This window comes from Aeromonas sp. R5-3, from assembly GCF_040908225.1.
Taxonomy (GTDB): Bacteria; Pseudomonadota; Gammaproteobacteria; order Enterobacterales; family Aeromonadaceae; genus Aeromonas; species Aeromonas dhakensis.
This window is the reverse complement of sequence record NZ_JBFODH010000024.1, coordinates 1-57,671: the sequence shown is the minus strand read 5'-3', so window position 1 is coordinate 57,671 and position 57,671 is coordinate 1. Positions and strand designations below refer to the sequence as shown.

Sequence of the window (57,671 nt, the reverse complement as noted above, 5' to 3'; positions counted from 1 at the left end):
AAACACGACAAACAGGCAGCGCCCTATCGTCACCTGCTGCACCCGAGGGCTGGCGGCATTGCCTTCACCCTGGCAGCCATGGGCGATCAGCTGCACAAGCTGGTGGATGTCACCATCGCCTATCCGGGCGGCATCCCCAGCTACTGGGACTTCATGTGCGGTCGGGTCAAGGAGATCAAGGTTCGGGTCCGCTTTCTGCCGATCGAACGCAATCTGGTGGGGGATTACTTCAATGACCCCGAGTTCCAACAAGAGTTTCAGCAGTGGTTGAACGGGATCTGGCACGAGAAGGACCAGACCCTGAACCAGCTGCTGGCAGACAAGACACCCCAAACTACGCCATGCTAAGCCTGCTCCCGGGTCCGCTGGTGCTGCTCATCAGCACCAGCCTGACCATACTGTTTACCGCCCTGTGCGCCAGCCTGATCCTGCTGGTGTCGCTGGTCAAACTGCTGCCCGTTCCGCCCCTGGCCCGTGCCTGCAGCCGGCTCAACAACCGCTTCATGCGGCTGTGGCTGGCCTGCAACGCCCTGGTGATCCGCCTCACCACCCGCATCGACTGGCAGGTGGAGGACGACACCCGGCTGCGCAAGGATGGCTGGTATCTCATCATCAGCAACCACATGAGCTGGACCGACATAGTCGTGCTCGGCCACCTGTTTCGCGACCGGCTGCCGGTGCCCAAGTTCTTCATGAAGCACGAGCTCATCTACATACCGCTGCTGGGGCTGGCCTGCTGGGGGCTGGACATGCCCTTTATGCGTCGCTACTCACGGGAGTTCTTGCTACGCAACCCGCATCTGCGGGGCAAGGATATCGAGACCACCCGCAACGCCTGCGAGCAGTTTCGCCACATCCCCACCACCGTCATCAACTTCGTGGAGGGGACCCGCTTCACTGAGCAGAAACGGGACGCATCACGCTCCCGATACCAGCATCTGATGCCGCCCAAGGCGGCGGGGCTGGCCTTCACCCTGGCGGCCATGGGGGAGCAGTTCGACAGCCTGATCAACGTCACCATCAGCTATCCGGACAACGTCGAGACCCCCTTCAAGGACTTCCTGATGGGGCGGATGAAGCGCATCCGGGTACGAATCGAGGAGCTGCCGGTGGACGAGCAGCTGGTGGGGGATTACTTCAATGACAAGCAGTTCAAGCGCGGCTTCCAGGAGTGGCTGAACCAGCGCTGGCAGGAGAAGGACGCCGTGCTGGCGCAGTGGCAGGCGGCCGATGCGGCGGCTCAGACCGAGCAGCAGGCAGCCGAGGCGAGCGCCGAGGCCAGCTCGGGCAGCTGATCCTCGCTGAACACGGCGATGCCGTGGCGGCGCAGCAGGGCAGTGGTCATGCCCTCGCCCGCCACGGACTGCCCCTCGAAGCGGCCGTTGTAGATGCGGCCGCTGCCACAGGAGGGGCTCCCCTCCTTGAGCAGAGCGAAGCGAATGCCCTGCTGCTGACAAGTCGCCAGCGCCAGCGCGGCGCCACGGGCAAACTCCGCCGTCACATCCAGCCCGCTTGCGGTCATCACTAGCTCCCCTTGCCGCTCGGCAGGGGGGCGCGGCGTCGGCAGGCCGCCCGCCACCTCGGGACAGAAGGCCAATGCCCGCCCCTCGGCCCCCAGCGTCTGCAGCCAGTCGCTGACGATGCCCTTGCTCTGGCCGTCGTAACGAACCGGCTGACCCAGCAAGCAGGCACTCACCAGTACCTTGTGCACGCTGGTCTCACTCATGCTTTGCTCCCCCGCAGGCTAAAACCTGGGCCCTCGTAGCGCAACGAACATGGACCCAGCAGACAGGCGCTTACCAATACCTTGTGCACACCCGCACCACTCATGCTTCCGCTCCGTGCATCACCTGATCGAACATCACGCAGCAGGGGCTCTCCAGCCGGTAGAGGATGGCGGGACGCTGCTTGCCGGTGCGCTTGCGGCCGGTGTCCACCAGGATATCGGCGCGATGGATGCGCTTGCGAAAGGCGGCCGTGTTCATCGGGGTCTGCAGGATGATTTCGAAGGCCCGCTGCACCTCGGAGAGGGTGAACTCGGCCCCCAGCAGTTGCAGCGGCAGGGTGCTGTAACGGCTCTTGATGCGCAGTCGCTCCAGCCCTCTGGCGATCAGCTGGGTGTGGTCGAAGGCGAGACTGAGCCCCGGCAGGGCTGCAAGCGGGTGCCAACAGCCGTGGAGAACCTCCACCTCGGGATCCACCAGACAGAGGTAGACCAGGGTGGTGGACCAGCCACGGGGATCCCGCTCCAGGTTGCCCAGGGTGCAGACCTGCTCGCTGTAGCAGTGGCCCAGCCCCCATTCGGTCAGCAGGCGATGGCGAGCCGCGTCCAGATCCCGATCCCGGGTCTCGTCGATGCGCAGGGCCGGCAGTTGCCAGCAGTGGGCAAAGGGCGGGCGATCGCGGGTCTCCAGCAGCAGCTCGAGCCGCTCCTCGTTCAACCGCAGCACCACCATATCCAGACTCATTCTCAACATGCCGATCGCCCTGCTCGCCTTCGATTAATGTTTGGTAGATAATATCACACGAATAGTATGTGCAGGAGCCACTCAATGGGAACCGTCGCCAGCCTGGATATTGATGCGCAGAAGGGGTTTACCCCCCTCTGCCCGAACGAACTGCCCGTCGCGGGCGGGGATGATATTGTGGCTGCGCTCAACGCTCAGGCCACCCTCGCCAGCCTGCGGGTCGGCAGCAAGGATTCACACCCGGCCAACGCCGCCTGGGCCGTCAGCGACCCTGCCGGCATGCTGCTGCCGCTGGATATGCCCAACGCCGACCTCACCTGGCCGGTGCACTGCGTGCCGGGCACTCGCGGCTTCGAACTGCTCGACGGCCTGCCGGCCCCGGTCGATTACGACTTCTTCGTCTGGAAGGGGGTCGAGCCGGATCTGCACCCCTACGGCACCTGCTTCCACGATCTGGCCGAGCGCCGCAGCACCGGGCTCATCGAGTTCCTGCAGTCCCGCGGCGTCACGACCGTACTGGCCGGCGGCCTCGCCACCGACTACTGCGTCAAGACCAGCGTACTGCAGCTGCGCCGCGCCGGTTTCCGGGTGATCGTCCATCTCGATGCCTGCCGTGGCATCGCCCCCGAAACGGTCGCTCAGGCCCACACCCAGATGATCGAGGCCGGCGCCGAACTGGCCCAGACCCTTGCCGATGTACAACGCCTGCTGGACGCCTGATATGCCTCCTATTCTCAACAGCCTGCTCGATACAGATGCTTACAAACTGCACATGCAGCAGGCGGTGTTCCATCGCTATCCGGATGCCGAGGTGGTGGCCGAGTTCCACAGCCGCAACGAGGAAGATCTGCTGCCCATGATGGGTCAGATTGAGGAGCAGCTGCGCCTCGCCGGCTCCCTGCGGCTGACCCGGCCCGAGCTCAACTTCCTGGCGGAGCGCCCCTTCTTTACCCCTGACTACCTCGACCACCTGCGCCGCAAGCCGCTGGATGCCTCCCTGCTCAAGGTGTTCGAGCAGGATGGTCGCATCAACGTGCGGGTCGAGGGCCCCTGGCAGGACGTGATCCTGTGGGAGATCCCGGTGCTCGCCATCATCAGCGAGATGCGCAACCGCTTCCGCTACCCCCAGTTTGGCGTCAGCCAGGCGCTGGAGCGGCTCGATCAGAAGCTCGACAAGCTGGAGCGGGAGCTGAGCCGGGAAGAGATGAGCGAATTCAACCTCATCGACTTTGGCACCCGTCGCCGCTTCTCCCTCGCGGTGCAGGATGCGGTGGTGGGTCGCCTCCAGGAGCGGCTGCCGGCGTTTCGCGGCACCAGCAACTACCTGCTGGCCCAGAAGTACGGCCTGCCGGCGGTGGGTACCCAGGCCCACGAGTGGTTCCAGGCCCATCAGCAGCTCGGCTTCCCGCTCGAGCACAGCCAGCGTGCCGCCCTCACCAGCTGGCTGGATGAGTTCACCAACCACCTCGGCATCGCGCTCACCGACTGCATCACCATGGATGCCTTCCTGCGCGACTTCGACTTCGAGCTGGCGAGCCGCTATCAGGGGCTGCGTCACGACTCCGGCGATCCCGTGGTGTGGGGCGAGAAGGCCATCAGCCACTATCAGCGGCTCGGCATCGACCCCACCGAGAAGACGCTGGTCTTCTCCGATGGCCTCAATCTCGACAAGGCCGTCGAGCTGCTGCGCCACTTCCGCGGCCGCATCAACACCAGCTTCGGTATCGGCACCAAGCTCACCTGCGATCTGCCCGGCGTCAGCCCGATGAACATCGTCTTCAAGCTGATCGAGTGCAACGGCGGCCCGGTCGCCAAGATCTCCGACAGTCCGGGCAAGACCCTGTGCCGGGACGCGGACTTCATCCGCAACCTCAAGCAGGCCTTCCACGTCGGGGTCTAACGCCTATTTTTGGGGGCGCATCTTGCGCCAGTGGCCAGTGGCCCCCTACCATTCTCTCCTCGTCAGGTCCGACTGGTGTCGGGCCTTTCTATTGCCCGAACGACAGCCCACCAAGGAGTGCACCATGACCCGCAAATGGATATTCGCCCTCACCACCCTGTTCACCAGCCTGGGCGCCATCGCCGCCGAACCGCTGCGGGTCTCCGCCATCCCGGACGAGGCCCCCACCGAGCTGCAACGCAAGTTTGCCCCGCTGGGTGACTACCTGGCCGAGAAGACCGGCCGCGAGGTGGTGTTCGTACCGGTCAACGACTACGCCGCCGTGGTCGAGGCACTGGCCGCCGGCAAGCTGGACATGGCCTGGCTCGGTGGCTTCACCTATGTGCAGGCCCATCGCCGCGCCAACAAGGTGGTGCCCCTGGTACAACGCCAGGAGGATGCCCAGTTCACCTCCAAGTTCATCGCCAATGCCGACAGCGGCATCAAGACCCTGGCCGACACCAAGGGCAAGGACTTTGCGTTCGGCTCCCCCTCCTCCACCTCCGGTCACCTGATGCCACGCCACTTCTTGGCCGAGCAGGGCATCAACCCGGAGCGTGACTTCGCCCACGTCGCCTTCTCCGGCGCCCACGACGCCACCGTCGCCTGGGTCGCCTCCGGCAAGGTGCCGGCCGGTGCGCTCAACGCCTCCGTGTGGGAAAAACTGGTGGAAGAGGGCAAGGTCGACACCGCCAAGGTCAAGGTGATCTGGACCACCCCGACCTACTTTGACTACAACTGGACCGTGCGCGGCGGCCTGGACCCGGCCCTGCAAGAGAAGATCAAGCAAGCCTTCCTCAGCCTGGATCCGGCGGTGCCCGCCCAGGCCGAGATCCTCAAGCTGCAACGCGCCAGCCGCTTCATCGAGACCAAGCCCGAGAACTACCTGGGCATCGAAGCCGCCGCCACCCAGGCCGGCCTGCTGAAGTGATCGCCGTCGCGCTGGACGGGGAAGGATTGCGGCTCGGCCAGAGCCGCATCCTGCAGCCGTTCAACCTGCAGATAGCCGCGGGCGAGTGCGTGGCCATCATAGGGCCGAGCGGTGCGGGCAAGACCAGTCTGCTGCGGCTGATCGGCACCGAGCTGCGTGGCGAGGGCAGGCTAGCCCTCTGGGAGCAGGATCCCTGGACCCTCTCCACCCGGGACCGCCAGCGGCTGCGCAGCCGGATCGGCATGGTCTGGCAGCAACCGCCGCTGCCCGCCTCCCAGCCGGTGGTGACCGCCGTGCTGGCCGGTCGGCTCGGCCAGTGGTCCCTCGGCCGCTCCTTGCTCTCCCTGCTGCGCCCCTGCGACCCAGCAGGGGCGCGGGCCGAACTGGCCCGCCTCGGCCTTGCCGACAAGTGGCAACAGCGCTGCGGCGAGCTCTCCGGTGGCCAGTTGCAGCGGGTCGGCATCGCCCGGGTGCTCTATCAGCTGCCGGACCTGATCCTGGCGGACGAGCCCGTCTCCGCCCTCGACCCCGTGCTCGCCCAGAGCAGCCTGGATGCCCTGCTGGCCCAGGCCCGCGCCCGGGGCAGCACACTCATCGCCAACCTGCATGCGGTCGAGCTGGCGCTCGGCCGCTTCCCCCGCATCATCGGCCTGCGCGAGGGGCGAGTGCAGTTCGACTGTCCGGCGACGGCCGTCACCCCGGCCATGCTGGCCGAGCTCTATGCCGGTGATGACGAGGCGGCTGCGTGTTTGAACTGACCCACCGCTGGCGCCATCCCCTGCCCTGGCTGTTGCTGCTGGTCGGCTACAGCCTGTGGCAGCAGGCCGACGGCTGGCTCGGCCTGTTCGACGGCCAGAGTTGGCGGCAGATGGGTAACTTCCTCGCCACCAGCTGGCCACCCCGTTTTGATCGGGACTTTCTCGCCCTGACCCTGACCGCGACCCTGGAGAGCCTGGCCGTCGCCACCCTGGGGCTGGCGGGCGCCCTGCTGCTCGGCGTGCCGTTTGCCCTGCTCGGCTCACGCGCCCTGTCGCTGGCCGAACTGGGCCCGATTCCCAGCCCGCTGCGCAGCGCCTTGCGGGCCCTCTCGCGCCTCGTCGCCATCGTGCTGCGCAGCCTGCCCGAGCTCATCTGGGCACTGCTGTTCGTGCGCCTGTCCGGGCTCGGGCCGCTGGCCGCCATCCTGGCCATCGCGGTCAGTTACGGCGGCATGCTGGCCAAGGTTTACAACGAGATCATGGAGAGCGGTGCCCTGCAACCGGCCCGCGCCCTGCTGCTGGGCGGCAGCGGCCGGCTGCAGGCACTCTGGTACGGCGTGCTGCCCGCGGTGCGCCAGGAGCTGCTCTCCTACACCGTTTACCGCTGGGAGTGCGCCCTGCGCGCCTCTGTCATCATGGGCTTCGTCGGCGCGGGCGGGCTCGGCCAGCAGCTCGAGCTCTCCCTGCGCATGTTTGCCGGTGGCGAGGTGGTGACCCTGCTGCTGGCCTTTATCCTGCTGGTAACCCTGGCGGATGGCCTCAGCGCCTGGTTGCGCCACAGCCGCTCCCCCGGCCTGCTGTTGCTGATCTGCCTGGGGCTGGCCGCAGCTCTCGCCCTTTATCAGCTCGACTGGCGCATGCTGAGCTTCTCCCTGAGCGGGCTGGGTTCCTTCATGGGGGAGTTTTTGCAACCGGACTGGTCATGGCCCTTCCTCAAGACGGTGGCCAGCGGCCTGCTCGATACGGTGCAGATGGCGCTGCTGAGTACCCTCTTCAGCGCCCTGCTGGCCCTGCCGCTGGCCTGCCTCGCTCGCCACTGCTGGCCGCTGCGGCTGTTGTTCAACCTGCTGCGCTCGGTACCCGAGCTCATCTTCGCCAGCCTGCTGGTGATCGCGGTCGGGCTGGGGCCGGTGGCGGGCATACTGGCGCTGACCCTGCACACCACCGGAGTGCTGGCGCGGTTGTTCGTGGAGACCCTGGAGAACGCGGATCCTGCCCCCCGCCTAGCCCTGCAGCTGAGCGGTGCCGGCCCCATTGCCAGCTTCTGGTACGGGCTGTTTCCCCTGGTCACGCGCCAGTGGCTGGCCTACAGCCTCTATCGCGGCGAGATGAACCTGAGGGCCGCCACCATACTCGGCGTGGTCGGCGCCGGCGGGCTGGGGCAGCAGCTCTATGTCTCCCTGAGCCTGTTCCGTTACGATCAGACTGCCACCCTGCTGCTGGCCATCCTGCTGCTGGTCTGGCTGGCGGAGGCCATCAGCCGCCGCACCCGCTTGCCGCGCCCGGCCCCCACTCAGCGGGATTGCCAGATTTGACGCAGGCTCCTGATAAACAAAAAGCCCGCCGGTTTGCACCGGCGGGCTTTTTTCATGGGATCAGACGAGGTCAGTCTTTCTTGGCCAGCAGGAATTTCACCAGCTGGTTGAACTGATCCTGGGAAGTAATGGATTCGATTTTCACCATGTACTTGCCGTTGACCAGGAAGGCCGGCACACCGCGGATGTTGTAGCTCTCGGTGTTGCGGTCAAACTGGGAGACCATGCCGGAGACGGCGAAGCTGTCGACGGCACCGTCGAACTCTTCGGCCGGTACGCCGTTGTCCACGAAGATCTGCTTCACGTCGGCGCGGCTCTGCGGGATCTGACGCTGGGTGTGGATCTTGTCGAAGATGGCCGGGGTCAGCTTGCCTTCAACGTTCAGCAGGCTGGCAACGGCGTAGGCACGCTGCATCTCCGGACCCATTTCGCGGCCCAGGAAGGCCACCGGGTTCTTCTTCATCGGCACGCCTTCCGGCAGGTTCTTCTTCAGATCCTCGGCAATCGGCTCGAACTTGGCGCAGTGGGGGCAGTAGTAGGAGAAGAACTCCAGTACTTCCGGCTGGGCGCTACCGGTCTGCTTGACCACATCATAGTTGACGCCTTCCTTGAATTCGGGGGCGGCGTGAACCATGGGCATCATCAGCATGGCAGCAAGGAAAAACAGAATTTTTTTCATGACGTTTCCTGTTAAGGGATCACTGTGAGGCACGCCCGGCGAACCGAAGCAGTGCCAAGCCTATTGCGTCACCACTGCACAGTCAATGATCAAGCAGGGGGTGCGAGTCCCATCCCTCGCGCACCAGGTCGTCAAGCTCTCTCCCCGGTGCCCGCGTCAGCGCGAACGCCTTGATAGGCTGCCGCGGGTCTGCGGCAGGCATGGCGAACGGCCGGCAACCCGCCACATCACCAGCCCGGCATCAGGGTCAGGGGCGGCGCCTTGAGCGCCTCCAGCTGATCGTGCAGGGTGGCGATCTGCTGGCGCCAGTAGTGCTCGGTGTTGAACCAGGGGAAGTGGCGGGGGAAGGCGGGATCCTCCCAGCGCCGCGCCAGCCAGGCCATGTAGTGAACGATGCGCATGGCCCGCAGCGGCTCGATCAGCGCCAGCTCGCGCGGGTCGAACTCCATGAACTCCTCGTAGCCCGCCAGCAGGGTATCGAGCTGGATCTGCTGCTCGCTGCGCTCGCCGTTCAGCATCATCCAGAGATCCTGGATGGCGGGGCCGGTGCGGCAGTCGTCGAGATCGACAAACATGGGACCGTCGCGCCACAGGATGTTGCCCGGATGACAGTCGCCATGCAGGGAGATCTGCGCCACATCCAGGGTCATGGCGTCACTGACATGCTTGATCAGCTCGTCCAGCACCCCGAAGAATTGCTTGGCCAGCCCGCTCGGCAGCCACTCGCCGGACGCCAGCAGCTGACGCGGCTCGTGCAGCATGGTCTCCACGTCGAGCCGGATCCGGTGGTGAAACGGCTTGCTGGCACCGAGCTGATGGATGCGGCCGAGGTAGCGCCCCACCCACTCCAGCTGGTCGAGGTTGTCCACCTCGAACTGGCGCCCCCCCACGCTCTGCCAGATGGCAAACGGGTAGCCCTGATGCTCCAGCAGGGTCTCGCCGGCAAAGGCGAGCGGAGCGGCGACCGGGATCTCCGCTTCGCACAGGCGAGCGGCAAACTCGTGCTCCTCGAGGATCTGGGCCCGGCTCCAGCGGCCGGGACGATAGAATTTCACCACGTAGCGGCGACGATCCTCGTCCTGGAACTGATAAACCCGGTTTTCGTAGCTGTTGAGCTCGATGAGGCCCGAGTCGAGCCGCAGACCGCTGAGGTCCAGCGCATCCATGATGAGGTCGGGAGTGAGATCGGAATAGTTGAAACGCATGTCATCCACCATGAGAAAGGGGCGCCGTTGCGCCCCATTCTATCACTACTGTCCGCCGTTGCCGTGCCTGGCGGTGTGCCTTGCCGTCACAACCGGCTGATGAACTTGCTGGGCTGGCGCAGGGTCCCCTTGCTGTCGTCCGGCGCCGCCCCTTCGCGTTTGAGCACGAAGCGGATGTCCAGAGTCGGCTTCTTCAGGTTGAAGGGGTCGACGGCCACGCTCACCGGCAGGGTATAGATCTCGCCGGCCTTCAGGGTCACCTCGCGCGGACCGAACCACTCGTGCTCCGGCAGCCCCTCCACATCCAGCTGATAGGTCTGGGGATGCAAGGTCTTGTTGAGGATCTTGAGGGTATAGGTGTTCTCGATGAGCCCCTCGCTGTTCTCGCGGAACAGCTGGTTGCGATCCCGCAGGATGTCGAGCCCCATCGGCATGATGGACATGGCGTTGTAGACGAACACCCCCAGCATGATGGCCATCACCAGGCCGTAACCGATCAGCTTGGGCCGCGCCACATGGGTGGAGTCATTGGCCAGCTTGTGCTCTGTGGTATAGCTGATGAGCCCTTTCGGATAGCCCATCCGCTCCATGGTCTGATCGCAAGCGTCGACGCAGGCGCCGCAGTTGATGCACTCGTACTGCAGGCCGTCGCGGATGTCGATGCCGGTCGGGCAGACCTGCACGCACAGATCGCAGTCGATGCAATCCCCCAGTCCCAGCGCCTTGGGATCGGCCTTGCGGGAACGGGCACCCCGGGTCTCGCCGCGCTTGGTGTCATAGCCGACGATGAAGGTGTCCTTGTCGAACATGGCGGACTGGAAGCGGGCATAGGGGCACATGTGAATGCACATGATGGCGCGCATCCAGCCGGCGTTGCCGTAGGTGCAGGCGGCGAAGAGCACCACCCAGAAGATGACCCAGCCGCTGGCCTGCAGGGTGAAGAAGTCAGGCACCAGCTGGAACACATCCTGGAAGTAGGCGACGAAGGTGAGGCCGGTACCCAGCGACAGCAGGAGCCAGGCCAGGTGCTTGGCCCCCTTGCGGGCCAGCTTCTCGCCGTTCCAGGGCGAGGCGTCCAGCTTGCGGCGCTTGTTGGCGGAGCCTTCCAGCTTCTCTTCGAACCAGATGAACATAAAGGTCCACACCGTCTGCGGACAGAGGTAGCCGCACCAGACCCGCCCCAGGAAGGTGGTCACGAAGAAGAGGGCAAAGGCGGCGATCATGAAGACCCAGGCCAGCAGGGTGAGATCCTGCGGCCAGATGGTGGCGCCGAAGATGTGGAACTGCTGATGGCCGATATCGAACAACACGGCCTGTCGACCGTCATAGCGCAACCAGGGAATGGCGACGAAGAGCACCACGAAGAACCAGCCCATGGCCTTGCGCATCCGCTGCCAGTAGCCGGTCTGGGCCCGGACATAGATGCGGTTGCCGGGGTTGAACCTGTCGTCGCTGGCTTTGAAGGTATTGGGGTTGAACGTCCCCGTTACATCGCCGGTGACATCCTTGATATCGATCTTGTCCTGGTCGGCCATTGCAACACTTCGCTCCATTAATTAATTGTTATGGGGCGGATTATATCTTAAACAGCCTGCTAATTGTGTGGGTAAAATGTATCTAATGTTCGAGTGGTGTCGCAATTTCAAGCAACAAAAAAGACGTATCGCCAGTTGACGAAACGCCTTTTTAAGAGATTCCTTTGAAAACCATCAAGCTTCCAGCAAGCGCACTCTTTACTTGATGCCGCGGGCCTTGAGCAGGGCTTCCTTGAAGTCGGGCACGTGGTCCTTGGCCAGACCGGGGATCATCGCCTGCTTGTCGGACTCACGCATCTTGAGGTGGTAGATCAGCATGTCGTCGGTCAGCTCGGACAGAGGCCCTTCAAATCCCGCTTCTTCGGCCAGTTTGGCAACAAACTGTACCAGGCTGAGATCCTGTTCCTTGATCCAGGCAGGCTGCAACAACTCCAGCAGCTCTTCGATACGATGACATTGCATAGACGACCTCTTTAATCTGTCTTGTGAAACTCAGGCAACCTTACCCATCAAGGCTACTTCGATACGATCCCGCCCATTATGCTTGGCCTGATAGAGGGCCGCATCCGCTTTTTGTATCAGCTCGCTGATGGAGAGGGTCTGATCCGGCACCAGGGTCGCCACCCCGAAACTGCAGCTGACCCGACCGGAAACCAGGGACTTCTGATGGGGAATGCTCAACTCCTTGAGGGCCACCCGCACGTTCTCGGCGATCTGCATGGCCCCCTGCATGCTGGTGCAGGGCAGCAGCAGCGCAAACTCCTCGCCACCGTAACGGGCGGCGAGATCGTCCTCCCGCCGCTGCACCTCGGCCAACAGACCCGCCACCTGCTGCAGGCACTCATCCCCCAGCTGATGGCCGTAGAGATCGTTGAACTGCTTGAAGTAGTCCACATCCACCAGCACCAGCGACAGGGGCGCCCTAGCCCGGTGGCAGCGACGCCAGGCGCGCTCGAGGCAGTAGTCGAGGTGGGCCCGGTTGGCGATGCCGGTCAGCCCGTCCAGCCGGGAGGTGAGCTTGAGGTGCTCGGAGACCGCCTTCAGTTCGGCCACCAGGTCGGCGTTGGAGAAACGGTGATAGAGGGAGGCCACCTGATCCCGCCGCAGGCGACGCAGCAGGGTCGGCAGGAAGACGAACAGGTAGCCGGCCAGCATGCTGGAGACGATCCGCTCCTGCTCGTTGCCCGCCCCCAGTTCGAACACCATGGCGAGCCCGAGCGGCAGCACGGCTCCATAGAGGGAGCGGCGACTGCCGAACAGCATGATGGCACTGCCGGTGAGGATCAGGCTGGCGAGCATCATCATGGCGGCACGATAGGTATCGGGCAGCTTGTCCATGTAGAGCAGCACGCCCAGCGCCCAGATGATGGAGGTGATGGTCACCCCGATGAAGAGTTCGCGCTCCAGCACCGGCAGCGGGATCTGTGCCAGCCTGGGCTGGCGCCAGCGCAGATGCCAACCCCGGCAGAGCAGCAACAGCATCACGCTCGCCAGCCAGCCGAGCGCCTCGCTGGCGGGCAGGTAGTCGTGGAACAGCAGGCTCCAGCCAAGTGCCAGCAGACCCAGGCAAGGCAGGCTGAATGAGGCGTGGGTATAGAGCTGGGCCATGATGGCCTGCTTTACCTGACGTGTCACACTCTGGGTCAACTGCGTACTCCCTGTACAAGAGCCGCACAGTCTACCACTACCCCTTCGGAGCCAACAATAAAACGTCCGTTATTAAGCGGTTAGTCAGCCTCGCTCCAGCTCGTCGAGGATCGGGCACTCGGGATTCTCGTCCCCGTGGCAGCAGCCGACCAGCCCCTCGAGGGAGCTGAGCATGGCCTGCAGGCCGGCGATGCGGGCGCGCAGATCGACGATCTTCTCCTGCGCCAGCTTCTTCACCTGGGCGCTGGTTCTGTGCTCGTCCCGATAGAGCGCCAGCAGCTCCTGACACTCCTCCAGATTGAAGCCGGTCTCCCGCGCCCGCTTGACGAAGCGCAGCTCGCGCAGGGCCGAGTCGGTGTAACTGCGGTAACCGTTGTCACTGCGTACCGGCGCCGAGATGAGGCCGATGCTCTCGTAGTAGCGGATGGTCTTGGCGGTCAGTCCCGTCGCCTTGGCTACCTTGCTGATGTTCATGGATGACTCCTTAACGGTTCGATTCAGTGCTGACATGGTGGCTGGCATGGGCGAGCGCCCGCGGTTGCCAGCGTTTCAGTAACAGGGAATTGCTCAAGACTGTGATGCTGCTCAGGGCCATGGCCGCCCCCGCCAGCTCGGGGCTGAGGTAACCCAGCGCCGCCAGCGGAATGCCGATGATGTTGAACACGAAGGCCCAGAACAGGTTCTGCTGGATGGTACGCCAGGTGGCCGCCGAGATGTCGATGGCATCGGCCACCAGCCGCGGATCAGAGCGCATCAGGGTGATGGCGGCGGTCTCCATCGCCACATCGGAGCCGGAGCCCATGGCGATGCCTACATCCGCCGCCGCCAGCGCCGGAGCGTCGTTCACCCCGTCTCCCACCATGGCGACCAGCCCGCGGGTTTGCGCCCGCAGCGCCTCGACTTTTTCCACCTTGCCGGCCGGCAGCACGGAGTCAAACGCCCCGTCCAACCCCAGCTTGGCGGCGATATGGGCCACCGGCGCCGGCGCATCACCGCTCACCAGCCAGCTGGCGATGCCGCGCTGGCGTAGGGTAGCGATGGCCTCGGGGCTCTCCGGTCTCAGGGTATCGGCCAGGGCCGCTATACCGGCCACCACGCCGTCGATGGCCACCCAGACCCGGGTCGCGCCGTCGGCGGCTTGTTCATCCTGTTTTGGTACGTCAATGCCGAGCTGGGCCAGCAGACTGGCATTGCCGATGGCGACCGAATGATCCGCCACCTGGCCGACTATGCCGGCACCGACCCGCACCTCCACCGCCTCCGGCTGGGGCAGCACGGCATCCTGACCGACCGCCTCGCGCATGGCCAGCGCCAGCGGGTGCTCGCTCGCCTGCTGCAGGGCGGCGGCGAGGCGCAGTTGCTCGTCGTTGCCGCTCCAGCTGGCCAGCACCGGCCGGCCCTGAGTGAGCGTGCCAGTTTTGTCGAAGATCAGCGCCTTGATGGCGTGGGCCTTCTGCAGGGTATCCACATCCTTGATCAGAATGCCGTGGCGCGCCGCCACCCCGGTGCCGGTGACGATGGCGGCCGGCGTGGCCAGTCCCAGCGCGCAGGGGCAGGCGATCACCAGCACCGCCACCGCCGCCAGCAGCGCCTGACCGAAGTCGTTGCCGATGGCGTACCACACCAGCAGGGTAAAGAGGGCGATGGCCATCACCACCGGCACGAACACGGCGGAGACCTTGTCCACCAGCTGCTGCAGCGGGGCCTTGCCCATCTGGGCGCTCTCCACCAGGGCGATGATCTTGCTGAGGCTGGAGTCCTCCCCCACAGTCGTGGCCTCGATCTCCAGCACGCCGGAGCGGTTGATGGCGCCGCCCAGCACCTTGTCGCCCTCGCCGCGGGGCACCGGCAGGCTCTCGCCGGTGAGGATCGACTCGTCCAGCTCGCTCTCGCCGCTCAGGATCTTGCCATCCACCGGCACCCGCTCACCCACCAGCACCCGCAGCCGATCGCCGCGCAGCACCTCGTCGATGGCGACGCTCTGCCAGCTCTCACCGCGCCAGACGGTGGCAGTTTCCGGCCGCAGTGCCATCAGTTCGCGAATGGCGGACTGGGTGCTGCGTCGGGCCCTGGCTTCCAGCAACTTGCCGAGGGAGATCAGGGTGATGATGATGGCGCTCGCCTCGAAATAGAGCTGGCCGCTGGCGGCCATCCCCAGGGTCAGCAGCAGATAGAGGCTGTAGAAGTAGGCCGCGCTGGTACCGGTCGCCACCAGCACGTCCATGTTGGCGGAGCGGTTCTTGATGGCGAGCCAGGCACCGCGATAGAAGCGAGCCCCGATCCAGAATTGCACCGGGGTGGCGAGCACCAGTTCGAGCCAGGCGGGCAGATGCCAGGGCAGCAGACCGGCCATGGCCAGCATGCCCGCCAGCAGCGGCAGGGTCAGCAGCGCCGAGACGATGACCCGGGTCTGCGCCTGACGGGCACTGGCGGCCTCCTGCGCTTCCCGCTCCAGCAACTGCTGACGGCGGCCGCTGGCCGAGCCCTGCGCCAGCTGGGCACCAAATCCGAGGGCTTCGATCTGCTCGCGCAGGGCGGCGGGGGTTTGCATCCCGGGCACCAGCACGATACGGGCCTGTTCGAGCGAGAAGTTGACGTCGGCTGAGATGACGCCCGGCAGTGCGGCCAGCATCTTGTTCAGACGGGTCGAACAACCGGCACAGGTCATGCCGCTGATCTGGAAGGAGAGCGTCTCGTGGCCATAGTCATAGCCCTGTGCCTGAATGCTCTCCAGCACAGCCGGCAAACGGTCGGGGCTGGCCAGGTCGATAGCGGCCTGCTCCAGCGCGAAGTTGACAGTCGCCTCGACCCCCTCCAGCTTGTTGAGGGCGGTCGTGATGCGGCTGGCGCAATTGGCACAGCTCATGCCTGTGAGCGGCAGCTGCAGATGGATGGGTAATTGAATATGAGTGGTCATCTTGTTCCTCCCCGGAACCCGTCGGCCAGAACGAGCACCGACCAGCAAACCCTAACCTTTACTCTAAGGGTAAGCTCAAGCCACCTGACTCACTTTTTACAGATGAAAAAACGGCGCCCGTTTGCTGCCAGGGAGCAAACGGGCGCCGCATTCAACTATTACGCGGTGTGACCGGCTCAGATGCCGTACTGGGCGCGGTACGCCTTCATGGCAGCCAGTTGTGTAGCCAGCTCCGGCTGCTCGGCCTGCTTCTCTTCCAGATAAGCGATCAGGTCGCTCATCTGGATGATGGCGATGATGTGGGCGCCGTAGTCACGCTCCACCTCCTGAATGGCGGAGAGCTCGCCCTTGCCCTTCTCCTGACGGTCAAGCGCGATCAGCACACCGGCCAGGGAGGCGCCGTTGGCCTGGATCAGATCCATGGATTCGCGGATGGCGGTGCCGGCGGTGATGACGTCGTCCACCAGCATGATGCGCCCCTTGAGCGGGCTGCCCACCAGATTGCCGCCTTCACCGTGATCCTTGGCTTCCTTACGGTTAAAGCACCAGGGCACGTCCACGTCGTGCTGCTCCACCAGCTGCACTGCGGTGGCGGAGGCGATGGGGATCCCCTTGTAGGCCGGGCCAAACAGCACGTCGAACTCGATGCCGGCATCCATCAAGGCGGCGGCGTAGAAGCGGCCGAGACGGGCCAGATCGCGGCCGCTGTTGAACAGGCCGGCGTTGAAGAAGTAGGGGCTTTTACGACCGGATTTCAGGGTAAATTCACCGAATTTGAGGACCTGTTTCTCCAGGGCGAACTCGATAAATTGACGCTGGTAGGCTTTCATTCTGGCTCCTTGCTTGGCTTGTCGTTTACTTTCGTGGGGTATAAAAAAACGCGGACAATGCCGCGTTTTTAAAATCATGCAAGTGACTGCTTCTGCAGCGCAATGATGTCGGCGATGCCGCCCTTGGCGAGCGCCAGCATCTCCAGCAGCTCTTCGTGGGTGAAGGGCTCGGCCTCCGCGGTGCCCTGCACCTCAATGATGCGACCATCTTCGGTCATCACCACGTTCATATCGGTCTCGGCGGCGGAGTCTTCGATGTACTCCAGATCGCAGATGGCTTCCCCTTCGAACATGCCGACGGAGACGGCGGCGATCATCTGTTTGAGCGGGCTCTGCTTGATCATGCCCTTCTCCACCATCCAGTTCAGCGCGTCCACCAGCGCCACACAGGCACCTGTGATGGCGGCGGTACGGGTGCCACCGTCGGCCTGCAGCACGTCGCAGTCAACTGTGATGGAGTGCTCGCCCAGCGCGGTCAGGTCTACCGCGGCGCGCAGGGAGCGGGCGATCAGGCGGGAGATCTCCAGGGTGCGGCCGCTCTGCTTGCCGGAGGCCGCTTCGCGGTTCATCCGGGAGTGGGTGGAGCGCGGCAGCATGCCGTACTCGGCGGTGACCCAGCCCTGGTTCTTCCCTTTCAGGAAGCGCGGTACGCTGGTGTCGACGCTGGCGGTGCAGAGCACGCGGGTGTTGCCGAACTCCACCAGCACGGACCCTTCAGCATGCTTGGTGAAGTGGCGGGTAATGGTGACCGGACGAAGCTGCGCGGCAGTGCGATCGCTGGGACGTGACATGGGACGGACCTCTGGGCTGGCTGAATTGGCGCAGGAGTATAAGTGATCCCAGCCCAAATATCAGCCGCTAAAACCACGCTGTCGGCTGACGGAGCAGGCCTGGCTGAGTATACTGGCCCCACACTTCATCAAGCCCGGAACAATCAATGATTCACAGCATGACCGCCTACGCCCGCAAGGAACTCAAGGGCGACTGGGGCACAGCCGTTTGGGAAATTCGTTCGGTCAACCAGCGCTATCTGGAGACCTACATTCGCCTGCCGGAACAACTGCGCAGCCTGGAGCCGGTTCTGCGTGAGCGCTTCCGCGCCAAGCTGCAGCGCGGCAAGGTGGAGTGCAACCTGCGCTTCGAGGCCGCCCAGGCTGCCGCCAGCCAGCTGCACATCAATGAAGAGCTGGCCAAGCTCATCATCGACAGCGCCAACTGGGTGATGAAAGAGGCTGGCCAGGGCCAGCTCAATCCGGTCGACGTGCTGCGCTGGCCGGGCGTGATGGCTGCCGCCGAGCAGGACATGGACGTGGTCGCCACCGAGCTGCTCGGCGGGTTTGACCTGACCATGGAAGATTTCCTCGCCTCCCGCGCCAGCGAAGGGGCCAACCTCAAGGCGCTGATCGAACAGCGCCTGGCCGGCATTCAGGTGGAAGTGAAGAAGGTGCGCGTGCACCTGCCGCAGATCATCGAGTGGCAGCGCCAGAAGCTCACCGACCGGCTGGCCGAGGCCAAGGTGGAGCTGGATCCGGCCCGCATCGAGCAGGAGATCGTCATGCTAGCCCAGAAGATCGACGTGGCCGAAGAGCTGGATCGGCTGGAGATGCACATCAGCGAGACCAACAAAATCATGAAGAAGGGTGGCGCCTGCGGCCGTCGTCTCGACTTCATGATGCAGGAGTTCAACCGCGAGTCGAACACCCTCGGTTCCAAGTCCATCAACGCCGAGGTGACCCAGTCCGCCGTCGAGCTGAAGGTGCTCATCGAGCAGATGCGCGAGCAGATCCAGAACATCGAATAATACCGGTTCGATAGCGTGAAAAAGCCATTGGAGACAATGGCTTTTTCTTTTTATGCGGAGCAGGCGAGCACAGGGAGCGCGCAGGCGGTGGGCTCGGCCTCCGGGCCGAGATCCCGCACTATGTCGTGGATCACCGCATCCAGCTGATGAAGGCTGTGATGATGAGGCAGGATGATGAGGTGGGAATGCTCGCCCGAGGTCGCCAGGCAATGGCGCTTCCAGGTGCGCTCCGAGGGACGCGGGAAGACCACGGTAATGGAGTGCGGATGCCGCCAGGCCGGCACCCCCTGCTGATTCAGCCGCTCTACCAGCTGCTGGGCCATGGCCAGGCAGCGCCCGGTCCGCTCACGCCACTGGGCCAGCGTCCGTCCCTTGATGGCGGCCCACATCAACAGGGGCGTGAAGCCGTTGCGCGATCCGCTGATGGTCTGATCGCTGGCCGAGATGTAGTCCACCTCCACGGCGATGCGATCTACAAAACGCCGCCTGGCCAGCACGATGCCGCACGGGATCGGCGACCCCATCATCTTGTGGCCCGAGACACTGATGGAATCGATGCCGTCGGCAAATGAAAAGGCCGGCGCATCGTCCACAAACGGCAGTATCATACCGCTCAGAGCCGCATCCGCGTGCAGGTAGTAGTCCTGACGGGGGATGCCGATGGCCGACAGCCGCCGCTGAATGGCGCCAATGTCGTCGACCGCCCCCTTCATGGTGGTACCGATATTGGCAAATATGATGGGATGACGCTCGCCATCATCCACTATCTGCTCTGCCAATTTATCGCAGTCTATTTCCCCGGTGGGCAGTGTGGGAATTTCCTTGGCCTTGATCCGCAGCAACCTGATTATTTTGGCAACCGAATAGTGTGTCTCTTGTGAATAATAGAGGGTGCCTTCAGGAAACAACTCTCTGGCAAGATAACAGCCAAACATATTGCCTTCGGTACCGCCATTGGTCACATAACCCCAGCTCTGCTCTGGCGGGATTGAAAATAGCGATGAGAAATAGTTCATGACCTCCCGCTCAAATTCGAAGGTATTGAGCAAATAATTTCCAGGCGCCCCCCAGTCGCCACAGTTATTGATAGAAAACTGTAAAAACTTGTGCAGCTTGGAATAATCAAAGTCGGCAGCCTCCGGATAACCGACATTGAAATATTGATGGGTAAGGCAGAACTGCCAAAACTGCTCGAGCCTGTGCTGATCTTCTGCTGACAGCGTCATGATGGTGTCCGTGGCGAGCGCCATGACCTGGCGCCGCCCTTGCTGAATGATAAGAGCAATGCGTGAAATTGATTGAATATATACAGCCAGTCAGGCCGCCTGGGAGCCGCTCAGGATCGCCCACCAGGCTGACAGGGTGGGCCTGCGCGCCAGCTCGTCAAAGCCGACATCGACCCCCTGTGCCTTCAGCTCTGCGGTAAAGCGCATGATGCTGAGGGAGTCCAGCCCATACAGCACCAGACTCTCCTCCGGATCCAGTTCCCCCTCCTCCACCAAGCTCTGTACTCGTTCATTCAACCACTCACGGGTCATGAATGTTGGTCTGCTCATGTTATTTCCTCACTGTCTGTCATGGTTATTTCTAGTCGTGATTGTTTAATCAACGCCCCCACCAAATTGCTAAAAACTGGATCGATTACTGTCAAAAAAGAGGTCCCGTCATACCGGCCTGAAATACCTTCCAGAGTCATCTCTGGCCACGACTGATGCCAATTTAATTAAGCGACTTATCGATATAACCATATGGGTTGACGGATTAAATTTATCTTGAAATGAAAATCATTCTCACCTTTAAATATATAAACAACGAAACACGACAAGTTGTCAACGCCATGAATGAGATGAAAGAACTGACCGCGATGCAGGCGGCTTGCTGGATGGGGCGCAGCTCACATGCCCATCTGGGGGGCGTCAGTGCCCACCTCTATGCCGAGTTTGACGGCCCGGCCCTCGATCTGGCGCGCCTGCATGGTGCGCTGGAGCGTCTCTATCAGGCGCACCCCATGCTGCGCCTCACCGTCACCCGGGAGGGAACCCAAACGCTGGGGGATCCTGCCCCGGCCGTGCTGGAGATAGATGATTTCCGCTCCCTGAGCGGCCAGCCACTGGCCGATGCCCTGGCCCGCAAGCGGCAGGAGTGGACCCACCAGCAACTCGATCTGAGCCGGGGTCAGGCGGCCCGCTTCTCCGTCACCCGACTGGCAGACCAGCGCCAGCGGCTGCACATCGACACCGACATGATGGCCGTCGATCCCTCCAGCGTGCGGATCCTGCTCGCCGATCTGGCCCAATGGTACGAAGAGCCGGAGTGGACGCCGCCGCCAGCCCCCTCGTTTTTTGCCTGGCACGAGGCTGTGCAGACGCGCCTGCGCGCGCGCCGGGAACAGGATCGGCAGTGGTGGCGACAACAGCTGCCAACGTTGGCGCAGGCGCCCACCCTGCCGACCGTTCCGCAGCCGACGCCCCCCGCCAGCGAGCGCCTCAGCGCCACCCTGGATGCCGCCACCTGCCAGGCCCTCACCACCCTGGCACGGCAGCGGCGCCTGACCCTCTCCAGCCTGATGTTGGGCCTCTTCGCCCACGCCCTGGGCAAGGCCACCGGCGACAGGCGTTTTCGCCTCAATGTCCCCTTCTTCTGGCGCGAGCCCGTGCTCGGCAACGAGCAGCGGATCGTCGGCGAGTTCGCCAACCTCACCCTGGTGGACGTGGACCTTGACCAGGCCGGCACGCTGGATGCGCTGTGCCGGCAACTGGCGGCCCAATGGCACCAGCGCCTCGGTCACGGCGCCTATTCCGGCGTGGCGGTGATGCGCGATCTCTCCCGCCACCACGGCTCGGCCCAGCTGGCCCCCATCGTCTTCACCGCCGCCCTGGATCTGGAAGGGGGCTCGCTGTTTGACGAACGGGTGCACAGGGTCTTCGGCGCCATGAACTGGGTCATCTCCCAGGGCCCCCAGGTGGCGTTGGATGCCCAGATGGTGCGCCTGCGCGGCGAACTGCTCATCAACTGGGACGTCCGCCTCGATGCCCTGCCGCGCCCCTGGATCACCGCCCTCTTCGACGATCTGGTGGCACAGTTGCGCCAGCTGGCGCGGGATCCCGCCCTGCTCGACACGCCACTGCATCGCCGCCGCGAAGCCCCCCTGACGCCGCTGCAGCAGGCCTACCTGCTCGGGCGCACCACCCAGTTTCCGCTCGGGGGCGTGGCCATGCAGGAGTACCGGGAGTACCGCGGCAAGATGGAGCCGGCGCTGCTGCGCGCCCGCCTGCAAGAGATGGTGCAGCGCCACGATGCGCTGCGTACCCGCATCGATGCCGACCGCCTGGTACAGATCGTCGATGACGAGGCGCGCCTCAATCTGCACGAACAGGACCTGCGTCAGCTGACCGAAGAGGAGGTGGCTCCCAGGCTCGCTCGCCACCGGGAGGCATACAGCCATGCCCTGTTCGACCTGACGCAGTCTCCCTGGGATCTGACCCTGCTGCACCTGCCGGGAGACGAGCTGGTCGCCTTCGTGCGCATCGATGCCCTGATCCTGGATGGACACGCCATCGCCACCCTGATGCGCGAACTGTTCGAAGGAATAGTGGCCCCCGCGCTGCCCTCTCCGCCCGCTCACGAGCCCACGGCGGCGCAGCGGGAGCAGGCAGGGGACTACTGGCGACGCAAGCTGGCCAGGCTGGAGGGGCCACCGCGCCTGCCCTGGACCCAGCCGCTCGAAGGTCTGCGCAGTGCCCGTTACGCCCGCCAGCGGCAACGCATACCTGCCGGGCAGGCGGCCGCGCTCTACAAGCTGGGTGCCCGCCAGCACCTGTTCAAGAACACCACCCTGATGGCCGTCATCCTGGAGGTACTCTCCCGCTGGCGCGACGAGGGAGATCTCTGCGTGGCCGTGCCGGTGGCCCCGCCACCCGGCGGACCGCTGACCAACCGATCCAGCTTTATCGCCCTCACCTGGCAGCCCGCGGAGGGCACCCTGCTGGAGCGGGCCCACATCCTGCAGCAGGACGTCATGGAGGGGCTGGATCGGCTCGCGTTCTCCGGGGTCGATATCGCCCGCCAGCTGGTGGAGACCCATGGCGGCGGGCCCGCCCTGCCCGTGGTCATCACCAACGGACTGGCCTGGCCGGTGGCCGCGTCAGAGAGCCCCATGCAGTGGCAAGGGGGGCTGACCCAGACACCCCAGGTCGCCATGGACATTCGCATCAGCCAGCAGGCCGACGGTACCCTGGTGCTCGACATCGACTACGCCAGCGAGGCTCTGGAGGCCGCGCTGGTGAGCGATCTGCTCGCGGCCATGGCGCGTGCCGTGGCCCGGCTGGCGGAGGGAAAGGCATTTCACCTCCCTGACCTGGTCACCCCCACCCATGCCCGTCACAACAGCCTGCCGGACGCCGCCTGCCACACCGACTTCCTCCAGCGCATCGCCGATCGCCTGTTCCATCCGCAGCACGAGGCTGTGGCCCTGATCCAGGGGGAACGACGGTTCAGCTACCGGGAGCTTGGTCACGGCGTGGGGCGCGTGATGCATGCCCTGAGCGAGGCCGGCATCGAGGCCGGGCAGGTCGTCGCCATCTGCCTGCCGCGCAGCCCAGAACACACCATGGTGACCCTGGCCTGCGCCCTCAGCGGCATCATCTGGGTGCCCGTCGATGCCGCCTCGCCAGCCGATCGCCGCCGCTATCTGCTCGACAACTGCTGCCCCGATCTGGTGGTGGCAGAGCCAGGCGCAGAGACCGGCCACCCCACGCTGACCCCGGCCCCCCTGCTGGCCGGCTCCGACGCCTCCCTCGGCACGCCCTGGGCGGGGCGCAGTGCCCACACCACGCCGGCCTACTACCTCTATACCTCAGGCACCACGGGGCGCCCCAAGTGCGTGGTGCTGAGCAACCAGGCCACCGCCAACGTGATCGGCAGCACCCTGCAGCGCTGGAACATCACAGAGCAGGACAGGTTTCTCTCCGTCACCCCGCTGCACCACGACATGTCGGTCTTCGACGTGTTTGGCTGCCTGACCGCCGGCGCCACCCTGGTGCTGCCGGAGCCAGGCGCCGACAAGGATGCGGTGCACTGGGGCCGGCTCATCGCGCGTCACGGCGTCACCCTCTGGTGTTCGGTGCCAGCCATGCTGGAGATGCTGCTCGCCTGCCACCCGGTCGACACGCTGCAGAGTCTGCGGCTCATCGCCCAGGGGGGGGATTACATCAAGCCGGGCATCATAGAACGCCTGCGCACCGGCTTGCCTGCCACCCATCTCTTCTCCCTCGGTGGGCCGACCGAAACCACCATCTGGAGCATCTGGCACGAGATAAGCGCCGACGATCGGCAGCGCATTCCCTATGGCACACCGCTGCCGGGCAATGCCTACTGGCTGCTGGACGAGCGCGGCGAACACTGCCCACTCGGGGTGGCGGGCCGCATCCATACCAGCGGCGTCAACCTGGCCCTCGGCTACCTCGAACAGGGGCAGCAGATCCAGACCGACTTCGTCACCCTCACCGATGACAGGGGCCAGCCGGTGCGTGCGTTTCGCACCGGCGACCGGGGCCGCTACCGCCGCGACGGCACCCTGCTGTTCGACAGCCGGGTCAACGGTTACATCAAGGTGCGCGGGGTGCGTGTATCTCTGCCCGACGTAGAGAGTGCCCTCATCACCCATCCGGCCCTCGCCCAGGTGCTGGTGGTGGAGTACGGCGACGAGCAACAGGGAGAGCTGGGGATCGGGCTGCTCTACGTCTGCGCCACCGGCCACCGGCTGGACCCGGCCGCCCTGCGCGAGTTTGCCCGCGCGCAGTTGCCGGCCTCCCATGTGCCGACCCGCGCCCTGGCCGTCGAGCAGCTACCCCTCACCGCCAACGGCAAGCCGGACAAGCCCGCCGCACGCCACCTGCTGGCGCAACCCGCCCCCCGTCACGGGGTGCTCGACATCTATCTGGAGGTGCTGGGCGCGGCACCGGGCAGTGCCGACAGCCGGCAGCCCTTTACCGCGCTGGGGTTGCGGCCCCAGCACCTGAAGACCATTTCGGCCCGGCTGCGCGAACGCTTCGCCGTGGAGCTGTCACCGGGCCAGCTGCTGGCCTGCCGCACGGCGGCCGACGTCGAGGGGCTGCTGGCCAGCGTGCGCGCCTGATCCTGCGCCCCGGCATGGCCGGGGCGCATCACCTTTCCTTTGGGAGTGTTTATGGAGACCACACACGTGGATATCGCCGGGGTCGGCATCGGCCCCTTCAACCTGGGGCTGGCGGCCCTGCTGGACCGGCATCCCGAGCTGAGCGGGGTATTTCTGGATCGCAAACCGGCCTTCAGCTGGCACCAGGGGCTCCTGCTGCCGGGCACCACGCTGCAGGTGCCCTTCCTGGCCGATCTGGTCACCCTGGCCGACCCGACCCATCCGCTGAGCTACCTCAACTACCTGCACCGGCACGACCGGCTCTACCCCTTCTACTACTACGACCACTTCCAGATCCCGCGCCGCGAGTATGACCACTACTGCCGCTGGGCCGCCGAGCAGCTACCCAGCTGCCGCTTTGGCGAAGAGGTGGTAGCGGTGCATTACGATGCGGGCAAGGAGCGCTTCTGCCTCGAGAGCCGCGACGCCGACGGCCGGCCCCGCCACTACCAGAGCCGTGATCTGGCCATCGGCATCGGCACCCGCCCGGCCCTGCCAGCCTGGGCGCAGGGGATCGATCATCAGAATCTGCTGCACTCCGCCGACTTCCTGCACGCCAGGGAGCGCCTGGCCGCCTGCCGCCGGGTGACCGTGGTCGGCTCCGGGCAGAGTGCGGCCGAGTGCGTGCTGGCCCTGTTCCAGACGCTCACGCCGGAGCGGGTGGCCGCCGGGGCGGCCATCCAGTGGATCACTCGGGCCCCCGGCTTCCACCCCATGGAGTACTCCAAGCTGGGGCAGGAGTGCTTCACCCCCGGCTACATGGACTATTTCCAGCGCATCCCGCGGGAGAAACGGCGCGCCATCGTGGCCGGGCAGGGGATGCTCTACAAGGGGATCAGCTTCGCGACCATAGGCGCCCTGTTCGACCTGATCTACGAGCGATCCATCGGCGGCCAGACACCCGGGCTGACCCTCTTCTCCAGCTGCAATCTGGAGGCGGCCGAAGTCCTGAGCGACGGCGCCCTGCGCCTGACCTGCCACCACACCCAGCTCGATCAGCGTTGTACCCTCGAGGCCGATGCCGTGGTGGCCGCCACCGGCTATGCCCACGCCTGGCCCGCCTGGTTCGAACAATTGAAGGGTGAGGTGCTGGCCGTGGACAAACAGGGGGACTGCATAGTGCAGGAGGACTTCACCGCCCGCCGCGCCGATCGGGGCACAGGCCGGGTCTTCATCCACAACGCCGACATCTTCCAGCAGGGGGTAGGCTCGCCGGATCTGGGGCTCGGGCCCAACCGCAATGCCCGCATCCTCAACCAGCTGCTGGGCCGCGCCCACTACCACCTGCCCGCCCGCACCACCTTCCAGCACTACGGTCTGCCGACCGACTGAGCCAATCAGTGAGCCCCCTTGCGGGGGCTCACGCCATCACACCTGTGGGGCCAGGGCCGCGAGCGGGCTGGCGGTACCCTCCCGCACCAGCTGTTCGAGCAACCGCTCAAGCAGGGCACAGAGAGTCTGTATCTGGGCCGGGCTGTAGCGACCATCCCGGTAGGTGATGACCAGCCGCAGTCGCCGCTCATCGTCCAGCACATCCTCCATGATCTCGAACTGCAGGCCGAACATGGTTTCGGTCTTGTCCGCATCGATCTGGCGGTAGCGCAGCCCCTCGCCTGCCGGGGTCGGCAGACGGCCGTTGAGGGCGTTGCTGGCGTGGATCTGGATGTAGACGTCGAACAGCAAGCCGTCGGCTGGCGTCATGCCCAATCCCTGCTGGATCTGTTCGAGCGGCACATCCGCGTAGCAGAGTGAGTCGTTGATGGTACGGGTCACCTGGCGCAGCAGATCGCCAAACCGGGTGGTCGCGGCAAACGACACCCGATGCGCCACCATGGTAGTGAAATAGCCCACCGAGTCGAAGAAGGCGGGATCGGTGCGCCCCGAGGTCGAGGTGCCGATCAGGATCTCCTCGGCCTGACCCAGCTGGTGCAAGGAGAGGGCGATGGCCGTGTACATCAGGGTAAAGATAGAGGCATCGTGGCCACGGGCCAGCTCATAGAGCCGGGCCAGCGTGCCCCCGGCCGGCTGCCACTCGTGCCAGCGGGCAGCCCAGGTTTCCCCCTGCAGGGGCATCACCGGCAAGGGAGGACGGCGGGAAGCCGGCACGGCGCCGTGCAGCAGACGGGTCCAGTAGGCCAGGTGCGTCTCGTTGATCCCATCCGCCGCCTGCCGGCGGGCAAAATCGTGAAACGCCGGTGCCGGCGCATCCCAGCGGGGGGCAGGCCCGGCGGCGCGAGCCAGGTAAGCCTGGGCCAGCTCCCCCATCATCAGGTTGATGGACCACTCGTCCACCACCATGTGATGCACCAACAAGGAGAGCTGCTGGCGCCCCGTGGCCGGATCGCGCAGGAAACGGATCCGCAGTGGCAGCTCCCGGGTCAGGTCGAAGCGATGGGCCGCTGCGTCGGCCAGGGTCATCCCCTGCGACTCGGCACTGCCCCAGAACCAGCGATAGCCGGCCAGCTGATCGACCGGGAGAATGCGTTGCCGCACTTCGCCATCCTGCGTCATGAACAGAGTCCGCAAACTGGCGTGGCGCTCGATAATATCGGCAAAGGCGCGAGCAAACAGGGGCTCGTCCACCTCGTCAATAAAGTCGAGGGCAAAGGGAAGATTAAAAATGGTGCCAAAGTCGTGGGCTTCATAAGCCCGCCACAGAGAGGCCTGCGCCAGGGCGAGCGGAGCCGGTGCCCTGTTATTTGCCGGGACGGCTTCCGGCAATGAAGCCTGCTCTGATATCACGGCCTTGCGTGCCAGGGCCGCCGCCGTCGGCGATTCGAAAAAGTCATTGAAGCGGCACTCGATGCCGTGCTCGCTCAGTAATTTCCCTATAATTCTGGTCGCCAGCAGGGAGTGACCACCATTATCAAAAAAGTCATCATCCGGTCCCATATCGGGCGATGACAAGGCACGGCGAAATTCCTCAAGAATAATCCGTGAAATATTCTTGCCGACATCATGAGCAGGGGCACAAGAGGCTGGTGTGGCAATGCATGCCGGGGATGATAGCAGCAGCGGCGTTTGCCCGGCCTGGCCGGTAGCCAACCGATCGTAGTGCTGCTTCAGCGCCGCCATCAGGGTCTGTGGCGAACCCTGTTCCGCAAGCACAGGATGCAGCACCAGCGCCAGTGTCACACTATTTTCTGCGTTGATAATCAATGCCTTGAAAGGTGGTTGGCGGGCACTGTCCCAGGGGAGCTGCTGCACTCTCCGTACCAGCTCATCCACCTCGTCAGCCGCCAGACGATGAAATTCCAGACAGGGATACCAGCCATTTATCTGATATTTAAATAGATCGCCATCGGCACTGAAAAAATAACGGGCATTGAGTTCCGGCTGCTCTTTTATTAATAACTCAACACTCAGTATCAACAGCGAAATATCAATATCGTCAGGGAGCGGCCAACACATCGCCTGTTTAATTATCTGCTCGGGCTGCTGTTGTTGTAACAACCAGCAGCTCTCTTCATGGGCACTGACAGGCAGCTCAAGCAGCCCCTCATTATGGAATTGCAGCAAAAGCCATCTCCTTCTCTGTGGAAATATAACCCTGTGAATTACGTCTGTTTTATTTGAAATAACCACGGACGCATGCCCCTCCCCCCTAATTGGCGGGAAAGGCATTGCGATATATCGATGAACACGATACCGTGCAAATGATTACCATAATGATTTTCATTCTCAAATAAAAATAACACGAGGTTCAGGAGAGAAATCGTGGAAATGGGCACAGGCTCCTTCCAGGCGCAGTTGCATCGTCTGTATCAGGAACATCACGGATGGCTCTGCTCGCTGCTAAGACGCAGGTTGGGCAACAGCTGCGACGCCGCGGATCTGGCGCACGACATCTACCTTCAGCTGCTGCGCAAGGGACATATCCCCACGGCGGCCGAGTGCCGTCGCCATCTGATGCAGATCGCCAAGGGCAAGGTGATCGATCTCTACCGCCGGCGTGCGCTGGAGGCCCGCTACCTCGAGCAGCAAAGCTACCAGCCCGACGCTCAGGCCCCCTCGGAAGAGCTGCGCGCCATGCAGCGCGAGGCGCTGGGAGCCGTCGCATCAGCCCTGCAACGCCAGTCCCCCAAGATCCGCCAGGCCCTGCTGCTCTCCCGCCTCGGCGGCCTCGGTTATCAGGACATCGCCAGCCAGCTGCAGGTGTCCGTTTCATCGGTCGAGAAGTATATCGCCCAGGGCGTGCAAAGCTGCCATCGCAGCCGGCCCGGCGGCGGCATCTGACCCGGATGGGGGAAATAAAAAGATTCATTTGAGGTTTTTTGTCCCCCGTACGGAAAACCACAGAGATCCGGTCGCTCGTTGCGGCCACCATCACTTCACCGTGGAGAAATAGCCATGAAGGCAGACGATGTGCAGTGCCCCGAGGCCAATGCTGGCGGGCCCATCAGCCGCGTGCTGGCCCCCATTCGCGGCCACCTGATCGCCGCCGCCCTGCTGGCGGCCATCGGCGCCATGCTGACCCTGGTCCCGCTGGCCGGGATCGCCCACCTGGCGGGCCTGATGCTGGCCGAGGCCGCCGTGCCAGGCGACGCGATCACCGCAGTGCTCGGGATCAGCCTGGCCTGCCTGTTCGGCGGCATGATCCTGCTCAGCGCCGGCGATCTGGTGGCCCACCTGGCCGACAACCGCATCACCGGCCAGCTGCGCCTGACCCTGACCCGGCGGCTGGCCCGGGTGCCCCTCGGCTGGTTCACCGCCCGCGCCTCGGGGGAGGTCAAACAGGCGATGCAGGACGACATCGGCACCCTGCACAGCCTGACGGCCCACTTCTACACCACCCTGGGCCGCTGCAGCGGCGCCGTGCTCATCTCCCTGATCTACCTCTTCGCCATGGACTGGCGGATGGCCCTCATCGCCCTCTCCCCCTTCCCGCTCTTCTTCCTGTTCTCCGCCCGCGCCCACCGCGCCAGCGCCGCCAACATGCAGCAGTTCGGCGCCGGCATGGCCCGCATCAACAACGCCGTGGTGGAGTTCGTGAGCGGCATCCCCGTGGTCAAGGCCTTCGGCGTGCAGGGCCGGCTGCACACCAGCTACCGCAACGCCATCGATGACTTTGCCCGCGCCTTCACCGATTTCACCCGTCCGCTGGTCGCGGCCATGGCCAACGCCAACGCCATCATGGCCCCCGCCTCGGTCCTCGGGGTGGTGCTGGCCGGCGCCGTGGTGATGGTGCGAGCGGGTGCCATGACACCGGCCGAGGTGTTGCCCTTTGTGCTGGTCGCGCCGGGGCTGTGCGCCCCCCTGATGCTGCTGAGCTACCTCAAGCACGATCTCGGCAGCGCCACCGCGGCCGCCGAACGGATCCACGGCCTGCTCACCACTCCGGTATTGACGGAGCCCGCCGCCGGCACCGGTTTGCAGCCGGCCGACAACACCCTGCGCCTCGAGCAGGTGAGCTACCGCTACGACGACCAGCCCCCGGTGCTCAGCGAGCTGACCGTCACCCTGACCCCGGGCACGGTCACCGCCATCGTCGGCGCCTCCGGGGCCGGCAAATCGACTCTGGCCAGACTGCTGTTGCGCTTCTTCGACCCGAGCGAGGGGCGCATCACCCTGGGTGGGGTGGACCTGCGCGATCTCGAGAGCCGCGAGCTCTATCGCCACATCGGCTTCGTGCTGCAAGAGGTGCGCCTGGTGCACGCCAGCCTGCACGACAACATCGCCCTCGGCCGCCCCGGCGCCAGCCGCCAGGAGGTCGAGGCCGCCGCGCGCCGCGCCAACATCCACGACCGCATCCTGGCCCTGCCGCGGGGCTACGACGCCGTGGTCGGTGAGGACGCCAACCTCTCCGGCGGCGAGCTGCAACGGGTCAGCATCGCCCGCGCCCTGCTGCTCGACCCGCCGGTGCTGGTGCTCGACGAGGCCACCGCCGCCGCCGACGCCGACAACGAGGTGAAGCTGCAACAGGCACTCTCCACCTTCGCCAGCGGCCGCACTCTGGTCGTCATCGCCCATCGGCTCGACACCGTGATGCACGCCGACCGGATCCTGGTGCTCGACAACGGCGTCCTGTGCGAGCAGGGGCGCCACCACGAACTGCTGGCCCGCCGCGGCCGCTATGCCCGTCTATGGGAACAGGGGGGATACGACACTCCCGCCCAGACCCACCCCCCTCATCAGGAGGCCGTCCCCACATGCTGAACACCTTCCTGCGCCTGCTCGGCGACGACGCCGTCCTGCTGCGCCGCTACGGCCTGCTGGCCCTGCTCTACGGCCTGCTCTGCGGCCTGACCCTGGTCTGCCTGATCCCGGTGCTCACACACCTGCTGCGCGCCGAGACCGACGCCGCCACCGGCTGGCTGCTGGTGCAGCTGATCGGCGTGCTGCTCTGCTGGAACCTGCGCCGCCGGGTGGAAAAGGCTGGCATCGCCGTGGGGATCGCGGTGCTGCGCACCGGCCGCCACGCCCTGGGCGAGCACGTGGGCAGCCTGCCCATCGGCTGGTTCACCCCGGCCAACACCGCCCGCCTCAACCACCTGGCCTCGCAAGGCATGATGGAACTGGCCCAGCTGCCGGCCCACGTCTTCACCCCCCTGCTCGGCGGGGTGATCACCCCGCTGGTGGTGCTGGTGGCCCTGTTTGCCCTCGATGTGCAGCTCGGCCTCATCGCCCTGATCGCCCTGCCGCTGCTGGTGGCGGTCTTCCTGCTCACCACCCGCCTCAACCAGCACGCCGACCAGACCTTCCACCAGCATGCCGCCGATACCAGCCAGCGCATGGTGGAGTTTGCCCAGGCCCAGTCGGTGCTGCGCGCCTTCAACGGCGAGCAGGGGGGCACCCGTTTCCTCGAGCAGGCCATCGCCCAGCAGCAAGCCTCCGGCAGGCAGCTGATCCGGCTCACTGCCCTGGCCTCCGGGCTCAACATCTGGGCAGTGCAGGCCTGCTTTGCCACCCTGTTGCTGGTGGCCGCCCAGCACCTGGGTGGGGCCGACAGGGAGAGCCTGATCGCCGCCCTGGTGACCCTGGTGCTCATCAACCGCTTCATCGATCCCCTGCTCGACGTGGCCGGCTACAGCGACGTGCTGCGCGGCGCCCGTGCCCAGCTGGCGGCCCTGCAAACCATGTTCGACTACCCGGCCCAGCCGCAGCCGGCCACTCCTGCTACCCCGCTGGATGGTTCAGTGGAGCTGCGCGGGGTGCACTTTGGCTATGACCCGGCCCACCCGCAGGTGCTCAAGGGGGTGGATCTGGCGGTGGCGCCCGGCAGCATGACGGCGCTGGTCGGCGCCTCGGGCTCGGGCAAGAGCACTGTACTGCGGCTCATCGCCCGCTTCTTCGACGTCGGCGAGGGGGCCGTGCTGGTGGGAGGGGTGGACGTGCGCGCCATGAGCGGTGAGGCCCTGGCCAGTCACATCAGCCAGATCTTCCAGGATGCCTATCTGTTCCAGGGCACCATTGCCGACAACATCCGCATCGGCAAGCCCGAGGCCAGCGATGCCGAGCTGCTGCACGCCGCCCATCAGGCCGGGGTGAGCGAGATAGTCGAGCGCCTGCCGCTCGGGCTCGACACCCAGGTTGGCGAGGGTGGCACGCGCCTCTCGGGGGGCGAGCGCCAGCGGATCGCCATCGCCCGTGCCCTGCTCAAGGACGCCCCCATCCTGCTGGTGGACGAGGCCACCGCCGCGCTGGATGCGGAGAACCAGGCCACCATCACAGAGACGCTGGCCCGGCTGCGGGGCAAACGCACCCTGATCGTCATCGCCCACCAGCTCTCGACCGTGGCCATGGCCGATCAGATAGTGGTGCTCGACGATGGCATGGTGTGCGAGCAGGGCCCCCACGCCGTCCTCAGCCGCCAGCCGGGGCGCTATGCCCACTTCCTGGCGCAGCGCGCCAGCGCCAAGGGGTGGCGCCTGACCGGAGAAGACGCGTGAGGGCGCTCCTGCTGCCGGCGACCCTGCTGGTGCTGGCCGCATGCTCCCTGCTGATCGGGGCGCGCCCCCTCCCGTTGGCGGAACTCTTCGCCGGGGATGGCCTGCTCACCCTCACCGCCAGTCGCCTGCCGCGGCTGGCGGCGGTGCTGTTGACCGGCGCCGGGCTGGCGGTGGCCGGCGTCATCCTGCAGCAGATAGTGCAGAACCGCTTTGTCGAGCCCGCCACCTCCGGCGGGCTCGACGCCGCCAAGCTTGGTACCCTGATCGCCCTGACCCAGCTACCCGCCGCCGGCACCACCGGCCGCATGCTGGTGGCGCTCGCCTTCTGCTTTGCCGCCAGCCTGCTGTTCATCGTCATCGTGCGCCGCATCCGCTTCAAGAATACCGTGCTGATCCCGGTGATCGGCCTCATGTATGGCAGCGTGCTGAGCGCCCTCGCCGAGTTCTACGCCTACCAGCACAACATACTGCAGAGCATCCAGGGCTGGATGCTGGGGGATTTTTCCAAGGTGGTCGAGGGCAACTACGAGATCATCTACCTCATCCTGCCCATCACCCTGCTGACCTATCTCTACGCCCACCGCTTCACCGTGCTCGGCATGGGGGAGGAGGCCGCAGCCAGCCTGGGGCTCGGGTACTCGGCCACCGCCACCCTCGGCCTGCTGCTGGTGGCGGTCACCGTGGCCGCCACCGTCATCACGGTCGGCGCCATCCCCTTCGTCGGGCTGGTGATCCCCAATCTGGTGGTGCTGCGCCACGGCCAGCACCTGAGAAAGACCCTGCCGCTGGTGGCTCTCTATGGTGCCCTGCTGCTGCTGGCGTGCGACCTGCTGAGCCGGCTGCTGATCCACCCCTTCGAGGTGCCCATCGGACTCACCGCCGGCAGCCTCGGCGGCGTGCTGTTCCTGCTGCTGATCCTCTGGCAGCGCCGATGAAAGAGACTCTTATGCGTTACGGGATCTGGGGGCTGCTGGCCCTGCTCGCCGCGACCTTTGTGCTGTTCGGGTCGGATCTCGACACCGGCTACATCATCCCCCAGCGGCTGCTGCGCCTGGCCGCCATCACAGTCGCCGGCGTCTGCATCGCGGTCTCGGCCATCAGCTTCCAGACCCTGGCGGGCAATCGCATCCTGACCCCCGCCATCATGGGGTACGAGGCGGTCTATCTGCTGCTGCAAGCCCTGCTGGTGCTGCTGCTCGGCAGCCAGAGCCTGCTGCTGCTCGGGCGCGAGGAGAACGGCGTGCTGTCGCTGCTGCTGATGCTGGGGTACTCGGCCATCATCCACCGCTGGCTGTTCCGGCCCGGGCAGACCGATCTGTTCCAGCTGCTGCTGACGGGGCTGGTGCTGACCATGGTGTTTGGCACCCTGACCCAGTTTGTCCAGCTCAAGACCAGTCCGGGGGAGTTCGCCATCCTGCAGGGGTTCGGCTATGCCTCGTTCAACCGGGCCCAGCCGCTGGAGCTGCTGATGGGGGGCGGCCTGGTCGCTCTGGTCTGTCTCGTCATCGCCCGCCGCCAGGCCGAGCTCGACGTGCTGGCGCTCGGGCGCGAGCAGGCCAGCTCGCTCGGGGTGGATTACCGACGGGCGGTACGCCTGCACCTGGCGCTCATCGCCGTACTGGTGGCCGTCTCCACCAGCCTGGTCGGCCCCACCGCCTTCATGGGGGTGTTCGTGGCCAACATCAGCTATGCCCTGGCGCGCACCTTCCGCCATCGGGTCACCCTGCCGCTCGGCTGCGCCATCGCCATCGCGCTCTTCATCCTGGCCCAGTTCCTGGTGGAGCAGATCTTCAACTACCGCACCACGGTCAGCATCCTCATCAACCTGGTGTGCGGCACCTACTTCCTCGCCCTGATGGTCAAAACCAGAGGATCACCATGATCTCCCTCGAACAGGTTCATCAGCGCTACGGCGATCGCACCGTCCTGCGCGACATCACAGTCGACTTCCCGGCCGGTCGGGTCACCTCGCTGATCGGCCCCAACGGCGCCGGCAAGAGCACCCTGCTGATGGCCATGGCCCGCCTGCTGCCCATCAGCCAGGGGCGGATACGCCTGGGGGGCACCGACCTGCACCGCTTCACCGCCCGTGACTACGCCAAGCGGGTCGCCACCCTGCGCCAGTCGCCGGACGTGGGGCTGCGACTGACGGTCGACGAACTGGTCGCCTTCGGCCGCTTCCCCTACAGCCAGGGCAACCTGACCCGGGAAGACCGCATCGCGGTCGACGAGGCCATCGACTTTCTCTCCCTCGCCCCCTTGCGCCGGGCCTACCTCGACGAGCTGAGCGGCGGGCAGCGGCAGCTGGCCTACCTCGCCATGACCGTCGCCCAGCAGACCGACTGCCTGCTGCTCGACGAGCCCCTCAACAACCTCGACATGAAGCACGCGGTGCAGCTGATGCAGGCGATCCGCCGCCTCAGCGACGAGCAGGGGCGTACCCTGATCCTGGTGGTGCACGACATCAACTTCGCCGCCAACTATTCCGATCACATCGTCGCCATGAAGGGGGGCGCGCTTGCGGGCAGCGGCCCGGTCGCCGAGATGGTCACCCCGGCCAACCTGGAGACGCTCTACGACCTGCGCTTCGACATACTGCAGAGCCAGCGCGGCCTGCTGTGCAACTACTTCAACCCAACCCCGTCTGGAGAATTGTTATGAGGATCAATACGCTCACCGCCGTGCTGCTGGCCGCCATCGCAGGGCTCACCGGCTGCGACGCCCCCAGGGAGCAGGCCGCCACCGGGGCCGACGGCACCCTGGTCACCGTGACCCACCAGCTCGGCACCACCCGGGTCGTCACCCCGCCCAAGCGGGTGGTGGCCTTTGACATGAGCGAACTCGATACCCTGGATCAGCTGCAGGCTCCGGTGGCCGGCATCGCCAAGGATTACGTGGCGCACTTCCTGCAGCGTTACCGGGACGACCCGGCCGTGATGGACGTGGGCACCACCATCCAGCCCAACCTGGAGCGGCTGCACAAGCTCAAGCCGGATCTCATCCTCATCTCCCCCCTGCAGGCCCAAAGCTACGAGGCGCTGAGCCAGATAGCCCCGACCCTGCACTACGACATCGACATGACCAACCGCGACGGCCACATCCTGGAGGCCGCCAAGGCCCACCTGCTCACCCTCGGCACCCTGCTCGGCCAGGAGGCGCTGGCCAAAGAGAAGGTGCAGCAGATGGACGCCAAGATCGCCGAGGTGCAGGCGCTGACGCGGGATCGTCCGGAAAGAGCGCTGATCGTGCTGCACAACAACGGCGCCTTCACCGCCTTTGGCACCCAATCCCGCTACGGCTTCCTGTTCGACACCCTGGGGGTCAAGCCGGCCGGATTGGAGCGGGACACCGGCATGCACGGCCAACCCATCTCCAACGAGTTCATCCAGCAGGCCGACCCGGACATCCTGTTCGTCATCGACCGCACCGCCGTGATGGAGCGACGCGCGGCCATCGACGCCGGCACCCTGGACAACCCGCTGCTGCGCCAGACCAAGGCGTGGCGCAACGGCAAGGTACGCTTCGTCGACCCCGAAACCTGGTACCTCTGCACCGCCAGCTTCACCTGCCTGAACCGCATCGCCGACGAGGTGATGGCCGCCTATCGCAGCTGATCCCCCGTGCCCGGCCAACGCCGGGCACCAATACGCAAATGAGAGTTATTTTTATTTGAGGGTTTGAGAGTGTCATCCGGAAAGCATAAGGAGACAAAAACGCACTCCTCACCCTGAAAGGAATCCTGCATGCAGACATTGCACTCATCCTCCCTTGCCGTGCCGCGCCACGGACTCTCCCGCCTGACGCTGGCCATCCTGGCCGGCCTGCAACTGGGCAGCGCCTGGGCCGCCCCGGCTCCCCGTGAAGAAGCCTCCCCCCGTCCCGACGAAGTCGTCGTGGTGGAGGGTCGCAAGGCCTATGCCGGCGGCCAGGTCGCCGCCGACAACCGGGTCGGCCTGCTCGGCAACAAACCCTTCCTGGAGACGCCGTTCAACACGGTGAGCTACACCGAGGAGTACATCGAGGATCGCCAGGCCCAGGACATAGGCGCCGTGGCCGGTGCCACCAACCCCTCGGTCTATGTGCCGAGCAAGCGCAGCCTGTTCGAGACCTTCTACATCCGCGGCTTCAACACCAACGCTAACGACATCACCTTCAACGGCCTCATCGGCATGGCGCCGAACATGCGCAGCTCCACCGAGATGGCCGCGCGGGTCGACGTGCTCAAGGGGCCTTCGGTACTGCTCAACGGCATGCCGCCGGATGGCAGCGTGGGCGGCAACATCAACATAGTGCCCAAGCGCGCCGGCAAGACCCCCCTGGCCAAGGTCACCGCCAGCTATGAATCGGACGGCCTCGGCGGCGTGCACCTAGACCTGGGTCGCCGTTTCGGCGACGAGCAGCAGTGGGGGGTACGCTTCAACGGCGTCTATCGGGACGGGGACACCGCGGTCAACGACCAGCAGCACAAGATGGAGCTCACCTCGGTCGGGCTGGACTGGCGCGGCGAACGGGCCCGCGCCTCGGCCGATCTCTACCGTCAGCACGAACGGGTGGACGGGGTGAACTACTTCGGTATCTTCTCGGTCGCCAGCCAGGTGACCCAGCTGCCCGAGCCCAAGCGTGGTGACTACTCCCTGGCGCCGGCCTGGGCCTACACCATCAACGACACCAAGGCTGCCGTGCTGCGTGCCGAGTATGACCTGACCGACAACCTCACCGCCTTCATCGCCTGGGGCCAGCGTGACGGCGGCTACAGCGCCCTCATCACCCGCAACACCCTGCTCAACGATGCCGGCGACATCAATGCCATGGCGGCCCGCTCCGAGCGGGACGGTACCCAGCGCTCCGGCGAGGCGGGCCTGCGCGGCACCTTCGGCACCGGCCCGGTCGATCACGCATGGTCGCTAGCCGCCACCCGCTACACCTCGGAGCAGACCTTCCGGGACAAGATATTCTTCAATCACGCCATGACCAACTACGACCGGCTGGACTTCGGGCCCGCGCCGGATCTCGCCGGGTACGGTGCAGTCACCTCGCGCAGCGAGGCGACCCTGGCGAGCGTGGCACTGGTCGATACCCTCTCCTTCCTCGATGGCGACCTGCAGTGGACCCTGGGGGCCCGCCGCCAGACGGTCGAGAGCAGCAACTTCAACGGCAGCGGCGACCAGACCGCCCGCTACGAGGAGAGCCGGGTCTCGCCCGCCACTACCCTGCTGGTCAAGCTGCGCGACGATTTCGCCGTCTACACCAACTACATCGAGGGGTTGAGCCAGGGGGGGGCGGCGCCGAACACCGCCAGCAATGCCGGCGAGATCATGAAGCCCTATCAGACCAAGCAGTATGAGGTCGGTGCCAAACTGGATCTGGGCCACTTCGCCCATACCCTGAGCCTGTTCCAGATCGCCAAGCCGAGCGCCTACACAGACCCCAGCTCCAACGTCTACGGGGTCTACGGGGAGCAGCGCAACCGCGGCATCGAGTGGGATCTGTTCGGCGATCTCACCCCCGAGCTGCGCCTGCTGGGAGGGGCCTCCTACACCCAGGCAGAGCTGACCAAGGCGCTCAACGAGAGCAACGTCGGCCACCAGGCCACCGGGGTGCCCAAGTGGATGGCCAAGCTCGGCGCCGAGTACGATCTGGCCGCCGTGCCGGGGCTGACCCTGACCGGCAACACCCAGTTCATCGGCGAGCGCTTCGTCACCGATGACAACCGCCTCTCGCTGCCCTCCTACACTACCTTCGACCTGGGGGCTCGCTACACCATGCGGATCGCCGACCACGCCCTGACCGTGCGGGCCGCGGTGCAGAACCTCACCGGTCGCGACTACTGGATCGGCTCCTGGTCCGGCGGCGACGGCAGCGGCCTCTCCGGCGGCCTGGGGGCGCCACGCACCTTCCAGCTCTCCACCTCGCTCACCTTCTAAGCAGCAGAAAAGCCATTGTCAAAATGGCTTTTCTTTTATGTGCCTCCGATGCAGCCCCGGCCGGCTTGCGCCAGATCGGATTTTCACGCCGCACCGACAGCATCTGACTCACTTGTGCGGTATGCTGTCACGCTCACGATCAACCATGACCTCTGTTGAGGCCTGCCTTATGAAATACCTAGTAGTTCAAACCAAGCAGATAGGGGATGTACTGATCTCCACCGCGCTGTGCAACAACCTCAAGCAGAATGATCCAAGCGGCGAAGTTCACTATCTGGTCATGGATTATTGCGCGGGTATGGCGCAGGGCAATCCCAATATCGATCGACTCATCATCATCGAGAAGGCCAGGCGCAACGAGTGGCGCTACATGAAGGATCTGCTGCTGACCATCCGCCGCGAACGCTACGACGTGGTGGTCAACAGCCAGGGCCAGATGATCGGCCTGCTCAGCTGCCTCTTCTCCGGTGCCCGCCTGCGCATCGGCTTTGACTCCTTCCCCTGGCGGCTCGGCCACAACCGTATCGTCCGTTTTCGCAAGGACACCGAGTTTCAGGGCAACAGCACCCTGGTCGACGACCGTTTCTCGCTGCTCAAGCCGCTCAAGCTGGCCCGCGAGGATCGCAACTACTACCTCTGGCTGAGTGAAGAAGAGAAACAACAAGGAAGAGATGCCCTGCTGGCCGCCGGCGTCGACCTGAACCGCCCGCTGATCGCCATGGGCGTCAACTCGCTAGGACACTACAAGCGCTGGCCCATCGACTGCTTCGCCAAGGTCGCCCAGTGGCTGATCGAGCAGCACCATGCCCAGATCCTGATCTACTGCGGGCCGGGGGAGGAGGAGTACAACCGCGGCCTGAAACCGCTGCTGCCCGCCGCCCTGCAAGCCAGCGTCTTCGACCACATCAAGACCCGCTCGGTACGAGAATTGGTGGGGCTGTTCGCCCACTGCCGGCTGTTTGTCGGCAATGATACCGGCCCCCGCCACATGGCGCAGGCCATCGACCTGCCCCTGCTGACCATAGTGGCCCCCGGTGGCGACAAGATCATCGCCAACCCGGTCAACCACCCCCGCTATCAGGCCATTGATGTGTTCGATGCCAAGGGGCCCGGCTTCCAGCTGCCGCAGAAAGCGGAGAAGGACTTCATCGACGAAGCCCTGCTGCGCGCCATCACTCCCGAGCTGGTGATTGCACGGCTGACAGCGCTGCCTGATTGGCAAGCAGCCACGCCCTGAAAGTACGCTCGAATTCGGCCAGATCGAGGGAGTTGATATCTTGCTCCCTGGTATTGGCCGAGAACAGCACTGTGGCTGACGGGGAGTTGGGGTGCCACTCCAGGAAGTTCTCGTTGCCGCCCCCTATGTCCGGGTTGTAGAGGCCAAGAATGGGCTTGTGCAGCCCGGCGGCGATGTGCACCGTCGCCGTGTCCACCGAGATCAACCCCTGACACTGGCGCAGCTGGGCAAACAGCCCGGCCAGCGAGGGCGCATCTGGTGACAGCAGCAGGCGCTCCGGTTGACTCAGGCCGGCCCGGATCCCGGCCACTTCTTCTTCCATGCCCGGCGGATAGAGCAGGCAGATGGCGCCAGAGCCAGCCGCCAGCATCTGCTCTATCATCTGGCTGATAAGCTCGGGCCGCAGACGGCGGGAGCTACCACTGCCATAAGGGTTGAAACAGAGGACCGGCGCGGCCGGCCACCAGCTGGCCAGCGCATCGGGCGGGCTCATGCTCGGGACTATGTACTGCTGATCCGGATTGGTCACGCCGAGCCGTTGCAACAGCAGGGCAAACTTGTCGGAGAAGTGCATGCCGCTGGAGGCCTTGCCCAGCTTGAGGTTGACCGCCTGCAGGGCATCGTCCATGCCGGCGACCCAATCCGCCCTCACCTGACTGATGAAGTAGATGTCCTTCATTTTCAGCATCTTGCCAAAATGCACCAGGCACTCTACTTCCCCCAGCGAATGGGCCAGCAGCTTGAGCTGGCCATAGCCCGGCCGCTTGGGCACCTCTATCACCTTGTCCATGCCGAAATGATCGCGAAACAGGGGCGCCATGGCCGCGGTCGTGACGATCCACACCTCCCGCTCCGGGCTGGCGCGCTTGATCTCGCGGGCCACCCAGGACGAGACGATGGCATCGCCCAGTTTGGCATCCCAGCGCAGCAACACTATCTTCCCCTTGCGCTCGTGCAGCGGAGCCGGCCGTTTGCGATCGAACAGCAGTTGCCCCAGCTTGCGGCGAAGAATGTCACGCTGGAGTTGCAGATCGTTGATTAATGACATGAATCCACCAGAAGAGCCGTTGAATTGGGAGAACGATGATACCAGCCTGACGCGGCTAGAGCGCCATCAGGGCATCGACCTGACGGCTGATCTCGGCCGGCGACAGGGCCGCCAGCTGATCCGTGGTCGAGCGCAGGATGATGTTGCGACCCGCCAGCGGGATGAAGGCATCGCGCCAGCGCTCGTTGTTCATCAACACCAGGGTGGGCACCCCGAAGGAAGAGGAGATATGGATGATGGAGGTATCGGTGGAGATGACCCCTCGCGCATCCTTGATAATCTTGGCGGCATCGAGAATGGTGTCGGGAAACAGCGCTCTCATGTCTTGCCGTGAACAGGCCACTGGCTGCCTGGAGAACACCAGGTAGGAGATCCCCTCATAGGCAGGCAACTGCGCCAGAATCCCGTTGATCTGCGCCTCCGTCATCGAGTTGCCGACCTGGCTGCCCGTCAGGTTGACCAGCAGATAACGGCCATACACACGGGTATCCAGCTGCTCGTTGCAGGGGGACGGTATGGTGACCGGCACCCCGGTCTGCTCACCGGTCACGCTGAGCATGCGATAGACGAAGTGATCCCGGCTGGGACGTGACGACACTATGGTGGCCTTCTTGTCGAACAGCGGCAGCAACTTCTGCTGCCCTTCGCTCTTGAAGCGCAGGGGCAACGACTGCAAGCGCCCGTTGGCCAGCAACAGCAACTTGGCCATGGCGATATCGTCAGGCTCGTCAAACAGATTGATCACCAGATCATATCGCCGCTGCCTGAGTTCACGCAGCTTGCACCACATGCTTGCCGGCAACAGGGTGTCGTTGAGGGTGATCACGTGGCATTCGTCGATCCCGACGACCGATGCCGCCAGCAGCTGGTTGCGCCGGCTGCACACCAGCTCGAGCCGCGCGGCGGGGTAGATCTCCCTGAGCCTGGCGATGGCGGGCAGGGTAAGAATGAAGTCGCCGATGGCGTCATAACCGACCACCAGCACCCTCTCCACCTGCGCTCCGGCAGGCCATGGGGCGGCGTCAGGCTCTCTGCCAATCAGCCATCTGGCAATGGAATGGGTAAGCAACTTTTTGAGGTTCATGGGTCATCCAGCATGTGTGGCCGCTGCTTTGGCAAGGCCCGCAGGGTGCCGACCCACCGTCGGCACGCTCCGCCCTATTTCAGATAGTGGCCGTAGGCCCTGTCATCTATGGTGGTGGTGAACAGATCCACATCCAGACAGCTGGGTTCCACCCCGGATGCGGTCAGGCCGTTGAGCTGCAGGCGGCCGGTCAGATAGTCGGAAGGCATCCGCAGCGGATAGGCGCACTGCAACAGCTTCTTGGCCCCGGTCAGGCTCAGCACATACCCTGCGGTAGAGAGCACACCTCGTTTGGAGGTGCGGCTGGGGGTCAGGTATCTGGCGAGTCGATAACCACCCGGCAGGGATGACAGGAACGGCCAGCGTTTGGCTTTACCATGGTGCAGGAAGACGATTTCCGATTTGCAGGAGTGCACTATGGCCTCGATGATGGCCTTGCTGTGCATGTGCAGGTAGATGTCATCCTCCAGCACCACGCAGCGCTCAATGCCCTCGGCGACGATGCGTTCATAAAGCCGGATATGGCTCATGGCACAACCTATCTCGCCAAAGCTCAGCGCATGGCCGCACACCTCCTTGGCCAGTTCAAAATCCACCTTGGCCAGTTCGGCACTGCTCAACGCCTTCCCGTCGGTTGCATCTACAAACTCGAAATCTATGCCCAAATGCGCCATCTGCTGGACAACCATCGCCCGTCGCTCAACGCTGCGAGCCAAACTGATGACAAAAACTGGAATCATGACGTACGGGTATCCTTTTTCAACTCATGGGCAAACCAGATGAAAACCAGGCTGAGCGTGTACAGATAGAGCACACCTTGATGCTCAAACGGCACATCACTCAATGAATTAACGGAAAACGCCAGCGGCACCAGCACCCCGGCGGAAATCTTGCTGATGTTGGTCGCGGCAAGGTAGAGAGGCCAACCCAGAAAAACCAGCAGCGCGACAAAGCCGATGCCGCCCCGGATCACCAGGTTCTGCATGTACTGGTTATGGGAATGGGCCAGCGACGGATGCAAAATCAGTTGGGAAATCTGATGATTGTTGACCTGCGTTTGCTTCAGCGCATCAAACCCATCGGTACCCACCCCGACGACCGGCGAATCCAGAAAGCCCAACCAGGCACTCTGCCAGGCAATCACCCGCAGGCCCCAGGATGACTCATAAGAGCCGTTCTCTGCCGATTGAAGATCCGACACTGCTTCGGCAACCCGCTCCTGTACCAATTGATTGGCCTGATAGATGGCACCTGTCGTGGCCATGCAGAGCACGGCGACGGCAATGTATTTCCAGGGTTTGAAGTAGGCCTTGTAGCAGATGACGTAGGCGAGGATGATCCCGAAGGCGAGCCAGACCCCCCGACTCTGGGAGAGATACAGCGCAAACAGGGATGCGAGCAGGCCAACCAGAGCCCCCCCTCTCAGCCAGGCGGCCAGTTGCCCCTGCTGAAAGACAAACCAGTTGAGAATCGCCAGAGCAAGTGCCGCCTGCGAGAAGAGAATGGCATTGGTGAACCCCTCCACCCTGACGATACCGTGATGGTACTGCCAGAAGCTGAGGATCCCGAGCCCGACGCCACCCAGCACGATGGCCAGGTACCCCAGCATCAGCAGCACGGGTTTGCGCGGCATCATCAGCGCGAAGACAGCGACATAAAACAGCCCTCGCATCACCCCGTACTGATCGCCATGGATCAACCGGTTCACGAAGATCATGACGGCGTACACCAGCAGGCCCCAGAGAATCCGTCGATCCCTGAGCCCAACATCCCGCTGCTTGCCGACAAAGTAGTTCAACAGACCGAAGATCCCGGTCACCGCCAGCAGGTTGGACTGCATGCTCTGGCCGGCTGGCACCAGAAACAGGCCGCAAAAGGCAAAGATGATGGTCAGTCCGAACAGGGCTGTCGTCACCTTATCGAGCAAAACAAGGCTTCTGCTGAGCATCAATCACGATTTCCTGAAGACATAGTTACCCCGGATCTTGCGCCACAGGCCAAACACATCGGTACGCGGGAAGATGGCGATGCGGCGGATCCGGAAGGGGTCCTGGTGCATGGCTCTTGGCCCACTGTTGGTGGCCACGGCAAAACGGTAACCCGCCGCCATCGCCTGCACCTTGGCACTCTCATCCATATCCCCATAAGGGTAGGCGAACGACAGCAAAGGGTAGCCAAGCAGAGTCTCGAGTTGCCGCTTGTTCTCTTGTATTTCATGGGCTTGCTGCTCGGGAGCCAGTGCACTCAACCTGGGATGGGTCAGGGTATGGCCGCCGATCTCCACATGGCCGGAGGCCACCAGCGCCTTGAGCTGCTCGCCATTCATCAGATCCACCCGGGTGTCCGGGTTGCTCGCCTGCTCCACGTCCCAGCGGTTATACCCTTCCCCCGTGACCACGTATACCACGGCTTTGTAACCATATTTTTCCAGCAGCGGCAGCATGCGGGTCAGGTTGTCCTGATAGCCATCGTCAGCCGTGATCATCAGGTATCTCTTGCCGTATTGCAGACGATGGATGAAGCCCTTGTCCGCCAGGTCGCGAAAGGTCAGGGTCTCATAACCCAGCCACTTCATCAGGCGCAGGTGCTTCTCGAACATGGCGATCGGCATCCAGGTACCGTGCACCCCCTTCTCGCTCTCGTGCTCGATGAAGCGGTGGTACATGATGACCGGCATCTCGCGGCGCAGGGTTTCGACCACCGCATCCTGATAGATGGACTCCAGGCCGGAGACGACTCCCGCCAAGCCATACTCGGCCTGAATGCGCTGACGGATAACGTCGGAGACGCTGCCGCTGGCGAGCGCAGGGGCAATGCGGGCTTTGAGGGCGACAAAATCGATCGCCAGATCCTTGGGGCCTATGTCGCCGAAGTTGCTGGCCAGCGCCTCATCCAGATTCTGCCCAGTCACCAGGCCGATGGCCTTGGCCTCGCCGATGGCAAACGCCGGGCGACCGCACAACAGAGCCTCCATCGCTACCCGACCGGCACCGATCACCAGATCGCATTGCGCCATCAGGGCAGGGACATCCTCCACGTAACCGACGAAATCGACCCGGTCACGAAAACGCACGAAGCGCTCGGGCAGCTGGCTGCCGCTCACCACCTTCACCTGGCAGGCATCCAGATCCAGCACTTCATCCAGCAACCGGTAGCAGAGCTCCCCCTTGGGGCCGCTCAGCCGGCCTATGATGGCGATCACCGGCTTGGCGTTGTCCGGAGCCGGCACGGGCTGGAACTTGTCGGTTTCGATGCCGTTGCGCAACACCTGTACGATGGCCGGATCCACCCCCAGATTGTCGATGATCTGGCTGGCGATATCTTCGCACACCGCCACCGCCCGAAAACCGAGGGCATGAAAGGCCTTGCGCGAGGCATGCACCGGCTGGCGCCCGTGTACCGTGGTGATCATGGGGGTGCCGGTCAGCTTGCAGGCCACATAGCTGCTCCAGCCGGAGGCACGCGAGTGGGCATGCACCAACTGGATATGATGCTTCTTGATGAGGTAGACGAGGTAAAACACGTGCCAGAAGCGGCGCAGTATGCTGCGCTTGTTGAATCGCAGCTTGAATACCTGGCCCAGCGTGGGCTTGGTCAGGGTGTCCGATACGTAGAAAACCTGGTGGCCACGCCGGGTCAATTCGTTACCGACCGTGGTGGCATAGACCTCAGCTCCCGTCACTTCGAGCTGGGAGAGTGCCATCAATATATTCATGGGAGGGTATCCGAACGACGGGTGGCCAGCAGCCACCCGTCAGAGGGGGATCAAGCCCGGTTCAACCAGGCCATGTAGTCGGCCACGCCTTCGGCCACGGTCTTGAACTCGGCGTCATAGCCGACACCGCGCAGCTTGGTCATGTCCGCCTGGGTGAAGCTCTGATAGCGACCCTTGAGGTGATCCGGGAAGGGAATGTACTCGACGGCGCCCTTCTGGTGATGCTTGATCACCGCCTCGGCCACGTTCTGGAACGGCTCGGCACGACCGGTGCCGCAGTTGAAGATGCCGGAGTGTTGCGGATTCTGCCAGAACCAGAGGTTCACCTTGCAGACGTCATCCACATAGATGAAGTCGCGCATCTGACCGCCGTTGGGGAAACCGTCGCAGCCTTCGAACAGCTTGGGATTCTCGCCCTTCTTCACCTGGGTGTTGAGGTGGAAGGCAACCGAGGCCATGGAACCCTTGTGCTGCTCGCGCGGGCCATAGACGTTGAAGTACTTGAGACCGACTACCTGAGAGTTGATCTCCGGCATCCAGCGGCGCACATACTGGTCGAACAGCTGCTTGGAGTAGCCGTAGACGTTGAGCGGCTGCTCGAACTTGGGATCTTCGATGAAGTTGTCGTTGCGCCCACCGTAGGTCGCGGCGGAAGAGGCGTAGATGAACGGAATTTCCCGTTCGATGCAGTAGTGGAACAGATCCTTGGAGTACTCGTAGTTGACCTCCATGATGAACTTGCCGTTCCACTCGGTGGTGGCGGAGCAGGCACCTTCGTGGAAGATCACCTCGATGCCGTCCCACTCTTCAAACTCGTCACCGGAGACGATCCGCGCCTGGAACTCATCCTTATCCATGTAATCGGCAATGGTCAGATCGACCAGATTGACGAACTTGGTGCCGTCGGTCAGATCATCGATGACCACGATGTCGGTCCGTCCTTGAGCGTTCAGCTGCTTGACCAGATTGCTGCCGATAAAGCCAGCACCGCCAGTTACTACGATCATGGAGTTTGCCTCGCGTACGTTGATGGTCACATGTGACTGCCTGTTAAAGCTGTGTATAGTGAGCCAATTTAAAATTGCCGAAAAGTTTATCACGGGCCGCAGGGGGATTCGACCTTGACGAGATCGCCCCCGGGACCCGGCAGAGGGAGCAGCGATGAAAACCAGAGACAGGATCATTCACAGCGCCACCGAGCTGTTCAACGACCAGGGTGAGCGCAACATCACCACCAACCACATTGCCGCCCACCTCGGCATCAGCCCAGGCAACCTCTATTACCACTTCCGCAATAAAGAAGACATCATCCACTCCATCTTCGACCAGTACGCCCGTCACCTGAGCGAGAGTTTCACGCCGGCCCGCAGCGACGAGATCAAGCTGGAAAACCTGATGGGCTATCTGGATGCCATCTTCTATCTGATGTGGCAGTTCCGCTTTTTCTACGCCAACCTGCCGGACATTCTCAGTCGCGACGAGCCGCTGCAGCAGAAGTACCTCAAGGCCCAGGAGCAGTTGCGCGCCGCCGTAGTGGCCCTGCTCAGAAGCCTGCGCGAGGGCGGCATCATAGACGTCAGCGACGAGGATCTGCCGGATCTGGGCCAGACCATCAAGATGGTGGTGACCTGCTGGATCCCGTTCCAGATCGCCCAGGCTCCCAGTACCCGCATCACCAAGCCGCTGCTCTATCAGGGCGTCTTGCGGGTGCTGTTTCTGCTGCGCCCCTATGTGCAGCCGCAGGTGGCCGAACAGATCCGCCAGCTGGAGCAGCATTACCGTCAACTGGCCCAACCAGCTGGGTGAGATCTGTTTCACATTTGTTGAACATCAGCACAATAATTTGAATTCGCCGCAACAGATTGCAGTAAAATGTCGTCCTCTGTTGATACGCAGCTGAAATAGCCAATGAGGATCGAGGATGTCTAACGGATTCTATCGTCACCTGACCGAGCAGCTTGAGCAGGTACAGGCTGAAGGATTGTACAAGCAGGAACGCGTCATCACCTCGGCCCAGCAGGCCCGGATTGCGGTGGGCGGCGAGCAGGTGCTGAACTTCTGTGCTAATAACTATCTGGGGCTGGCCAACCACCCCGATCTGATCGAAGCGGCCCACCAGGGGCTGGACAGCCACGGCTTCGGCATGGCCTCGGTCCGTTTCATCTGCGGCACCCAGGATCAGCACAAGGCGCTGGAGCAGAAGCTGTCATCCTTCCTCGGCACCGAAGACACCATCCTCTACTCTTCCTGCTTCGATGCCAACGGCGGTCTGTTCGAGACGCTGTTCGGCGCCGAAGACGCCATCATCTCCGATGCCCTCAACCACGCCTCCATCATAGATGGGGTCCGGTTGTGCAAGGCCAAGCGCTATCGCTACGCCAACAATGACATGGCCGAGCTGGAAGCCCAGCTCAAGCAGGCCGATGCCGATGGCGCCCGCTTCAAGCTGATCGCCACCGACGGCGTCTTCTCCATGGATGGCGTCATCGCCGACCTCAAATCCATCTGCGATCTGGCTGACAAGTACGATGCGCTGGTGATGGTGGATGACTCCCATGCCGTTGGCTTCATCGGTGAGAACGGCCGCGGCACCCACGAATATTGTGGCGTGATGGAGCGGGTCGACATCATCACCGGCACCCTGGGCAAGGCGCTCGGCGGCGCCTCCGGCGGTTACACCTCCGGCAAGAAAGAGGTGATCGACTGGTTGCGTCAGCGCTCCCGCCCCTACCTCTTCTCCAACTCGCTGGCCCCCTCCATCGTCGCGGCCACCATCAAGGTGATCGACATGCTGGCCGACGGCCACGATCTGCGTGCCCGCCTGAAGGAGAACAGCCAGTACTTCCGCGAGCGGATGAGCGCCGCCGGTTTTACCCTGGCCGGCGCCGATCACGCCATCATCCCGGTGATGCTCGGAGACGCCAAGCTGGCAGCCGAGATGGCGAGCCGCATGCTGGCCGCCGGCATCTATGTGGTGGGCTTCTCCTTCCCGGTCGTGCCCAAGGGCCAGGCCCGCATCCGCACCCAGATGTCCGCCGCCCATACCCGCGAACAGCTGGATCAGGCCATCGATGCCTTCATTCGCATCGGCCGCGAACTCGGCATCATCTGATTTGAATCAAGGGGCCCGGCGCCCCTTTTTTCTGCGTTCATCGTGAAGGAACAACCATGAAAGCACTCTCCAAACTGCACAAAGAAGTCGGCATCTGGATGACGGACGTACCGGCCCCAGAACTCGGCCACAACGACCTGCTCATCAAGATCCGCAAGACTGCCATCTGTGGCACCGATATCCACATCTACAACTGGGACGAATGGTCACAGAAGACCATCCCGGTGCCCATGGTGGTCGGCCACGAATACGTCGGTGAAGTGGTCGCCGTGGGCCAGGAAGTGCGCGGCTTCGCGGTCGGTGACCGGGTCTCCGGCGAAGGCCACATCACCTGCGGCCACTGCCGCAACTGCCGTGCCGGCCGCACCCACCTGTGCCGCAACACCATAGGCGTCGGTGTCAACCGCCCCGGCGCTTTTGCCGAGTACCTGGTGATCCCGGCCTTCAACGCCTTCAAGCTGCCGGACAACATCCCGGATGAGCTGGCCGCCATCTTCGATCCATTCGGCAACGCGGTGCACACCGCCCTCTCCTTCGACCTAGTGGGTGAAGACGTGCTGATCACCGGTGCCGGCCCCATCGGCATCATGGCAGCCGCCGTCTGCCGCCATGTGGGTGCCCGTCACGTGGTGATCACCGACGTCAACGAGTACCGGCTCGAGCTGGCCCGCAAGATGGGCGCCACCCGCGCCGTCAACGTGGCCAAGGAGCAGCTCTCCGACGTGATGAGCGAGCTCGGCATGACCGAGGGGTTCGACGTGGGGCTGGAGATGTCCGGCGTCCCCTCCGCCTTCCAGGACATGATCGACAAGATGAACCACGGCGGCAAAATCGCCATGCTCGGCATTCCCCCCGCCACCATGGCCATCGATTGGGGCAAGGTGATCTTCAAGGGACTGTTCATCAAGGGGATTTACGGCCGCGAGATGTTCGAGACCTGGTACAAGATGGCGAGCCTGATCCAATCCGGGCTCGATCTCTCCCCTATCATCACCCACCGCTTCCACATCGACGACTTCCAGCAGGGCTTCGATGCCATGCGCTCCGGCCAGTCCGGCAAGGTGATCCTCAGCTGGGACAAATAAGCCTTTCAGCACATCAACGAGATGAAACCCGGTGAAAACCGGGTTTCTTTTTTGCAGGCCGGCCTCGCCAGTTTGTGATCCGACGAAGAAACTTTGCACGCAGAGTGCTTAACACTTCACACACAAGCGTTTAAATGGCTGTAACTATTCGGTTATAATCCAGTCGTTTTCTAGGGATAATAAAAGCCTGCTGGGAGTACATGAGCGTGTTGAAAAAACTGAGCTATTTGCTGGCGGTCGGGATGACGGCCGCCAGTTTGTCCGGTGCCGTGCTGGCTGCCGATGATATGTCGCCGGAAGCCATTGCCGAGCGCATCAAGCCGGTCGGTCAGGTCTACACCGCCAAGGATCTGGAAGGGATTGCGACCGCAGGCGCAGCCCCTGCGACGGCCGCGTCATCCGGCCCGCGCGACGGTGAAGCCGTGTTCAAGGGCGCCTGCTTCGCCTGTCACGATGCCGGCATCGCCGGCGCGCCCAAGCGCGGCGACAAGGCTGCCTGGGAGCCTCGTATCGCACAAGGCATTGAAACACTTAAGAAACATGCCATTGCTGGCTTCGCAGGCAAGACCGGCGTCATGCCACCCAGAGGGACTTGCGCCACCTGTAGCGATGAAGAGATCGAAAACGCCATTCACTACATGATCGACAAGCTCTAAGTGATTGAAAGGGCCGCATATGCGGCCCTTTCAATCTGATGACTTCCGACTACTCTTTGAAGGGTAGATAAATCGGGAGTCACTCATGTCAGCGCAACCCACAGCACCACATTACTCGACTCCCTTGCTGGCGTTGGTTTCCGCTATTATGGATTTCCCCGCCCCCTCCATCGCCACCGCCAAAGATTACGACACCCTGATCCAGCAGCTGAACCAGCTCTGTCCGTTGCAACATTTCGGCATGCTCGGTCTGTCGGAAGCCGGACTGCACTGGGTGTGTGAATACCAGGTCCCCGACAGCTTCAAACTGCAGCTGGGGCTGGAAGAGTCACGCATCACGGATCAACTGACCCAGTTGGACGAAGCCGAGGGTTGGTGCACCCTGCCGGTCGAACACGGTCAGATCCAGTGGTTGCTGGCCTGCTGCCAGCCCAAGGAGCTGCCGACGCTGCGCCTGTTGCTGGAGTGCCTGGCCAAACGGCTGAACGAGACCCAAGCTGGCTCTCAGCTGTCGGAGCTGGCCTCGCCGCTCATTCGCAAGGATCCGGACTGGCAGAGAAAGATCGAGAGCATCAACCGCATCATCCGGCTGGCCAATACCCTGCCCAGCCAGGCGCTCTTCTCCCAGCTCGAGGCTGTGTTGCGCCAGATGCTCGCCATTCAGGACATGCTGCTGGTACGCATCGACAGCCACCGGCTCGAGAAGATCTACCCGGAACTGCCCCACCACAGCGACGAATTCATCACCGGGCTCTGCCACAGCACCAACAACATTGAGCAGCACAAGGAGCAGCTTTACTGGTACAGCCAGCCGCTGCGTCTCCAGCAGCAGTACTTCGCCCACTTCCTCATCAGCCTGCAACAGCCGCTGGAAACCGACGACCGGCTGTTTCTCGACTTTCTGCGCAGCCAGCTGACCCTGCTGCTGGAGCTGAGACGGATCCGCCAGCAGCTCCACGACATCAACTCGGAAGACTCCATCAACCAGCGGCTGCAGCAGTTGCGCCAGACCAACCTCAGGCTGCAGAAGCAGTTGAAGCAGCACCAGGAGCTGGAACGCCGGCTGCAGTTCGATGCCCTGCACGACCCGCTGACCCAGCTACCCAACCGGGCGCTGTTGATGAACCACCTCAACCACGCCATGACCCACTTTCACCGCTACAAGTCGCCCGGGTTTTCGCTGATCTTCATCGATGTGGACCACTTCAAGCAGGTCAACGACACTCTCGGCCACAGCGCCGGCGACCAGCTGCTCAAGGAGATGAGCCGCCGCCTGCAAACCTGCATCCGGCAAAACGACATGGTGGCCAGGCTGGGGGGGGACGAGTTCGTCATCTATCTGGACAGCAGCAAGACCGAGGAAGATATCAGCCCGGTGCTCAACCGCATCATCAGCCGCCTCTCCTACCCCTTCCGGCTGATGGGCAACGAACTCGGCATCACGGTGAGTCTCGGGGTCGCCAGCGTATCGGAACAGACATCCGACATCAGCCAGCTGTTGCATCAGGCCGATCTGGCCATGTACCAGGCCAAGCGCAACGGCCGCAGCCGCATCGTCAGCTATTCGGAAGAGTGCTCGGCCCAGACTTGGGCCTCACCGGAAGAGATGCTGGCCAGAGCGCTGCGGGCAGGCCGCATCGTGCCCTATTTCCAGCCGGTGATCCGGCTCAAGGACAGCCGCCTGACCGGGCTGGAGGTCATGGCACGCTGGATCACCGAAGAGGGAGTACTCAAGGACGCATTCGACTTCATCCCGCTGGCGGAGCAGTGTGGCCTCATCCAGGAGCTGGATTACCAGATCCTGCGCCACACCTGCCAGCAGTTGAAGGAGTGGCTGCCGCTCTCCGGCCAGAGCAAGTTCAAGGTGGCCATCAACCTGTCCGGCAAGCATCTGGTCAGCCATGAACAGATCATGCAACTGGTCGAGATCATCGAGTCCGAGGGGATCTCCCCCGGCTATCTGATTTTCGAATTCAACGAGCGCGAGTTGTCACGACAGGATTCCGACGCCCTCACCTCCCTACACGAGCTGAGGGCCAAGGGCATCCAGATCAGCCTGGATGACTTCGGTACCGGCTTCTCTTCCCTCAATGCCCTGTTTCATTTCCCGGTGGACTACATCAAGGTGGATGACAGCTTCACCCATCGCATGTTGCAATCTCCCAAGGATCTGGCCCTCATTCGCGCCATGCGCGACATCTGCCAGGATCTGGACTTCACCCTGGTGGTGGAAGGGATAGAGAACCAGCAGCAACTGCAGAAGCTGATCGACCTGGGCTGCCTGATGGGCCAGGGGCGCTACATTTCACCGCCCATGCCGGGCGCCGACATCACGCCCCTGCTGACCCAGAGCAAATAAGCGGAGCGACTCAATCCTTCTTGAACATGGCACGCAGATTGGCCACCGCCATCTGCCCCTTCTGCTGGCGCTCCTCCGCACTCACCTTCTTCTGGTTTTCCCACTCCAGGTCATCCTGCGGGAGTTCCAGCAAGAAGCGACTCGGCTCCGGCCGCACTGACTCGCCAAACTGGCGCCGCTCCTTGCAAAGGGTAAAGGTCAGCTCGGTCTGGGCCCGGGTGATCCCCACATAGGCAAGGCGCCGCTCCTCCTCCACGTTGTCCTCGTCGATGCTGGTCTGGTGCGGCAGCAGACCCTCCTCCATGCCCACCATGTAGACATAGGGAAACTCCAGCCCCTTGGAGGCGTGCAGGGTCATCAGCTGCACCTGATCCGCCTCATCCTCCCCCTCGTTGCGCTCCATCATGTCGCGCAGAGTGAGACGGGTCACGACTTGAGCGAGCGTCATCGACTCTTCCAGTTCGTCCCCCTCCAGCATCTCGCTGATCCAGCGATAGAGGGTGGAGACGTTCTGCATCCGCATCTCGGCCGCCTTGGGGCTGGGGGAGGTCTCGTAGAGCCACTCCTCGTAGTGGATCTCCTTGATCATGTCCCGCACCGCCTCCACCGGATTGCCGCGCAGGGCCTGATCACCGAGCCGCACCAGCCAGTTGGTGAAAGCCTGCAGGGCGGTGAGGCCGCGACCGGAGAGGTGCTGCTCCAGCCCCAGCTCGAAGCTGGCAGCAAACAAACTCTTGCCACGCTGGTTGGCGTATTGGCCCAGTTTTTCGAGCGTGGTGGGGCCGATTTCGCGCCGCGGCAGATTCACCACCCGCAGGAAGGCAGTGTCCTCGTCCGGATTCACCAGCAACTTGAGGTAGGCCATGATGTCCTTGATCTCGGTGCGGGAGAAGAAGGAAGTGCCCCCCGAGATACGGTAGGGAATGCGGTTGGTCATCAGCGCCTTCTCGAAGATGCGCGACTGATGGTTGCCCCGGTAGAGGATGGCGTAATCCTTGAAGCGGGTGCGATTCATGAACTTGTGACCCATCAGCTCGGCGGCGATGCGCTCCGCCTCGTGCTCCTCGTTCTTGGCAAACAGCACCTTGAGCTTCACCCCCTCGTCCAGCTCGGAGAAGAGGGCCTTGTCGTAGACATGGGGGTTGTTGGCGATCAGGATGTTGGCGCACTTGAGGATGCGCCGCTTGGAGCGGTAGTTCTGCTCCAGCTTGATGAGCCGCAGATTGGGGAAATCTTCGTTCAGCAGCACCAGGTTCTGCGGCTTGGCCCCACGCCAGGAGTAGATGGACTGGTCGTCGTCCCCCACCACGGTGAAGCGAGCCCGCTCGCCGACGATCTGCTTCACCAGCTCGTACTGGCTGGTGTTGGTGTCCTGGTATTCATCGACCAGCAGATAGCGGATCTTGTTCTGCCAGCGGGTGCGCACTTCCTCGTTGCTCTTGAGCAACAGGGTCGGCATCACGATGAGATCGTCGAAATCCAGCGCGTTGTAGGCCACCATCTGGCGGTGGTAGCGCTCGTAGAGCTGGGCCATCAGCACCTCTTCAGGCCCGCGGGCGATGCGCATGGCCCGAGCCGGCAGGATGAGGTCGTTCTTCCAGTTTGAGATCCGGCTGATGAGGGCCGAGAGCTTGTCCTTGTCGTTGTCGAGCTCTTCCTCGGTCAGCTCTTTGAGCAGCGCCAGCTGATCGGTGTCGTCGAACAGGGAGAAGTTCGCCTTGAGGTTCAGGCTCTTGTGCTCGCGGCGAATGATCTCGAGTCCCAGGGTATGGAAGGTGGAGACCATCAGCCCCCGCGCCTCCTTGCGACCCAGGGTCTGGCCGACCCGCTCCTTCATCTCCCGCGCCGCCTTGTTGGTAAAGGTGACCGCCGCTATGTTGCGCGCGTTGTAGCCGCACTGCTGCACCAGATAGGCAATCTTGTTGGTGATGACGCGGGTCTTGCCCGATCCGGCACCCGCCAGCACCAGGCAAGGGCCGGAGACATACTTGACCGCTTCGTTCTGATTGGGGTTGAGCTTCATGGGCCGGATCTCTTGGCTTATGATGAGGGGCGGCATTGTAACAGAAATCACCCGGCCAGCCCCATCGAGCAATAGCTCGCCAGATGCCTTGTGTTTAGCGGCGGTTTTCAGGATCATGACCGACTTTTCGAGATGATGACCACTTTTCCAGACAGTGAGGGGAGCATGAACCAGCAACAGCACGACCGGCTGCGCAGCCAGTTTCCGGCCTTGGCGCAGGAGGTCAACGGCCACCCGCTGGTCTATCTGGACAATGCCGCCACCACCCAGAAGCCGAAAGCCGTGCTGGATGCGCTCAATCACTACTATCGGGCCGACAACGCCAACGTGCACCGTGCCGCCCACGCCCTGAGCGGCCGGGCCACCCGGGCCTTCGAAGATGCCCGCGAGACTGTCGTCCGCTTTATCAATGCCCCTCGCAGCCACGAGGTGATCTGGACCCGCGGCACCACGGAGGCGATCAACCTGGTGGCCCATAGCTGGGGAATGAGCGAGCTCAAAGCGGGGGATGAAATCATCCTCAGCACCCTGGAGCACCACGCCAACATCGTCCCCTGGCAGCTGGTCGCCCAACGCACCGGTGCGGTGATCCGGGTCATCCCCCTCGATGAGCGGGGTGATCTCGATCTGGCGGCCTATCGCGCCATGCTGGGACCACGTACCCGACTGGTGAGTGTGGCTCACGTCTCCAATGCCCTCGGCACCGTCAATCCGGTCAAAGAGATAGTGGCGGCTGCCAAGGCGGCCGGTGCCCTGACCCTGATCGACGGCGCCCAGGCAGTGGCTCATCTCGAGGTAGATGTGCAGGCCATCGGCTGCGACTTCTACGCCTTCTCCGGCCACAAGCTCTACGGCCCGACCGGTATCGGCGTGCTGTGGGGCCGCACCGAACTGCTGGAGCGGATGCCGCCCTGGCAGGCCGGCGGCGAGATGATCGACAGGGTCAGCTTCAGCAGCACTACCTTCAATACCCTGCCCTTCAAGTTCGAGGCAGGCACTCCCCATATCGCCGGCGCCATCGGCCTTGCCGCCGCCATCGACTTTGTGATGGAGCAAGACCGGGGGGGGCTGGCCAGTCATGAAGCGGCGCTGAGCGACTATCTGGTTGCCGGACTGCAACAGGTGCCGGGGCTGCGTCTGGTCGGCGAACCCGGTCAGCGCGCCGGTGCGGTCTCCTTCCTTCTAAGGGATATCCACCCGCAGGATGCCGCCACCCTGCTCGATATGCAGGGGATCGCCCTGCGGGTCGGCCATCACTGCGCCATGCCGCTGATGGAATCGCTCGGTATTGGCGGCACTATGCGAGCCTCGCTGGCCTGCTACAACAACCGGGACGATGTGGACGCCCTGCTGGCCGCCCTGCACAAACTCAGTGACTTCTTCTAAGGCAGACAATCCGATGAACAACCTCGCAACCTATACCCGGATCGGCCTTGAGCCCGACGCCGATACCATCCGCCAGCAGTTTGCGGCGGCGAGCGGCTGGGAGAACCAGTACCGCCTCATCATCCAGCTCGGCAAGCTGCTACCCACCTTGCCCGCAGAGTGGCAACAGGAAGAGCACCGCCTGAAAGGGTGCGAAAGCCAGGCCTGGCTAAAGGGAGAAAAAAGTGAGGACGGCAACTGGCACTTTGCCTGCGACTCCGATGCCCGCATCGTGCGTGGCCTCATCGTCATCGTGCTGGCGGCGCTCAATCATCAGAGTGCCAACGCTATCCAGGCTTTTGATATGGATGCCTATTTCAGTGAATTGGGGCTCGAGAAACACCTGAGCCCGTCGCGGGGCAACGGGCTCAGGGCAATCGTGTTGGCGATCCGGGAACAGGCAGTCTAACCCGCCTTGTTCAGTGGTCCATCAGGCTTCGCCAATCGACCCTGTGTCTTCATTCCCGGCCTCTTTCTCGGCACGGGCTCCCCGTTCGGCAATCTTCTTCAATACCCGGGAGGCGGCGACCAAGCCAAAGGTGGCCGTCACCGGCGTCACGGCGCCAAAGCCAGAGGCGCAATCCATCTTCATATTGCCATCGCTGGCCGCCTTGGCCTGACAGGTGCCGCCATTACCATCCGGGTAGCTCAACTGCTCGGTTGAGAAGACACACTCCACCCCGAACTTGCGCACCGGATTCTTGCTGAAGTTGTGTAGCCGGCGCAGGTCAGAGCGCACCTTGGCGGCCAGCGGATCCTGAATGGTCTTGGCCAGATCGGCCACGGTGATCCGGGTGGGGTCCATCTGCCCACCGGCGCCGCCCGCCACAATCACCGGGATCTTGTTGCGCTTGCAGAAGGCAATCAGCGCCACCTTGGCCTTGACCGAGTCGATGGCATCCACCACATAGTCAAACTCCCGCTTGATATGCTCGGCCAAGTTGTCGGCGGTAACGAAGTCATCCACCTCGATCACCTCGCAATCCGGGTTGATGGCACGGATGCGCTCGGCCATCACCTCCGTCTTGAGGCGACCAACCGTGCCCTGCATGGCATGGATCTGGCGGTTGGTGTTGGTGATGCAGATGTCGTCCATGTCGATCAGGGTGATCTGGTTGATGCCGGCACGGGCCAGCGCCTCTGCCGCCCAGGAGCCGACGCCGCCGATCCCGACCACGCAGACTCTCGCCTGGCTGAAGGAGCCAAGTGCACTCTGACCATAAAGACGGGCAATGCCCCCGAATCGCTGTAGATACTCTGCTTTCATACCACCACCTTGCTTGAGGGCGGCCATTATAGCGACAACCATGGGCGGCGGCGAATTTCAGATAACCATGAAACGGGATGGAGCAACGAAATCGGGCTAACCGAGATGAGATAGAGAGATCGTAGAGACGAAAAAAAGCCCAGTCTTTCGACTGGGCTTCTTAAATAGTGGCGGAGCGGACGGGACTCGAACCCGCGACCCCCGGCGTGACAGGCCGGTATTCTAACCGACTGAACTACCGCTCCGCATTCGGTTAGCTTTCGCTAAATCTTTTGCTGCTTCTTTATGAGGTGTCATCCTCGCAGCCGGTCATGTCTTTCACATCACCGTTTAATTGGGTGCCTGGCAGTGTCCTACTCTCGCATGGCGAATGCCACACTACCATCGGCGCTACAGCGTTTCACTTCTGAGTTCGGCATGGGGTCAG

The 57,671-nt window shown here is 63.6% G+C and carries 48 protein-coding genes and 1 tRNA gene (1 of these 49 running past the window's edge); 26 read left to right on the top strand and 23 right to left on the bottom strand.

The window, feature by feature from the left end; translation table 11 throughout:
* Positions 1–348: the 3' end of an acyltransferase gene (locus AB5Y95_RS17035; RefSeq protein ID WP_010635709.1), read on the top strand. It extends 567 nt beyond the left edge of the window; the window shows 348 of its 915 coding nt (coding positions 568–915); the start codon falls outside the window, past its left edge; the stop codon is at positions 346–348.
* Complete coding sequence (locus AB5Y95_RS17030; protein WP_010635708.1) at positions 342–1,295, top strand: acyltransferase; 954 nt, start codon at positions 342–344, stop codon at positions 1,293–1,295. Before AB5Y95_RS17035 ends, AB5Y95_RS17030 begins: the two co-directional genes overlap by 7 nt.
* Here the strand turns inward: AB5Y95_RS17030 and AB5Y95_RS17025 are convergent.
* Together AB5Y95_RS17025 and AB5Y95_RS17020 are read right to left on the bottom strand one after the other, a co-directional pair.
* Entirely contained in the window at positions 1,241–1,726 is a 486-nt protein-coding gene (locus AB5Y95_RS17025) for a DUF523 domain-containing protein (protein ID WP_368161650.1), read from the bottom strand. The genes AB5Y95_RS17030 and AB5Y95_RS17025 overlap by 55 nt on opposite strands.
* Before the next feature lie 100 nt (positions 1,727–1,826).
* Complete coding sequence (locus AB5Y95_RS17020) at positions 1,827–2,477, bottom strand: DNA mismatch repair protein MutT (RefSeq protein ID WP_005306829.1); 651 nt, start codon at positions 2,475–2,477, stop codon at positions 1,827–1,829.
* A gap of 75 nt (positions 2,478–2,552) precedes the next feature.
* Here AB5Y95_RS17020 and AB5Y95_RS17015 point away from each other — a divergent pair, with 75 nt between their 5' ends.
* The 5 genes from AB5Y95_RS17015 (at position 2,553) to phnE (ending at position 7,631) form a co-directional block, all read left to right on the top strand.
* Complete coding sequence (locus tag AB5Y95_RS17015) at positions 2,553–3,188, top strand: nicotinamidase (protein WP_005306831.1); 636 nt, start codon at positions 2,553–2,555, stop codon at positions 3,186–3,188.
* A gap of 1 nt (position 3,189) precedes the next feature.
* Entirely contained in the window at positions 3,190–4,368 is a 1,179-nt protein-coding gene (pncB, locus tag AB5Y95_RS17010; protein WP_017781287.1) for a nicotinate phosphoribosyltransferase, read from the top strand.
* Positions 4,369–4,492: 124 nt separating this feature from the next.
* Positions 4,493–5,338 (top strand): putative selenate ABC transporter substrate-binding protein, encoded by an 846-nt coding sequence (locus tag AB5Y95_RS17005; RefSeq protein WP_042050029.1) that lies wholly within the window; start codon positions 4,493–4,495, stop codon positions 5,336–5,338.
* On the top strand, positions 5,335–6,096 hold the full coding sequence (locus tag AB5Y95_RS17000) for a phosphonate ABC transporter ATP-binding protein (RefSeq protein ID WP_368161649.1): 762 nt from the start codon (positions 5,335–5,337) through the stop codon (positions 6,094–6,096). Before AB5Y95_RS17005 ends, AB5Y95_RS17000 begins: the two co-directional genes overlap by 4 nt.
* Positions 6,084–7,631: a phosphonate ABC transporter, permease protein PhnE gene (gene phnE, locus AB5Y95_RS16995; RefSeq protein WP_368161648.1), complete on the top strand. Its 1,548-nt coding sequence runs from the start codon at positions 6,084–6,086 to the stop codon at positions 7,629–7,631. The genes AB5Y95_RS17000 and phnE overlap by 13 nt, the downstream gene beginning before the upstream one ends.
* Before the next feature lie 70 nt (positions 7,632–7,701).
* Here phnE and AB5Y95_RS16990 read toward each other — a convergent pair whose 3' ends face one another.
* The 9 genes from AB5Y95_RS16990 to rph all read right to left on the bottom strand — a co-directional run bounded on the left by AB5Y95_RS16990 (position 7,702) and on the right by rph (position 17,235).
* Entirely contained in the window at positions 7,702–8,310 is a 609-nt protein-coding gene (locus AB5Y95_RS16990; protein WP_017784248.1) for a thiol:disulfide interchange protein DsbA/DsbL, read from the bottom strand.
* A gap of 227 nt (positions 8,311–8,537) precedes the next feature.
* A complete protein-coding gene (locus tag AB5Y95_RS16985; protein ID WP_017781290.1) occupies positions 8,538–9,527 on the bottom strand; it encodes a serine/threonine protein kinase in 990 nt (329 codons plus the stop codon).
* 74 nt (positions 9,528–9,601) lie between these two features.
* Positions 9,602–11,050 carry a cytochrome c oxidase accessory protein CcoG gene (ccoG, locus tag AB5Y95_RS16980; protein ID WP_005306854.1) on the bottom strand — a complete coding sequence of 483 codons (1,449 nt, stop codon included), beginning with the start codon at positions 11,048–11,050 and terminating at the stop codon, positions 9,602–9,604.
* Positions 11,051–11,248: 198 nt separating this feature from the next.
* Positions 11,249–11,512 (bottom strand): YihD family protein, encoded by a 264-nt coding sequence (locus AB5Y95_RS16975; RefSeq protein WP_005306857.1) that lies wholly within the window; start codon positions 11,510–11,512, stop codon positions 11,249–11,251.
* A gap of 30 nt (positions 11,513–11,542) precedes the next feature.
* A complete protein-coding gene (locus AB5Y95_RS16970; RefSeq protein WP_005306862.1) occupies positions 11,543–12,697 on the bottom strand; it encodes a GGDEF domain-containing protein in 1,155 nt (384 codons plus the stop codon).
* Positions 12,698–12,781: 84 nt separating this feature from the next.
* Positions 12,782–13,171: a Cu(I)-responsive transcriptional regulator gene (cueR, locus tag AB5Y95_RS16965; RefSeq protein ID WP_005306864.1), complete on the bottom strand. Its 390-nt coding sequence runs from the start codon at positions 13,169–13,171 to the stop codon at positions 12,782–12,784.
* A 10-nt stretch (positions 13,172–13,181) separates the two neighbouring features.
* Positions 13,182–15,614, bottom strand: coding sequence for a heavy metal translocating P-type ATPase (locus AB5Y95_RS16960; RefSeq protein WP_368161647.1), 2,433 nt, complete (start codon positions 15,612–15,614; stop codon positions 13,182–13,184).
* Positions 15,615–15,790: 176 nt separating this feature from the next.
* Complete coding sequence (pyrE, locus tag AB5Y95_RS16955; protein ID WP_010635696.1) at positions 15,791–16,444, bottom strand: orotate phosphoribosyltransferase; 654 nt, start codon at positions 16,442–16,444, stop codon at positions 15,791–15,793.
* A 74-nt stretch (positions 16,445–16,518) separates the two neighbouring features.
* The gene (gene rph / locus AB5Y95_RS16950) at positions 16,519–17,235 is read right to left on the bottom strand and encodes a ribonuclease PH (protein ID WP_005306873.1); all 717 of its coding nucleotides are present in this window, start codon (positions 17,233–17,235) and stop codon (positions 16,519–16,521) included.
* Between the two features lie 146 nt (positions 17,236–17,381).
* Between rph and AB5Y95_RS16945 the strand changes: the two genes are divergently transcribed.
* Positions 17,382–18,245 carry a YicC/YloC family endoribonuclease gene (locus AB5Y95_RS16945; protein WP_368161646.1) on the top strand — a complete coding sequence of 288 codons (864 nt, stop codon included), beginning with the start codon at positions 17,382–17,384 and terminating at the stop codon, positions 18,243–18,245.
* Between the two features lie 50 nt (positions 18,246–18,295).
* Here AB5Y95_RS16945 and AB5Y95_RS16940 read toward each other — a convergent pair whose 3' ends face one another.
* On the bottom strand, positions 18,296–19,495 hold the full coding sequence (locus AB5Y95_RS16940; protein WP_368161645.1) for a histidine decarboxylase: 1,200 nt from the start codon (positions 19,493–19,495) through the stop codon (positions 18,296–18,298).
* Between the two features lie 66 nt (positions 19,496–19,561).
* Positions 19,562–19,801 (bottom strand): phosphopantetheine-binding protein, encoded by a 240-nt coding sequence (locus tag AB5Y95_RS16935; RefSeq protein ID WP_368161644.1) that lies wholly within the window; start codon positions 19,799–19,801, stop codon positions 19,562–19,564.
* A gap of 290 nt (positions 19,802–20,091) precedes the next feature.
* Between AB5Y95_RS16935 and AB5Y95_RS16930 the strand changes: the two genes are divergently transcribed.
* Both AB5Y95_RS16930 and basC read left to right on the top strand, forming a co-directional pair.
* On the top strand, positions 20,092–24,381 hold the full coding sequence (locus tag AB5Y95_RS16930; protein ID WP_368161643.1) for an amino acid adenylation domain-containing protein: 4,290 nt from the start codon (positions 20,092–20,094) through the stop codon (positions 24,379–24,381).
* 66 nt (positions 24,382–24,447) lie between these two features.
* Positions 24,448–25,752, top strand: a complete 1,305-nt coding sequence (basC, locus tag AB5Y95_RS16925) for a putative histamine N-monooxygenase (RefSeq protein WP_368161734.1) — start codon at positions 24,448–24,450, stop codon at positions 25,750–25,752.
* 36 nt (positions 25,753–25,788) lie between these two features.
* On the opposite strand, the gene AB5Y95_RS16920 is transcribed toward basC, so the two are convergent.
* Entirely contained in the window at positions 25,789–27,939 is a 2,151-nt protein-coding gene (locus tag AB5Y95_RS16920; RefSeq protein ID WP_368161642.1) for a condensation domain-containing protein, read from the bottom strand.
* 204 nt (positions 27,940–28,143) lie between these two features.
* On the opposite strand from AB5Y95_RS16920, the gene AB5Y95_RS16915 reads away from it, so the two are divergent.
* The 9 genes from AB5Y95_RS16915 (at position 28,144) to AB5Y95_RS16875 (ending at position 39,470) form a co-directional block, all read left to right on the top strand.
* Positions 28,144–28,656 carry a sigma-70 family RNA polymerase sigma factor gene (locus tag AB5Y95_RS16915; protein WP_019840901.1) on the top strand — a complete coding sequence of 171 codons (513 nt, stop codon included), beginning with the start codon at positions 28,144–28,146 and terminating at the stop codon, positions 28,654–28,656.
* Between the two features lie 114 nt (positions 28,657–28,770).
* Complete coding sequence (locus AB5Y95_RS16910; protein WP_368161641.1) at positions 28,771–30,576, top strand: ABC transporter ATP-binding protein; 1,806 nt, start codon at positions 28,771–28,773, stop codon at positions 30,574–30,576.
* Positions 30,570–32,309 carry an ABC transporter ATP-binding protein gene (locus AB5Y95_RS16905; RefSeq protein WP_368161640.1) on the top strand — a complete coding sequence of 580 codons (1,740 nt, stop codon included), beginning with the start codon at positions 30,570–30,572 and terminating at the stop codon, positions 32,307–32,309. The genes AB5Y95_RS16910 and AB5Y95_RS16905 overlap by 7 nt, the downstream gene beginning before the upstream one ends.
* The gene (locus AB5Y95_RS16900; protein ID WP_368161639.1) at positions 32,306–33,244 is read left to right on the top strand and encodes an ABC transporter permease; all 939 of its coding nucleotides are present in this window, start codon (positions 32,306–32,308) and stop codon (positions 33,242–33,244) included. The genes AB5Y95_RS16905 and AB5Y95_RS16900 overlap by 4 nt, the downstream gene beginning before the upstream one ends.
* A gap of 11 nt (positions 33,245–33,255) precedes the next feature.
* Positions 33,256–34,191 carry an iron chelate uptake ABC transporter family permease subunit gene (locus tag AB5Y95_RS16895; RefSeq protein ID WP_277988288.1) on the top strand — a complete coding sequence of 312 codons (936 nt, stop codon included), beginning with the start codon at positions 33,256–33,258 and terminating at the stop codon, positions 34,189–34,191.
* Positions 34,188–34,970 (top strand): ABC transporter ATP-binding protein, encoded by a 783-nt coding sequence (locus AB5Y95_RS16890; RefSeq protein WP_368161638.1) that lies wholly within the window; start codon positions 34,188–34,190, stop codon positions 34,968–34,970. The genes AB5Y95_RS16895 and AB5Y95_RS16890 overlap by 4 nt, the downstream gene beginning before the upstream one ends.
* Entirely contained in the window at positions 34,967–35,923 is a 957-nt protein-coding gene (locus AB5Y95_RS16885; RefSeq protein WP_368161637.1) for a siderophore ABC transporter substrate-binding protein, read from the top strand. Before AB5Y95_RS16890 ends, AB5Y95_RS16885 begins: the two co-directional genes overlap by 4 nt.
* A gap of 129 nt (positions 35,924–36,052) precedes the next feature.
* Positions 36,053–38,233: a TonB-dependent receptor gene (locus tag AB5Y95_RS16880; RefSeq protein WP_368161636.1), complete on the top strand. Its 2,181-nt coding sequence runs from the start codon at positions 36,053–36,055 to the stop codon at positions 38,231–38,233.
* 169 nt (positions 38,234–38,402) lie between these two features.
* A complete protein-coding gene (locus AB5Y95_RS16875) occupies positions 38,403–39,470 on the top strand; it encodes a glycosyltransferase family 9 protein (protein WP_368161635.1) in 1,068 nt (355 codons plus the stop codon).
* Here AB5Y95_RS16875 and AB5Y95_RS16870 read toward each other — a convergent pair.
* From AB5Y95_RS16870 to rfaD, 6 genes are all read right to left on the bottom strand, one after another.
* The gene (locus AB5Y95_RS16870) at positions 39,406–40,518 is read right to left on the bottom strand and encodes a glycosyltransferase family 9 protein (RefSeq protein ID WP_368161634.1); all 1,113 of its coding nucleotides are present in this window, start codon (positions 40,516–40,518) and stop codon (positions 39,406–39,408) included. The two genes, AB5Y95_RS16875 and AB5Y95_RS16870, sit on opposite strands and share 65 nt — an antisense overlap.
* Positions 40,519–40,573: 55 nt before the next feature.
* Entirely contained in the window at positions 40,574–41,602 is a 1,029-nt protein-coding gene (locus tag AB5Y95_RS16865) for a glycosyltransferase family 9 protein (RefSeq protein WP_368161633.1), read from the bottom strand.
* A gap of 74 nt (positions 41,603–41,676) precedes the next feature.
* Positions 41,677–42,342, bottom strand: coding sequence for a glycosyltransferase family 25 protein (locus AB5Y95_RS16860; protein ID WP_005306929.1), 666 nt, complete (start codon positions 42,340–42,342; stop codon positions 41,677–41,679).
* Positions 42,339–43,553 (bottom strand): O-antigen ligase family protein, encoded by a 1,215-nt coding sequence (locus AB5Y95_RS16855; RefSeq protein ID WP_368161632.1) that lies wholly within the window; start codon positions 43,551–43,553, stop codon positions 42,339–42,341. The genes AB5Y95_RS16860 and AB5Y95_RS16855 overlap by 4 nt, the downstream gene beginning before the upstream one ends.
* A complete protein-coding gene (locus AB5Y95_RS16850; protein WP_201970963.1) occupies positions 43,554–45,317 on the bottom strand; it encodes a polysaccharide deacetylase family protein in 1,764 nt (587 codons plus the stop codon). It abuts the gene before it with no gap.
* Positions 45,318–45,367: 50 nt separating this feature from the next.
* Positions 45,368–46,324, bottom strand: coding sequence for an ADP-glyceromanno-heptose 6-epimerase (gene rfaD / locus AB5Y95_RS16845; protein WP_005306938.1), 957 nt, complete (start codon positions 46,322–46,324; stop codon positions 45,368–45,370).
* Between the two features lie 154 nt (positions 46,325–46,478).
* Here rfaD and AB5Y95_RS16840 point away from each other — a divergent pair, with 154 nt between their 5' ends.
* The 5 genes from AB5Y95_RS16840 (at position 46,479) to AB5Y95_RS16820 (ending at position 52,529) form a co-directional block, all read left to right on the top strand.
* Positions 46,479–47,123 carry a TetR/AcrR family transcriptional regulator gene (locus AB5Y95_RS16840; RefSeq protein ID WP_005306940.1) on the top strand — a complete coding sequence of 215 codons (645 nt, stop codon included), beginning with the start codon at positions 46,479–46,481 and terminating at the stop codon, positions 47,121–47,123.
* A gap of 115 nt (positions 47,124–47,238) precedes the next feature.
* Positions 47,239–48,429, top strand: a complete 1,191-nt coding sequence (locus tag AB5Y95_RS16835) for a glycine C-acetyltransferase (protein ID WP_201970962.1) — start codon at positions 47,239–47,241, stop codon at positions 48,427–48,429.
* 56 nt (positions 48,430–48,485) lie between these two features.
* Positions 48,486–49,514 (top strand): L-threonine 3-dehydrogenase, encoded by a 1,029-nt coding sequence (tdh, locus tag AB5Y95_RS16830; protein WP_005306946.1) that lies wholly within the window; start codon positions 48,486–48,488, stop codon positions 49,512–49,514.
* A 200-nt stretch (positions 49,515–49,714) separates the two neighbouring features.
* Complete coding sequence (locus AB5Y95_RS16825) at positions 49,715–50,170, top strand: cytochrome c5 family protein (RefSeq protein WP_172442845.1); 456 nt, start codon at positions 49,715–49,717, stop codon at positions 50,168–50,170.
* A gap of 85 nt (positions 50,171–50,255) precedes the next feature.
* Positions 50,256–52,529: a bifunctional diguanylate cyclase/phosphodiesterase gene (locus tag AB5Y95_RS16820; RefSeq protein ID WP_201970961.1), complete on the top strand. Its 2,274-nt coding sequence runs from the start codon at positions 50,256–50,258 to the stop codon at positions 52,527–52,529.
* A gap of 10 nt (positions 52,530–52,539) precedes the next feature.
* Here the strand turns inward: AB5Y95_RS16820 and rep are convergent, their stop codons facing one another.
* A complete protein-coding gene (gene rep, locus AB5Y95_RS16815) occupies positions 52,540–54,552 on the bottom strand; it encodes a DNA helicase Rep (RefSeq protein ID WP_368161631.1) in 2,013 nt (670 codons plus the stop codon).
* 165 nt (positions 54,553–54,717) lie between these two features.
* On the opposite strand from rep, the gene AB5Y95_RS16810 reads away from it, so the two are divergent.
* Positions 54,718–55,938: a SufS family cysteine desulfurase gene (locus AB5Y95_RS16810; protein WP_368161630.1), complete on the top strand. Its 1,221-nt coding sequence runs from the start codon at positions 54,718–54,720 to the stop codon at positions 55,936–55,938.
* A gap of 13 nt (positions 55,939–55,951) precedes the next feature.
* On the top strand, positions 55,952–56,386 hold the full coding sequence (locus AB5Y95_RS16805) for a SufE family protein (RefSeq protein ID WP_368161629.1): 435 nt from the start codon (positions 55,952–55,954) through the stop codon (positions 56,384–56,386).
* Positions 56,387–56,407: 21 nt separating this feature from the next.
* Here AB5Y95_RS16805 and tcdA read toward each other — a convergent pair whose 3' ends face one another.
* Positions 56,408–57,244, bottom strand: coding sequence for a tRNA cyclic N6-threonylcarbamoyladenosine(37) synthase TcdA (gene tcdA, locus AB5Y95_RS16800; protein WP_017786995.1), 837 nt, complete (start codon positions 57,242–57,244; stop codon positions 56,408–56,410).
* Positions 57,245–57,412: 168 nt separating this feature from the next.
* Positions 57,413–57,489 (bottom strand) — tRNA-Asp (locus AB5Y95_RS16795).
* Between the last annotated feature and the right edge of the window lie 182 nt (positions 57,490–57,671).

Bases quoted from the DNA above. Each gene is read 5' to 3' on its own strand.
- AB5Y95_RS17030 (WP_010635708.1), top strand. From the start codon at position 342: ATGCTAAGCCTGCTCCCGGGTCCGCTGGTGCTGCTCATCAGCACCAGC.
- AB5Y95_RS17025 (WP_368161650.1), bottom strand. From the start codon at position 1,726: ATGAGTGAGACCAGCGTGCACAAGGTACTGGTGAGTGCCTGCTTGCTG.
- AB5Y95_RS17020 (WP_005306829.1), bottom strand. From the start codon at position 2,477: ATGTTGAGAATGAGTCTGGATATGGTGGTGCTGCGGTTGAACGAGGAG.
- AB5Y95_RS17015 (WP_005306831.1), top strand. From the start codon at position 2,553: ATGGGAACCGTCGCCAGCCTGGATATTGATGCGCAGAAGGGGTTTACC.
- pncB (WP_017781287.1), top strand. From the start codon at position 3,190: ATGCCTCCTATTCTCAACAGCCTGCTCGATACAGATGCTTACAAACTG.
- AB5Y95_RS17005 (WP_042050029.1), top strand. From the start codon at position 4,493: ATGACCCGCAAATGGATATTCGCCCTCACCACCCTGTTCACCAGCCTG.
- AB5Y95_RS16990 (WP_017784248.1), bottom strand. From the start codon at position 8,310: ATGAAAAAAATTCTGTTTTTCCTTGCTGCCATGCTGATGATGCCCATG.
- AB5Y95_RS16985 (WP_017781290.1), bottom strand. From the start codon at position 9,527: ATGGTGGATGACATGCGTTTCAACTATTCCGATCTCACTCCCGACCTC.
- ccoG (WP_005306854.1), bottom strand. From the start codon at position 11,050: ATGGCCGACCAGGACAAGATCGATATCAAGGATGTCACCGGCGATGTA.
- AB5Y95_RS16975 (WP_005306857.1), bottom strand. From the start codon at position 11,512: ATGCAATGTCATCGTATCGAAGAGCTGCTGGAGTTGTTGCAGCCTGCC.
- cueR (WP_005306864.1), bottom strand. From the start codon at position 13,171: ATGAACATCAGCAAGGTAGCCAAGGCGACGGGACTGACCGCCAAGACC.
- AB5Y95_RS16960 (WP_368161647.1), bottom strand. From the start codon at position 15,614: ATGACCACTCATATTCAATTACCCATCCATCTGCAGCTGCCGCTCACA.
- pyrE (WP_010635696.1), bottom strand. From the start codon at position 16,444: ATGAAAGCCTACCAGCGTCAATTTATCGAGTTCGCCCTGGAGAAACAG.
- rph (WP_005306873.1), bottom strand. From the start codon at position 17,235: ATGTCACGTCCCAGCGATCGCACTGCCGCGCAGCTTCGTCCGGTCACC.
- AB5Y95_RS16945 (WP_368161646.1), top strand. From the start codon at position 17,382: ATGATTCACAGCATGACCGCCTACGCCCGCAAGGAACTCAAGGGCGAC.
- AB5Y95_RS16940 (WP_368161645.1), bottom strand. From the start codon at position 19,495: ATGGCGCTCGCCACGGACACCATCATGACGCTGTCAGCAGAAGATCAG.
- AB5Y95_RS16935 (WP_368161644.1), bottom strand. From the start codon at position 19,801: ATGAGCAGACCAACATTCATGACCCGTGAGTGGTTGAATGAACGAGTA.
- AB5Y95_RS16930 (WP_368161643.1), top strand. From the start codon at position 20,092: ATGAAAGAACTGACCGCGATGCAGGCGGCTTGCTGGATGGGGCGCAGC.
- AB5Y95_RS16915 (WP_019840901.1), top strand. From the start codon at position 28,144: ATGGGCACAGGCTCCTTCCAGGCGCAGTTGCATCGTCTGTATCAGGAA.
- AB5Y95_RS16910 (WP_368161641.1), top strand. From the start codon at position 28,771: ATGAAGGCAGACGATGTGCAGTGCCCCGAGGCCAATGCTGGCGGGCCC.
- AB5Y95_RS16905 (WP_368161640.1), top strand. From the start codon at position 30,570: ATGCTGAACACCTTCCTGCGCCTGCTCGGCGACGACGCCGTCCTGCTG.
- AB5Y95_RS16895 (WP_277988288.1), top strand. From the start codon at position 33,256: ATGCGTTACGGGATCTGGGGGCTGCTGGCCCTGCTCGCCGCGACCTTT.
- AB5Y95_RS16890 (WP_368161638.1), top strand. From the start codon at position 34,188: ATGATCTCCCTCGAACAGGTTCATCAGCGCTACGGCGATCGCACCGTC.
- AB5Y95_RS16885 (WP_368161637.1), top strand. From the start codon at position 34,967: ATGAGGATCAATACGCTCACCGCCGTGCTGCTGGCCGCCATCGCAGGG.
- AB5Y95_RS16880 (WP_368161636.1), top strand. From the start codon at position 36,053: ATGCAGACATTGCACTCATCCTCCCTTGCCGTGCCGCGCCACGGACTC.
- AB5Y95_RS16875 (WP_368161635.1), top strand. From the start codon at position 38,403: ATGAAATACCTAGTAGTTCAAACCAAGCAGATAGGGGATGTACTGATC.
- AB5Y95_RS16870 (WP_368161634.1), bottom strand. From the start codon at position 40,518: ATGTCATTAATCAACGATCTGCAACTCCAGCGTGACATTCTTCGCCGC.
- AB5Y95_RS16865 (WP_368161633.1), bottom strand. From the start codon at position 41,602: ATGAACCTCAAAAAGTTGCTTACCCATTCCATTGCCAGATGGCTGATT.
- AB5Y95_RS16860 (WP_005306929.1), bottom strand. From the start codon at position 42,342: ATGATTCCAGTTTTTGTCATCAGTTTGGCTCGCAGCGTTGAGCGACGG.
- AB5Y95_RS16850 (WP_201970963.1), bottom strand. From the start codon at position 45,317: ATGAATATATTGATGGCACTCTCCCAGCTCGAAGTGACGGGAGCTGAG.
- rfaD (WP_005306938.1), bottom strand. From the start codon at position 46,324: ATGATCGTAGTAACTGGCGGTGCTGGCTTTATCGGCAGCAATCTGGTC.
- AB5Y95_RS16840 (WP_005306940.1), top strand. From the start codon at position 46,479: ATGAAAACCAGAGACAGGATCATTCACAGCGCCACCGAGCTGTTCAAC.
- AB5Y95_RS16835 (WP_201970962.1), top strand. From the start codon at position 47,239: ATGTCTAACGGATTCTATCGTCACCTGACCGAGCAGCTTGAGCAGGTA.
- tdh (WP_005306946.1), top strand. From the start codon at position 48,486: ATGAAAGCACTCTCCAAACTGCACAAAGAAGTCGGCATCTGGATGACG.
- AB5Y95_RS16825 (WP_172442845.1), top strand. From the start codon at position 49,715: ATGAGCGTGTTGAAAAAACTGAGCTATTTGCTGGCGGTCGGGATGACG.
- AB5Y95_RS16820 (WP_201970961.1), top strand. From the start codon at position 50,256: ATGTCAGCGCAACCCACAGCACCACATTACTCGACTCCCTTGCTGGCG.
- rep (WP_368161631.1), bottom strand. From the start codon at position 54,552: ATGAAGCTCAACCCCAATCAGAACGAAGCGGTCAAGTATGTCTCCGGC.
- AB5Y95_RS16810 (WP_368161630.1), top strand. From the start codon at position 54,718: ATGAACCAGCAACAGCACGACCGGCTGCGCAGCCAGTTTCCGGCCTTG.
- AB5Y95_RS16805 (WP_368161629.1), top strand. From the start codon at position 55,952: ATGAACAACCTCGCAACCTATACCCGGATCGGCCTTGAGCCCGACGCC.
- tcdA (WP_017786995.1), bottom strand. From the start codon at position 57,244: ATGAAAGCAGAGTATCTACAGCGATTCGGGGGCATTGCCCGTCTTTAT.